General features: G+C 59.1%; 47 protein-coding genes (2 of these 47 cut by a window edge). 25 read left to right on the top strand and 22 right to left on the bottom strand.

Features of this window, described 5'->3' with window-relative positions:
* The 4 genes from H8B20_RS15480 to H8B20_RS15465 all read right to left on the bottom strand — a co-directional run.
* Positions 1-1,100: the 5' portion of an acetyl/propionyl/methylcrotonyl-CoA carboxylase subunit alpha gene (locus H8B20_RS15480; protein WP_210623754.1), read on the bottom strand. It extends 850 nt beyond the left edge of the window; the window shows 1,100 of its 1,950 coding nt (coding positions 1-1,100); the start codon lies at positions 1,098-1,100; its stop codon lies off the left edge, out of view.
* Positions 1,100-1,915 (bottom strand): gamma-carboxygeranoyl-CoA hydratase, encoded by an 816-nt coding sequence (locus tag H8B20_RS15475; protein ID WP_042559917.1) that lies wholly within the window; start codon positions 1,913-1,915, stop codon positions 1,100-1,102. The genes H8B20_RS15480 and H8B20_RS15475 overlap by 1 nt, the downstream gene beginning before the upstream one ends.
* A gap of 117 nt (positions 1,916-2,032) precedes the next feature.
* Positions 2,033-3,637: a carboxyl transferase domain-containing protein gene (locus tag H8B20_RS15470; protein ID WP_200611815.1), complete on the bottom strand. Its 1,605-nt coding sequence runs from the start codon at positions 3,635-3,637 to the stop codon at positions 2,033-2,035.
* Positions 3,638-3,741: 104 nt separating this feature from the next.
* Positions 3,742-4,905: an isovaleryl-CoA dehydrogenase gene (locus tag H8B20_RS15465; RefSeq protein WP_210623753.1), complete on the bottom strand. Its 1,164-nt coding sequence runs from the start codon at positions 4,903-4,905 to the stop codon at positions 3,742-3,744.
* A 297-nt stretch (positions 4,906-5,202) separates the two neighbouring features.
* On the opposite strand from H8B20_RS15465, the gene H8B20_RS15460 reads away from it, so the two are divergent.
* Complete coding sequence (locus H8B20_RS15460) at positions 5,203-6,900, top strand: AMP-binding protein (protein WP_210623752.1); 1,698 nt, start codon at positions 5,203-5,205, stop codon at positions 6,898-6,900.
* A gap of 666 nt (positions 6,901-7,566) precedes the next feature.
* Here H8B20_RS15460 and H8B20_RS15455 read toward each other — a convergent pair.
* The 3 genes from H8B20_RS15455 to H8B20_RS15445 all read right to left on the bottom strand — a co-directional run bounded on the left by H8B20_RS15455 (position 7,567) and on the right by H8B20_RS15445 (position 10,136).
* Positions 7,567-8,466: a hydroxymethylglutaryl-CoA lyase gene (locus H8B20_RS15455; protein WP_042559913.1), complete on the bottom strand. Its 900-nt coding sequence runs from the start codon at positions 8,464-8,466 to the stop codon at positions 7,567-7,569.
* Between the two features lie 144 nt (positions 8,467-8,610).
* A complete protein-coding gene (locus H8B20_RS15450) occupies positions 8,611-9,009 on the bottom strand; it encodes a MerR family transcriptional regulator (RefSeq protein ID WP_042559912.1) in 399 nt (132 codons plus the stop codon).
* A 197-nt stretch (positions 9,010-9,206) separates the two neighbouring features.
* The gene (locus H8B20_RS15445) at positions 9,207-10,136 is read right to left on the bottom strand and encodes a LysR family transcriptional regulator (protein ID WP_042559911.1); all 930 of its coding nucleotides are present in this window, start codon (positions 10,134-10,136) and stop codon (positions 9,207-9,209) included.
* A 171-nt stretch (positions 10,137-10,307) separates the two neighbouring features.
* Here H8B20_RS15445 and H8B20_RS15440 point away from each other — a divergent pair, with 171 nt between their 5' ends.
* Positions 10,308-11,537 carry an acyl-CoA dehydrogenase gene (locus H8B20_RS15440; protein WP_115147313.1) on the top strand — a complete coding sequence of 410 codons (1,230 nt, stop codon included), beginning with the start codon at positions 10,308-10,310 and terminating at the stop codon, positions 11,535-11,537.
* 144 nt (positions 11,538-11,681) lie between these two features.
* On the opposite strand, the gene H8B20_RS15435 is transcribed toward H8B20_RS15440, so the two are convergent.
* Positions 11,682-13,016 carry a substrate-binding domain-containing protein gene (locus H8B20_RS15435; RefSeq protein ID WP_210623751.1) on the bottom strand — a complete coding sequence of 445 codons (1,335 nt, stop codon included), beginning with the start codon at positions 13,014-13,016 and terminating at the stop codon, positions 11,682-11,684.
* Positions 13,017-13,205: 189 nt separating this feature from the next.
* Complete coding sequence (gene xthA / locus H8B20_RS15430) at positions 13,206-14,018, bottom strand: exodeoxyribonuclease III (protein WP_042559908.1); 813 nt, start codon at positions 14,016-14,018, stop codon at positions 13,206-13,208.
* 329 nt (positions 14,019-14,347) lie between these two features.
* Here xthA and H8B20_RS15425 point away from each other — a divergent pair, with 329 nt between their 5' ends.
* The 7 genes from H8B20_RS15425 to H8B20_RS15395 all read left to right on the top strand — a co-directional run bounded on the left by H8B20_RS15425 (position 14,348) and on the right by H8B20_RS15395 (position 25,555).
* Positions 14,348-14,998: a GNAT family N-acetyltransferase gene (locus H8B20_RS15425; RefSeq protein WP_007912451.1), complete on the top strand. Its 651-nt coding sequence runs from the start codon at positions 14,348-14,350 to the stop codon at positions 14,996-14,998.
* A 66-nt stretch (positions 14,999-15,064) separates the two neighbouring features.
* The gene (locus tag H8B20_RS15420) at positions 15,065-16,792 is read left to right on the top strand and encodes an autotransporter assembly complex protein TamA (protein WP_210623750.1); all 1,728 of its coding nucleotides are present in this window, start codon (positions 15,065-15,067) and stop codon (positions 16,790-16,792) included.
* A complete protein-coding gene (locus H8B20_RS15415; RefSeq protein ID WP_210623749.1) occupies positions 16,789-20,463 on the top strand; it encodes a translocation/assembly module TamB domain-containing protein in 3,675 nt (1,224 codons plus the stop codon). The genes H8B20_RS15420 and H8B20_RS15415 overlap by 4 nt, the downstream gene beginning before the upstream one ends.
* A gap of 262 nt (positions 20,464-20,725) precedes the next feature.
* The gene (locus H8B20_RS15410; RefSeq protein ID WP_047301963.1) at positions 20,726-21,208 is read left to right on the top strand and encodes a MarR family winged helix-turn-helix transcriptional regulator; all 483 of its coding nucleotides are present in this window, start codon (positions 20,726-20,728) and stop codon (positions 21,206-21,208) included.
* Positions 21,198-22,667 carry an efflux transporter outer membrane subunit gene (locus tag H8B20_RS15405; protein ID WP_210623748.1) on the top strand — a complete coding sequence of 490 codons (1,470 nt, stop codon included), beginning with the start codon at positions 21,198-21,200 and terminating at the stop codon, positions 22,665-22,667. The genes H8B20_RS15410 and H8B20_RS15405 overlap by 11 nt, the downstream gene beginning before the upstream one ends.
* A gap of 15 nt (positions 22,668-22,682) precedes the next feature.
* Positions 22,683-23,885 carry an HlyD/EmrA/EmrK family protein gene (locus tag H8B20_RS15400; protein ID WP_210623747.1) on the top strand — a complete coding sequence of 401 codons (1,203 nt, stop codon included), beginning with the start codon at positions 22,683-22,685 and terminating at the stop codon, positions 23,883-23,885.
* A gap of 140 nt (positions 23,886-24,025) precedes the next feature.
* On the top strand, positions 24,026-25,555 hold the full coding sequence (locus H8B20_RS15395; RefSeq protein ID WP_210623746.1) for a DHA2 family efflux MFS transporter permease subunit: 1,530 nt from the start codon (positions 24,026-24,028) through the stop codon (positions 25,553-25,555).
* Positions 25,556-25,680: 125 nt separating this feature from the next.
* Here the strand turns inward: H8B20_RS15395 and lpxH are convergent, their stop codons facing one another.
* Complete coding sequence (gene lpxH, locus H8B20_RS15390; RefSeq protein WP_042559900.1) at positions 25,681-26,433, bottom strand: UDP-2,3-diacylglucosamine diphosphatase; 753 nt, start codon at positions 26,431-26,433, stop codon at positions 25,681-25,683.
* Positions 26,430-26,936 (bottom strand): peptidylprolyl isomerase, encoded by a 507-nt coding sequence (locus tag H8B20_RS15385; RefSeq protein WP_042559899.1) that lies wholly within the window; start codon positions 26,934-26,936, stop codon positions 26,430-26,432. The genes lpxH and H8B20_RS15385 overlap by 4 nt, the downstream gene beginning before the upstream one ends.
* A gap of 252 nt (positions 26,937-27,188) precedes the next feature.
* Between H8B20_RS15385 and H8B20_RS15380 the strand changes: the two genes are divergently transcribed.
* The 3 genes from H8B20_RS15380 (at position 27,189) to H8B20_RS15370 (ending at position 31,948) form a co-directional block, all read left to right on the top strand.
* A complete protein-coding gene (locus H8B20_RS15380; protein ID WP_210623745.1) occupies positions 27,189-28,886 on the top strand; it encodes a glutamine--tRNA ligase/YqeY domain fusion protein in 1,698 nt (565 codons plus the stop codon).
* A 21-nt stretch (positions 28,887-28,907) separates the two neighbouring features.
* Positions 28,908-30,290: a cysteine--tRNA ligase gene (gene cysS / locus H8B20_RS15375; RefSeq protein ID WP_042559897.1), complete on the top strand. Its 1,383-nt coding sequence runs from the start codon at positions 28,908-28,910 to the stop codon at positions 30,288-30,290.
* Between the two features lie 449 nt (positions 30,291-30,739).
* Positions 30,740-31,948, top strand: a complete 1,209-nt coding sequence (locus H8B20_RS15370; RefSeq protein WP_115147419.1) for an MFS transporter — start codon at positions 30,740-30,742, stop codon at positions 31,946-31,948.
* 120 nt (positions 31,949-32,068) lie between these two features.
* Here the strand turns inward: H8B20_RS15370 and H8B20_RS15365 are convergent, their stop codons facing one another.
* Entirely contained in the window at positions 32,069-33,907 is a 1,839-nt protein-coding gene (locus H8B20_RS15365) for a sigma-54-dependent Fis family transcriptional regulator (protein ID WP_210623744.1), read from the bottom strand.
* Positions 33,908-34,290: 383 nt separating this feature from the next.
* Between H8B20_RS15365 and H8B20_RS15360 the strand changes: the two genes are divergently transcribed.
* From H8B20_RS15360 to H8B20_RS15335, 6 genes are read left to right on the top strand one after another with little or no spacing between them, the layout of a single operon-like run.
* Positions 34,291-35,385, top strand: coding sequence for an ABC transporter ATP-binding protein (locus H8B20_RS15360; protein WP_210623743.1), 1,095 nt, complete (start codon positions 34,291-34,293; stop codon positions 35,383-35,385).
* Positions 35,385-36,500, top strand: a complete 1,116-nt coding sequence (locus H8B20_RS15355; protein ID WP_047301953.1) for an ABC transporter ATP-binding protein — start codon at positions 35,385-35,387, stop codon at positions 36,498-36,500. The genes H8B20_RS15360 and H8B20_RS15355 overlap by 1 nt, the downstream gene beginning before the upstream one ends.
* Positions 36,497-37,363: a carbohydrate ABC transporter permease gene (locus H8B20_RS15350; RefSeq protein ID WP_042559892.1), complete on the top strand. Its 867-nt coding sequence runs from the start codon at positions 36,497-36,499 to the stop codon at positions 37,361-37,363. Before H8B20_RS15355 ends, H8B20_RS15350 begins: the two co-directional genes overlap by 4 nt.
* Before the next feature lie 9 nt (positions 37,364-37,372).
* The gene (locus H8B20_RS15345) at positions 37,373-38,173 is read left to right on the top strand and encodes a carbohydrate ABC transporter permease (protein ID WP_003232361.1); all 801 of its coding nucleotides are present in this window, start codon (positions 37,373-37,375) and stop codon (positions 38,171-38,173) included.
* Positions 38,174-38,183: 10 nt separating this feature from the next.
* Positions 38,184-38,456: a DUF2160 domain-containing protein gene (locus H8B20_RS15340; protein ID WP_042559891.1), complete on the top strand. Its 273-nt coding sequence runs from the start codon at positions 38,184-38,186 to the stop codon at positions 38,454-38,456.
* Positions 38,457-38,504: 48 nt separating this feature from the next.
* Positions 38,505-40,247: an ABC transporter substrate-binding protein gene (locus H8B20_RS15335; RefSeq protein WP_210623742.1), complete on the top strand. Its 1,743-nt coding sequence runs from the start codon at positions 38,505-38,507 to the stop codon at positions 40,245-40,247.
* Between the two features lie 128 nt (positions 40,248-40,375).
* Here the strand turns inward: H8B20_RS15335 and H8B20_RS15330 are convergent, their stop codons facing one another.
* The 4 genes from H8B20_RS15330 to H8B20_RS15315 all read right to left on the bottom strand — a co-directional run bounded on the left by H8B20_RS15330 (position 40,376) and on the right by H8B20_RS15315 (position 43,383).
* Positions 40,376-40,753: a type II toxin-antitoxin system VapC family toxin gene (locus H8B20_RS15330; RefSeq protein ID WP_042559889.1), complete on the bottom strand. Its 378-nt coding sequence runs from the start codon at positions 40,751-40,753 to the stop codon at positions 40,376-40,378.
* Positions 40,750-41,103, bottom strand: coding sequence for a type II toxin-antitoxin system Phd/YefM family antitoxin (locus H8B20_RS27845; protein ID WP_414704602.1), 354 nt, complete (start codon positions 41,101-41,103; stop codon positions 40,750-40,752). The genes H8B20_RS15330 and H8B20_RS27845 overlap by 4 nt, the downstream gene beginning before the upstream one ends.
* A gap of 202 nt (positions 41,104-41,305) precedes the next feature.
* The gene (locus H8B20_RS15320) at positions 41,306-42,712 is read right to left on the bottom strand and encodes a heavy metal sensor histidine kinase (RefSeq protein ID WP_210623741.1); all 1,407 of its coding nucleotides are present in this window, start codon (positions 42,710-42,712) and stop codon (positions 41,306-41,308) included.
* Entirely contained in the window at positions 42,709-43,383 is a 675-nt protein-coding gene (locus tag H8B20_RS15315; RefSeq protein WP_210623740.1) for a heavy metal response regulator transcription factor, read from the bottom strand. Before H8B20_RS15315 ends, H8B20_RS15320 begins: the two co-directional genes overlap by 4 nt.
* Before the next feature lie 455 nt (positions 43,384-43,838).
* Here H8B20_RS15315 and H8B20_RS15310 point away from each other — a divergent pair, with 455 nt between their 5' ends.
* The 6 genes from H8B20_RS15310 to H8B20_RS15285 all read left to right on the top strand — a co-directional run bounded on the left by H8B20_RS15310 (position 43,839) and on the right by H8B20_RS15285 (position 51,123).
* A complete protein-coding gene (locus tag H8B20_RS15310) occupies positions 43,839-45,086 on the top strand; it encodes a TolC family protein (protein WP_210623739.1) in 1,248 nt (415 codons plus the stop codon).
* A gap of 49 nt (positions 45,087-45,135) precedes the next feature.
* The gene (locus H8B20_RS15305) at positions 45,136-46,329 is read left to right on the top strand and encodes an efflux RND transporter periplasmic adaptor subunit (protein ID WP_210623738.1); all 1,194 of its coding nucleotides are present in this window, start codon (positions 45,136-45,138) and stop codon (positions 46,327-46,329) included.
* 15 nt (positions 46,330-46,344) lie between these two features.
* Positions 46,345-49,494, top strand: a complete 3,150-nt coding sequence (locus H8B20_RS15300; RefSeq protein ID WP_210623737.1) for a CusA/CzcA family heavy metal efflux RND transporter — start codon at positions 46,345-46,347, stop codon at positions 49,492-49,494.
* 126 nt (positions 49,495-49,620) lie between these two features.
* Positions 49,621-49,821, top strand: coding sequence for a co-regulatory protein PtrA N-terminal domain-containing protein (locus H8B20_RS15295; protein ID WP_103306801.1), 201 nt, complete (start codon positions 49,621-49,623; stop codon positions 49,819-49,821).
* Between the two features lie 68 nt (positions 49,822-49,889).
* Positions 49,890-50,219, top strand: coding sequence for a DUF2790 domain-containing protein (locus H8B20_RS15290; RefSeq protein ID WP_210623736.1), 330 nt, complete (start codon positions 49,890-49,892; stop codon positions 50,217-50,219).
* A 523-nt stretch (positions 50,220-50,742) separates the two neighbouring features.
* The gene (locus H8B20_RS15285) at positions 50,743-51,123 is read left to right on the top strand and encodes a DUF6124 family protein (protein ID WP_210623735.1); all 381 of its coding nucleotides are present in this window, start codon (positions 50,743-50,745) and stop codon (positions 51,121-51,123) included.
* A 212-nt stretch (positions 51,124-51,335) separates the two neighbouring features.
* Here the strand turns inward: H8B20_RS15285 and H8B20_RS15280 are convergent, their stop codons facing one another.
* Positions 51,336-52,661, bottom strand: coding sequence for an OprD family porin (locus H8B20_RS15280; RefSeq protein ID WP_210623734.1), 1,326 nt, complete (start codon positions 52,659-52,661; stop codon positions 51,336-51,338).
* 488 nt (positions 52,662-53,149) lie between these two features.
* Between H8B20_RS15280 and H8B20_RS15275 the strand changes: the two genes are divergently transcribed.
* Positions 53,150-53,614, top strand: a complete 465-nt coding sequence (locus H8B20_RS15275) for a GNAT family N-acetyltransferase (protein WP_210623733.1) — start codon at positions 53,150-53,152, stop codon at positions 53,612-53,614.
* Between the two features lie 280 nt (positions 53,615-53,894).
* On the opposite strand, the gene H8B20_RS15270 is transcribed toward H8B20_RS15275, so the two are convergent.
* The 5 genes from H8B20_RS15270 to nuoN form a co-directional block, all read right to left on the bottom strand.
* Positions 53,895-54,737 carry an alpha/beta fold hydrolase gene (locus H8B20_RS15270; protein WP_342345710.1) on the bottom strand — a complete coding sequence of 281 codons (843 nt, stop codon included), beginning with the start codon at positions 54,735-54,737 and terminating at the stop codon, positions 53,895-53,897.
* A gap of 80 nt (positions 54,738-54,817) precedes the next feature.
* On the bottom strand, positions 54,818-55,780 hold the full coding sequence (locus tag H8B20_RS15265) for a class I SAM-dependent methyltransferase (RefSeq protein ID WP_210623731.1): 963 nt from the start codon (positions 55,778-55,780) through the stop codon (positions 54,818-54,820).
* The gene (locus H8B20_RS15260) at positions 55,777-57,009 is read right to left on the bottom strand and encodes a YcaO-like family protein (RefSeq protein WP_210623730.1); all 1,233 of its coding nucleotides are present in this window, start codon (positions 57,007-57,009) and stop codon (positions 55,777-55,779) included. The genes H8B20_RS15265 and H8B20_RS15260 overlap by 4 nt, the downstream gene beginning before the upstream one ends.
* 48 nt (positions 57,010-57,057) lie before the next feature.
* The gene (locus H8B20_RS28085) at positions 57,058-57,186 is read right to left on the bottom strand and encodes a hypothetical protein (RefSeq protein ID WP_261736161.1); all 129 of its coding nucleotides are present in this window, start codon (positions 57,184-57,186) and stop codon (positions 57,058-57,060) included.
* Between the two features lie 472 nt (positions 57,187-57,658).
* Positions 57,659-57,671 carry the 3' end of an NADH-quinone oxidoreductase subunit NuoN gene (gene nuoN, locus H8B20_RS15255; protein WP_042559875.1) on the bottom strand. Its footprint extends 1,451 nt past the window's final position, so the window shows 13 of its 1,464 coding nt (coding positions 1,452-1,464); its start codon lies beyond the right edge, outside the window — the gene reads right to left on this strand; the stop codon is at positions 57,659-57,661.

Below are 57,671 nucleotides of genomic sequence, written 5' to 3'. Positions count from 1 at the left end.
TCGGCTGATTCGCGATACAGGGCCAGACGTCCGGCGGCGGGCAGGAAGTCATTCGACGGATCTTCGGCATATAACCGAACTTCAATGGCATGGCCATTGAGCGGCACTTGCTCCTGAGTGATCGGCAACGCTTCACCACGCGCAACGCGGATCTGCCAAGCAACCAGATCCAGGCCGGTAATGGCCTCCGTCACGGGATGCTCAACCTGCAGTCGTGTATTCATCTCCATAAAGAAGAATTCGCCGCGAGCATCGAGCAGAAATTCTACGGTGCCCGCGCCCACGTAGCCGATCGCCTGCGCCGAACGCACAGCCGCTTCACCCATCGCGCGGCGCAGCTGCGCGGTCAGACCCGGTGCCGGCGCCTCTTCGACAACTTTCTGATGGCGGCGCTGAATCGAGCAATCACGCTCATTGAGGTAAAGGCAGTTGCCATGCTGGTCGGCAAACACCTGAATTTCCACATGGCGTGGCTTGAGCAGGTATTTCTCCACCAGCATTCGCGAGTCGCCGAACGATGACTGTGCTTCACGTTGAGCGGAGGCGAGGGCTTCGGCCAGTTGGCTGACGTCCTCGACGACTTTCATGCCTTTGCCGCCACCACCGGCAGTGGCTTTGAGCAGCACCGGATAACCGATGCGTTCACAGGCGTCGCGGAAGGTGTCGAGGTCTTGCGCTTCGCCGTGATAACCCGGCACCAGCGGTACCCCAGCCGTTTCCATCAGCGCTTTGGCAGCGGATTTGCTGCCCATGGCGTCGATGGCCGAGGCGGGCGGGCCGAGGAAGATCAGACCCGCGGCTTCGATGGCGCGAGCGAATCCGGCGTTCTCGGAAAGAAAACCATAACCCGGATGAATCGCCTGTGCGCCGCTGGCCTTGGCCGCTGCGATCAGTTTGTCGATTTGCAGATAACTGTCGGCCGCTTTGCTGCCGCCCAGATCAACGCGGATATCTGCTTCACGGCTGTGTCGCGCATCACGGTCGGTAGCGCTGTGCACCGCGACGGTGGTCAGGCCCAGGGCCTTGGCGGTGCGCATGACCCGGCAAGCGATTTCGCCACGATTGGCCACCAGCAGGGTGGTGAGAACAGGTGCGCTCATCAACGCGGCTCCTTGGTGGTGGTTGCGGCTTGCCAGCTCGGCGGACGTTTTTGCAAAAAGGCGCGCAAGCCTTCCTGACCTTCAGGGCTGACGCGGATGCGGGCTATGGCGTTTTCGGTGTAGCGGCGCAGGGCTGGTGTCAGCGCGCCATTGCCGACCTCACGCAACAGATCCTTGCTGGCGCGCATGGCGGCCGGGCTGTTGAGCAGCAGATTGTCGATCCATTGTTCGACCTGTTGCTCAAGCTCTGCGCTGGGATAGCTCTCGGACAACAAGCCGATTTCCCGCGCACGCTGGCCACCAAAACGCTCGGCGGTCAGGGCATAGCGGCGTGCTGCGCGCTCGCCGATGGCCTGCACCACAAACGGACTGATCACTGCTGGCGCCAGGCCAATACGCACTTCCGACAGGCAGAACTGCGCATCATCGGCACCAATCGCCATGTCGCAGCAACTGATCAGACCCAACGCGCCGCCGAATGCTGCGCCTTGCACCACGGCCAGGGTTGGAATCTTCAGTTTGGCCAGGTTGTACATCAACTCCGCCAGTTCCCGAGCATCGTCGAGGTTGGTGTGATAATCGAGTTCGGCCGATTGCTGCATCCAGGCCAGATCGGCGCCGGCGCTGAAATGCTTGCCGCGCCCGCGCACCAGCAAGAAACGCAGGCTGGCGTCGCTGGCAACCTTGTCGAGGGCGAGGATCAGTTCGCGGATCATTTCGGCGTTGAAGGCGTTGTTCTTCTCTGCACGGTTGAGCCACACAGTCGCAAATCCGCGTGGGTCGCTGTGCAGTTCGAGGGTGTTGAAGTCGCTCATATTCATCCGTCTCCACGGTTCTTGTGGAAGCGAGCCTGCTCGCGAAAGCGGTTTATCAATCGACATCTCTGATTCCTGACAGACCGTTTCGCGAGCAGGCTCGCGCCCACAAAAGCATCACATCCGGAACACGCCGAAGCGGCTCGGTTCGATAGGCGCGTTCAACGACGCGGACAAGGCCAGGGCCAACACATCGCGGGTCTGCGCCGGGTCGATGACGCCGTCGTCCCACAGCCGTGCGCTTGAATAATAGGGGTGACCCTGTTCTTCGTACTGGTCGAGAATCGGCTGCTTGATCTCGGCTTCCTGCTCCGCGCTGAACGCCTGGCCGCTGCGTTCAGCCTGTTCGCGTTTGACCTGTACCAACACGCCAGCCGCTTGTTCGGCGCCCATAACGCCAATGCGCGCGTTCGGCCACATCCACAGGAAACGCGGGTCGTAGGCGCGACCGCACATGCCATAGTTACCGGCGCCAAAGCTGCCGCCGATGATCACGGTAAATTTCGGCACTTTGGCGCACGCCACGGCGGTCACCAGTTTTGCACCGTGCTTGGCGATGCCGCCGGCCTCGTATTTCTGGCCGACCATGAAGCCGGTGATGTTTTGCAGAAACAGCAGTGGAATGCCGCGTTGGCAGGCCAGTTCGATGAAGTGCGCGCCTTTCTGCGCGGCTTCGGCGAAGAGGATGCCGTTGTTGGCGAGGATGGCGATCGGGTAGCCGTGCAGATGGGCGAAACCGCAGACCAGCGTAGTGCCGAACAGTGCTTTGAATTCATCGAACACCGAGCCATCGACCAGCCGCGCGATCACTTCACGGACATCGAACGGCTGCTTGGCGTCGGCCGAGACCACGCCGTACAACTCGTCGCTGCTGTACAACGGAGCGATCGGTGTGCGCTGCTGCACTTCGCCGAGCTTGCGCCAGTTGAGATTGGCGACGCTGCGGCGGGCGAGGGCCAGGGCGTGCTCGTCGCTTTCGGCGTAATGGTCGGCCACCCCGGAAATCTTGCAGTGCACATCGGCGCCGCCCAGATCCTCGGCGCTGACCACTTCCCCGGTCGCGGCTTTCACCAGCGGCGGGCCGGCGAGGAAAATCGTTGCCTGGTTGCGCACCATGATCGCTTCGTCGGCCATCGCCGGCACGTAAGCGCCACCGGCGGTGCACGAACCCATGACCACGGCGATCTGTGGAATGCCCATCGCGCTCATGTTGGCTTGATTAAAGAAGATCCGCCCGAAGTGTTCGCGATCCGGGAACACTTCGTCCTGACGCGGCAGATTGGCACCACCCGAATCCACCAGATAAATGCACGGCAAACGGTTTTGCTGGGCGATGGTCTGAGCGCGCAGGTGTTTTTTTACGGTCAATGGATAGTACGAACCACCTTTCACCGTCGCATCGTTGGCGACGATCATGCATTCGACGCCTTCAACCCGGCCGATACCGGCGATCACGCCTGCGGCCGGAACGTCTTCGCCATAGACACCGTGGGCGGCCAACTGGCTGATTTCCAGAAACGGCGAGCCCGGATCGAGCAGGCGGTTGATGCGTTCACGGGGCAGCAGTTTGCCTCGCGAGGTGTGGCGTTCCTGTGCTTTCGCGCCGCCGCCTTGCGCGACCTGGGCGAGCAGGGTGTGCAGGGCGTCGACCTGTTTGAGCATCGCGGCGCTGTTGGCGGCGAATTCCGCTGAACGAGGATTGAGCTGAGTGTGCAGAATCATGTGCTACTCCGTAGCAGCTTCAAGTTTCAAGCTACAAGCTGCAAGTTGAGGCGAGAGCGCATGTCTCTTGCCGCTTGACGCTCGCAGCTTGCCGCTGACGAAATTCATTTCGTTTCGTTGAACAGTTCGCGACCGATCAGCATGCGACGAATCTCACTGGTGCCGGCGCCGATTTCGTACAGCTTGGCGTCGCGCAGCAGACGACCGGCGGGGAATTCGTTGATGTAACCGTTACCGCCGAGAATCTGGATCGCGTCGAGGGCCATCTGCGTGGCACGTTCGGCGGTGTAAAGGATTACGCCGGCAGCGTCCTTGCGCGTGGTTTCACCGCGCTCGCAGGCCTGGGCCACCGCATAAAGGTAGGCGCGGCTGGCGTTGAGTTGGGTGTACATGTCGGCGACTTTGCCCTGGATCAGCTGGAATTCGCCGATGCTCTGGCCGAACTGCTTGCGGTCATGGATGTACGGGACGATCAGATCCATGCACGACTGCATGATCCCGGTCGGGCCGCCCGACAGCACGACGCGTTCGTAATCGAGGCCGCTCATCAGCACTTTCACGCCGCCGTTGAGCACGCCGAGGATGTTCTCTTCCGGCACTTCGACGTCATCGAAGAACAGCTCGCAGGTGTTGGAACCGCGCATGCCGAGCTTGTCGAACTTGTTGCTGCGGCTGAAGCCTTTCCAGTCGCGCTCGACGATAAATGCAGTGATGCCGTGCGCGCCTTTTTCCAGATCGGTCTTGGCGTAGATCACGTAGGTGTTGGCGTCGGGGCCGTTGGTGATCCAGGTTTTGCTGCCGTTGAGGACGTAGCGCTCGCCACGTTTGTCGGCGCGCAGTTTCATTGAAACCACGTCAGAACCGGCGTTCGGCTCGCTCATCGCCAGCGCGCCGACGTGCTCGCCGCTGATCAGCTTCGGCAGGTATTTGGTTTTCTGTTCGTGGTTGCCGTTACGGTTGATCTGGTTGACGCAGAGATTGGAGTGCGCGCCGTAGGACAACGCCACCGAGGCCGAGCCGCGGCTTATCTCTTCCATCGCCACCACGTGCGCCAGATACCCCAGGCCTGCGCCGCCGTACTCTTCCGGCACGGTGATACCGAGCAGGCCCATGTCACCGAATTTGCCCCACATGTCGGCAGGGAACAGGTTGTCGCTGTCGATTTGCGCCGCGCGTGGGGCGATCTCTTTAGCGACGAAGGACTGAACCTGATCGCGCAGCATGTCGATGGTTTCACCGAGGGCGAAGTTCAGGGATGGGTAGCTCATGGGTCACCTTTTGGCTTTTTTGTAGGGTGGGGAGGGCGGCGGTTCAGCTCTCACCTTGACGTTAACGTAAGCCTGCGATGAGTGACTGTCAATCACACTTTACGTTAACGTCAACTTAGGCGAGAGTAGAGACAGTTCAAGATAGAAAACGGAGTGTCCCATGTAGGAGCGAGCTTGCTCGCGAAGGCGTCAGGCCAGTCGACACGGATGTCGAATCAGATGGCCGCTTCGCAGGCAAGCTCACTCCCACAGGGATTTAATCCGGCAAACCCGCTAATAAAGACAATAGGGGTCGTCATGGATCAACCCAGTGCAAATCCGCAGCGCAGTTACACCCGAGGTTCCCAGGACAAAGCCTTGCTGGCGATGACCATCGGGAAAAAGTTCGACCAGACTGTCGCGCAATACCCGGACGGCGAGGCGTTGGTGGTGCGCCATCAGCAGCTGCGCTACTCCTGGCAACAGCTCGCTGACGCAGTGGATCTGCATGCCAGGGCTTTGCTGGCGTTGGGATTGCAGGCGGGCGATCGACTCGGCATCTGGGCCCCGAATTGCGCGCAGTGGTGCATCACCCAATTCGCCACTGCGAAAATCGGGGTGATCCTGGTCAACATCAACCCGGCCTACCGCACCTCCGAACTCGAATATGTCCTCAAGCAGTCGGGCTGCAACTGGCTGGTCTGTGCCGGAGCATTCAAGACCTCCAACTATCACGGTATGTTGCAGGGACTTGTGCCAGAGCTGGCGGAGCAATCCATCGGCCAATTGCGCAGCGAACGTTTGCCGGACCTGCGTGGCGTGATCAGCCTCGACGCACAACCGCCGTCGGGTTTCCTGCCGTGGTCGCAACTGGCCGATATGGCCGCCAGCATCGCCCCGCAACAACTGCATGAACGCAGCGACAGCCTGCACTTCGATCAACCGGTGAACATCCAGTACACCTCCGGCACCACCGGTTTCCCCAAGGGCGCGACCCTCAGTCACTACAACATTCTCAACAACGGTTACATGGTCGGCGAAAGTATCGGCCTGACGTCGCTTGATCGACTGGTTATCCCGGTGCCGTTGTATCACTGCTTCGGCATGGTCATGGGCAACCTCGGTTGCATTACCCACGGCAGCACGATGATTTATCCCAACGATGCCTTCGATCCGTTGCTGACCCTGCAAACCGTCGCCGAAGAAAAGGCCACCGGCCTGTACGGCGTGCCGACCATGTTCATCGCCATGCTCGACCAGCCACAACGCGGCGAATTCGATCTGTCGAGCCTGCGCACCGGCATCATGGCTGGCGCCACTTGCCCGATCGAAGTCATGCGCCGGGTCATCAGCGAGATGCACATGAGCGAAGTGCAGATCGCCTACGGCATGACCGAAACCAGCCCCGTTTCGCTACAGACCGGTCCAGCGGATGAGCTGGAATTGCGTGTAACCACTGTCGGCCGCACCCAACCGCAACTTGAAAGCAAGATCATCGACGAGGCCGGCAACCTGGTGCCGCGCGGCACCATCGGGGAACTCTGCACCCGTGGTTACAGTGTGATGCTCGGCTACTGGAGCAATCCGCAGGCCACCGCCGAGGCCATCGATGAGGCCGGCTGGATGCACACCGGCGATCTGGCGAGCATGAATGACGATGGCTACGTGAACATTGCCGGACGTAACAAGGACATGATCATTCGCGGTGGCGAGAATGTTTATCCGCGTGAGCTGGAGGAGTTCTTCTTTACCCATCCGGCCGTGGCGGACGTGCAGGTGATCGGCATTCCATGTTCGCGTTACGGTGAGGAAATTGTCGCCTGGATCAAATTCCATCCCGGCCACAACGCTTCAGAACTGGAGCTGCAAACCTGGTGCAAGGAGCGTATCGCGCACTTCAAGACACCACGGCATTTCAAGTTTGTCGAAGAGTTTCCGATGACGGTGACGGGCAAGATCCAGAAATTCAGGATGCGGGAGATCAGTATCGAGGAGCTGAAAACAATTGAGCCCTAACCACAATCACTGTGGGAGCTGGCTTGCCAGCGATGGCGTCAGGTCAGCCAGCATCAACGTTGAATGATCTACCGCAATCGCTGGCAAGCCAGCTCCCACAGGGATTGGGGGGTATTCGGGAATCACAGAAAGCACAAAGGGGAGCCGAGGCTCCCCTTTAATTTTGTCGTCGCGTGCTCTTTTTTTATTATTGAGGGTCGGTCTATTGTTGTTTTTGGCAACCGTGGCCCTTTACCGCTGTTTTTGGCGACCCCCATCCGGGGTCAAGAGCAAACGTATTTTTTTGAGCGCTGATCTGCTTTCTCGTTAAACGATCCAACCGATTCGGGAGCTACCTGAAGGTAGTTTTATTATTCTCTGCCCGGTTGCGGGTCACTCCTGAGAGCACCCTGAAAAACACACCTTCTCCAAAAAAATCTGTTAGCTGCGTCTCTGCCGTGTTGTTTTTGTTATGTCAGAGTCGTTACGTCTTATTTTTATTGGTTTGCCGCTTTTTATTCTTGTTATGCCATAGAGATAGCAGGACGCGTGCCAACTTTAAAAAGTACTTATAAATCAATGGCTTGATATTTTTTCGGATTTTATCGACCGGTCAAAGCCAGACAATTTGTTTCCGTGTTACTCGCTCGTGCCCACTTTGCGGACGCAGCGGTAACACCCTTGGCCTCACTGTGCGTTACGGGCCTTGGCCACGCGCGAGCCGCTCGGGCGACCGAGCACCGCGCTGATTTGCTGACCCGCGGCAATCAAGGCGTCCAGGTCGATTCCGGTGTCGATCCCCAGGCCGTTGAGCAGGTAAACAACGTCCTCGGTGGCGACGTTACCGCTCGCACCTTTGGCGTACGGGCAACCGCCGAGGCCGGCGATAGAGCTGTCGAACACCGCGATGCCTTCGAGCAGACTGGCGTAGATGTTGGCCATGGCCTGGCCATAGGTGTCGTGAAAGTGCCCGGCGAGTTTTTCTCTTGGCACCTGCGCCGAAACCACTTCAAACAGGCGACGAGTCGCGCCTGCGGTGCCGGTGCCGATGGTGTCGCCGAGCGACACTTCATAACAGCCCATCGCGTACAACTCGCGCGCAACCATGGCCACTTGCTCCGGCGCGACGGTGCCCTCGTAAGGACAGCCGAGCACGCAGGAAACGTAACCGCGCACGGTAACGCCGTGCTGTTTCGCCGCGTCCATGATCGGCGCAAACCGCGCCAGGCTTTCACTGATCGAACAGTTGATGTTGCGCTGCGAGAACGCTTCGGATGCAGCGGCGAACACCGCGACCTCCTTGACCCCGGCCGCGACAGCATCTTCAAAACCCCGCAAGTTCGGCGCCAGTGCACCGTAGGTCACGCCGGGTTTGCGCTGGATCTGCGCGAACACCTCGGCGGACCCGGCCATCTGCGGCACCCATTTCGGTGATACGAAACTGCCGACTTCTATATAGCCAAGACCTGCGGCGCTCAGGGCGTCGACCAGTTGCACCTTGTCAGCCACGCTGATCGGTTGGGCTTCGTTCTGCAGGCCATCGCGCGGGCCGACTTCGATCAGGCGTACTTGGGAGGGGAGGGACATGGCGTTGACCTGCTTGAATTTTGATTCGTTGAGAGTCCTGGGGGAGCGCGCTTGCCCGCGATGAAGTCGGGTCAGTCAACATGAATGCTGGATGCTCCGGCCTAATCGCGGGCAAACCCGCTTCCACAGGGGAAAAGTTGACGCTTAAATGGCTTGCTGGCTCTTGAGCGTCTGCTCCAGCGCCTGCACGCAGCGCTCTTCGGCGGTATCGAGTTCCAGCTTCATCTGCTCGATGTCGAGCAATTGCTGCTCCAGTTGTTCCCTGCGCTCGCTGATTTTCGCCAGCATGCTGTTGAGTTGTTTGGTGTTACCGCTGGAGGGGTCATAGAGTTCGATCAGTTCGCGGCATTCGGCCAGCGAGAAACCTATGCGCTTGCCCCGCAGGATCAGCTTCAGGCTGACCTTGTCGCGGGGCGAATAGATGCGTTCCTGGCCGCGACGCTCAGGGCTGAGCAGGCCTTGCTCTTCATAAAAGCGAATTGCCCGGGTGGTGATGTCCAGCTCGCGGGCAAGGTCGGAAATGCTATAGGTCTGGCTGCTCATGAAAGCGCTCGATAAAAGGTCTTGGCGCTAAGCTAATGGCAGGTTGACGTTTACGTCAAGCGGGATGATTTTTGGTGTATTTGATGGCCCCTTCGCGAGCAGGCTCGCTCCCACATTCGACCGCATTAATTCAGTCAGAGAGCAATCCCCTGTGGGAGCGAGCCTGCTCGCGAAGAACGATAACGCGGTGTAATTTCTTACACCTTATCGAGCTTCTTCTCATGCGCCGTCACCTGCTGGCACAACTCGATCATCTGCTCGCGCATCCAGCGATTCGCCGGGTCCTGATCGGTGCTCTCATGCCAATACAGATGCGTCTCTACCGGCGGCACATCGTTGACCGGCAGATTAAACGCATGCAGTTCATGGCGACGGGCGAAACGCTCCGGCACGGTCATGACCATGTCGGTCTGCTGCATCACCTGGGACGCCATCAAATAATGCTGCGAGCGCAATGCGATCTTGCGCTGAATGCCCATTTTTCCAAGTGCCAGGTCCACATAGCCGAGGCCACTGCGACGGCTGGAAATATGGATGTGCGTCAGCGACAGATAGTCATCGAGGGAGAATTTTTCCTTGCCCGCCATCGGATGGCCCTTACGCATCGCGCAAACGTAGCGGTCTTCCATCAGCTTGACGTGACGCACCTGCGGGTCGGTGTTGAGCGGCGCATCCACGGCAAAATCCAGACGTCCGGCCGCCAGTTCCTTGGTGGTCTCGCGACGTTTGGACAGGAAGCTTTCAATGATTACCGTCGGCGCCAAACGGCGCAAACGCTGGAACAGCGGCGGCAGAATCACGGCCTCGGTGAGGTCGGTCATGCTGATGCGGTAGGTCTTGACCGCTTGCGCCGGGTTGAAAATGCGACTTTCCTGAACCGATACGCGCAATAGCGACAGCGCGTTGCGCACCGGGCCGATGATGTTCTGTGCCATTGGCGTCGGCACCATGCCCTGAGCCGTGCGTACGAAGAGCGGGTCGTTAAACGTTTCGCGCAACCGCGCCAGCGCGTTGGACACCGCCGGCTGCGTGATGCCGACAATCTGCCCGGCACGGGTAAGGTTGGCTTCGGTGTAGATCGCGTCGAAGACGATGAAAAGGTTGAGGTCGACCTTGCTCAGATTCATAACGCGGCTTCTCTTGTTTTAAGGGCAAGTGTTTTAGGGGCTGACAATCAGCCGATCATATATCGGTGATGAATGTTAATACACGCCGAGAATAGGCTAGGTAAATTATCAACGCTGTTCTAGCATCGATTGCATGACTTAAACAACCTCTGCCCAAGAAGGTAATTGCTCATGGATTTCGCTTATTCGCCCAAGGTGCAAGAACTGCGTGAGCGCGTGACCGCGTTCATGGACACTTACGTTTACCCGGCCGAAGCCGTGTTCGAACGCCAGGTTGCCGAAGGCGATCGCTGGCAGCCGACGGCGATCATGGAGGAGCTCAAAGCCAAGGCCAAGGCACAGGGGTTGTGGAATCTGTTTCTGCCGGAATCGGAGCTCGGCGCCGGTCTGACCAACCTCGAATACGCACCCCTGGCAGAAATCATGGGGCGCTCGTTGCTCGGGCCAGAGCCGTTCAACTGCTCGGCTCCGGACACCGGCAACATGGAAGTGCTGGTGCGTTACGCCAACGAAGAACAGAAACAGCGCTGGCTCGAACCGCTGCTGCGCGGCGAGATCCGCTCGGCGTTTGCCATGACCGAACCGGACGTCGCTTCGTCCGACGCCACCAACATGGCCGCCCGCGCCGTGCGTGATGGCGACGAGTGGGTGATCAACGGCAAGAAGTGGTGGACTTCCGGCGCCTGCGATCCACGCTGCAAAATCCTCATCTTCATGGGCCTGAGCAATCCTGATGCGCCGCGCCACGCGCAGCACTCGATGATCCTCGTGCCGGTTGACACCCCCGGCGTGAAAATCGTCCGTCCGCTGCCGGTATTCGGGTATGACGACGCGCCGCATGGTCACGCTGAAGTGCTGTTCGACAACGTACGCGTGCCGTACGAAAACGTCCTGCTGGGTGAAGGACGCGGCTTCGAAATCGCTCAGGGTCGCCTTGGCCCGGGCCGAATTCACCACTGCATGCGATCGGTCGGCATGGCTGAACGTGCCTTGGAATTGATGTGCAAACGCTCGGTGAGCCGCACGGCATTCGGCAAACCCCTGGCGCGTCTGGGCGGCAACGTCGACAAGATCGCCGACTCGCGGATGGAAATCGACATGGCGCGCCTGCTGACGTTGAAAGCGGCCTACATGATGGACACTGTCGGGAACAAAGTGGCGAAGAGCGAGATCGCACAGATCAAGGTTGTCGCGCCGAACGTGGCACTTCGCGTGATTGATCGGGCGATCCAGATGCATGGCGGGGCAGGGGTGTCTAACGATTTCCCGCTGGCCTACATGTACGCCATGCAGCGCACCCTGCGCCTGGCTGACGGCCCGGACGAAGTGCACCGCGCGGCGATCGGCAAGTTCGAGATCGGCAAATATGTGCCGAAGGAAATGCTGCGTAGCGAGCGCTGATTCGACACCGTGTCATCGTTCATCGCTGGCAAGCCAGCTCCCACAGAGACCTCCAGTGAGCACAAATTTTGTGAACACCCGAGAAACCTGTGGGAGCTGGCTTGCCAGCGATGGCATCAGCAGGTTCACCCAATCACATCAGGTTCAGTAGATCCAAACCTCAACCCGCCGATTCTTGATCCGACCTTCATCCGCGCTATTGGCTGCCACCGGCATCTGCGCGCCAAATCCGCGCACCTCGCGCAGCACCACGCCGTTTTTCACCAGCTCACGCCGCACGGCCATCGCCCGCAATTTGGACAACAAGTCCGCCCGCGCCGGGTCGTCCTTGACGTCGCCAAACCCCACCAGCGTTACCGCACGATCGATTTTGTCGTGGCGCTTTATATAGTCGAACACCCGAGTCAGATCCTGCCGAGCCTTGTTGTCGAGGCTGGCACTGCCTTCCTCGAAACGGAAATTGACTGTCAGACGTTGGGCGTGACGGCTGAGGGATTGATACCCCTCAGGCATCAGCGCATTCGGTGCGACGGTCATCGCATGCACGGTCTGACTGATGAAACCGTTCGCCGCAACAATCGCCTGGCCCTCACGACTTTGCGCAAACGCCACCAATGCCTTGGCCCACAAGTTTTGGCTGTCGGGCGGCAGATAGAAGAACAATCGTCGCGACAGCGGATAGTCTTCGGTGGCGATCAAGCTGTTGAGTGGCAGCATTGATTGCGACGCGCCATCGGCTATCGCCACCGCTTTGGCCTGCCGCACGTACGGCAAACCGATAAAGCCAATACCCTGTGGATCGCTGCTGACGGCGTCGGATAACTGCTCGCTGGATTCAAACCTTTTCGCCGCGCTACTCAGACTTTTCCCTCGACGACTAAGGACCAGTTCCTTAAACGTGTCGTACGTCCCGGACTGATCATCCCGCGCATATAAATGAATGGCGCCACCACGCCCGCCGAGGTCTTCCCAGGTTTTTAGCTCGCCACTGAAGATCCGCGCCAGTTGTTCGGTATCCAGTTGCTGCAATGGATTATCGGGGTGGAGGATGATAGCCAGGCCATCGATGGCAATGACTTGCTCGGCGCCGGGGCTTTTCAGATCGCCGAGTGAGTGCAGTGTCTGTAACTCGCCATCCTTGATCTCGCGGGAAGATGCGGCCAGATCGGCGCTGGCGTTTTTCAATGCAACGAATCCGGTACTCGAGCCGTGGGCCGCAACTTCCACGACAACGCGTTGACCTTGCGCGGTCTGGCCAACGATCCGCAGTTCATTGGCGGTGTCCGCGGTTTCGCGGTGAATCTTCAGCAGACCTTGCTCTCGCAGCAGTCCTTCAACCAGTGCCGGGCCGAGTTCGGCGCCAATGGTGTTGGATCCCTGGATGCGCAGTGCCGGGCCGTTCTGCGCGATGGGCAGGGCAGCGGCGGAGACCTTCAGCCATGTGCCCAACAGAAAAACCAGTAAAACACGCAGGGTCATGCCGGCACCAATTGAAGCCAAGGGGATTGCCGGGGAGATTAAGTCAGGCGCATGACCAAAACATGACAGCGATTCAGTGTGGGAGCGAGCCTGCTCGCGAAAGCGGTGTATCAGAAACATTTCCGTAACTGACACACCTCTTTCGCGAGCAGGCTCGCTCCCACAGGGGGATTTCAGGTGATTTGAGGATCAGCTCAGTTCAAGCCAGATCGGCGCATGGTCCGAAGGCTTTTCCATGCCGCGCAATTCATAGTCGACACCCGCCGCTTTCACCCGGGGCAGCAAACCGTGGGATGCCAGGATCACGTCGATGCGCAACCCGCGTTTCGGTTCATCTTCAAAGCCACGGCTGCGGTAGTCGAACCAGCTGAACATGTCGGTCACATCCGGGTTCAGGTGGCGGAAGCTGTCCGTCAGGCCCCAGTTTTTCAGGCGGGCCATCCACTCGCGCTCTTCCGGCAGGAAGCTGCATTTGCCGGTTTTCAGCCAGCGCTTCATGTTGTCCGGGCCGATGCCGATGTCGCAGTCTTCCGGTGAAATGTTCACATCGCCCATCACCACCACTGGCTGTTCGTTGCTGAACCGGCTTTCCAGCAGGGTTTGCAGATCGCTGTAAAAACGCTGCTTGGCGGGGAATTTGGTTGGATGGTCGCGGCTCTCACCCTGTGGGAAATAGCCGTTCATGATCGTCACCGGCACGCCATTGGCGTCAGCGAAAGTGCCCCAGATGAAGCGGCGCTGGGCGTCTTCTTCGTCAGTCGCGAAACCTTTGTGGATAGCAATTGGCTCCTGACGCGAGAGCATTGCCACGCCGTAATGGCCTTTCTGGCCGTGGAAATACACGTGGTAGCCAAGGGCACGTACTTCTTCCAACGGAAACTGATCGTCGTGGACCTTGGTTTCCTGCAGGCCGATCACGTCCGGCTGGTGTTTTTCGATCAGCGCTGCCAGCTGATGCGGACGGGCGCGCAGTCCGTTGATGTTGAAGGAAACAATCTTCATGGTCGGCAGTCCTGGCAAAAGGGCGATGCTAGCTGACATGTGGGATGGGGGCCAGTGTTGGGGGAGGCAGATTCGGTTTGGTCTGTGGGATTTGTGCTGTCTGCAATGGCGCCATCGCTGGCAAGCCAGCTCCCACAGGGATTTCCAGCGAACACAAATTCTGTGAACACCCGAGAAACCTGTGGGAGCTGGCTTGCCAGCGATGGCGTCCGTTCAGTCGATGAAGATCCCGCTTTGGTCTATACCTGTGGGGGAACTGCGCCACCCGCAAAAGGTTCGTACCAACAAGAGCCCCGCCATTCAAGCGGTGCCAGGGGAGAATCACTGACATGCCTGAAACCCAGACCGCCATCGCCGACATTCATATGCTCGACCGCGGTTATTCCCGCGAAGCCAGATCCCTGCTCTATCAGGCCTATCGCCACGAGCCGACCTTCGGTTACCTGTTCGAAGCCGAACGCCCCGGATACGAGCAGCGGGTGCGCGCGACGGTGCGCGAACTGGTCAAGCAGCACTTTCTTCAGGACTTGCCCGCCATTGGCCTGCTGGTCAACGACCGCCTGATCGGCATCGCTCTGATCGCGCCGCCGCAGCGCCGTTTGGGCATTACCGAAAGTTGGGCATGGCGCCTGCGCATGGTGCTCAGCACCGGTTTTCGCTGCACCCGGCGCTATCTGGAATATCACGATGCCGTCGCCGCGTGTGTGCCGAGTGATTCGGTGCACATGTTGCCGCTGCTCGGCATTCACCCGCAGTTCCAGGGCAAGCACTTCGGTGAGCAACTGCTGACGGCCGTACACAACTGGTGCGCGGTGGACGAAACGTCGCAAGGTGTGGTGCTCGACACCGGCAATCCGCGATATCTGGAATTTTACAAACGACAGGGTTACGAGGAGATCGGCGAAGTTGCTGTCGGCCCAGTGCGCGAGCATGTGTTTTTCCATGCCAATCCGCAGGTGTTACAAACTGCGACCGCATAATCATCGAACTTTTCGAGACAAGTCCGGTTCTATCAGGCTCTCAAGCTCGTGATAGCATCCGCGCCTATGAATTTTCCAGGAAGATTTACCAGTGGCGTGCTCATGCTGTTATCCAGCTGCGCGGCGCTGGCGCAAAGTGAATTGGATGTGCGGATCAAACCGTCCAACGATGAACTCAAGGCCAATATAGAAGGCTATATCGGCAGCCTCGGTGACCGCGACGAAGAAGCCTTGCTGCGCTTCAGTCGTGGTGCCGAAGAGCAGGCGCGCAAGGCGGCCCAGGCGTTGGGCTACTACCAGCCGCAGATCGACAGCGATGTGAAGGGCGGCGACAAGCCGCGCCTGGTGCTGAACATCGATCCCGGCGAGCCTATTCGCCTGCGCAACGTCACCATCCGTGTCGAAGGTCCGGCTGCCTCCTTTAAATCCTTTCGCGTACCGAAAGCCGACGTGCTCAAGCCCGGCGCGGTGCTCAACCATGGTCGCTACGAAGACGCCAAGCGACTGATCCAGAATCAGGCCTCGCGCTTCGGTTATTTCAGTGGCCATTTCACCCGTCAAAAACTCTTGGTCGACCCGCGCGCAGGCGTCGCCGATGTCGAACTTATTTATGAAAGCGGCCCGCGTTATGCGCTGGGCAAAGTCAGTTTCGAGGGCGATACGCCATTCGACGAAGACTTGCTGCAACGCATGGTGCCATTCAAACCGGGCGAGCCTTACGACTCCGAACTGATCGCCGAACTTAACCGCGATCTGCAATCGAGTGGCTACTTCGAAGGCGTGCGGGTCGACGCCGCGCCGACTGCCGCAAAAAATGACGTGATCCCGGTGGACGTCAAACTCGACACGCGCAAGCCGCGCACCATGGGCCTGGGTCTCGGCTATTCGACCGACGTCGGCCCTCGGATCAAAGCCAACTGGACGCGCCACTGGGTCAATCCGCAGGGCGACAGTTATGGCTGGGAAGCCGAACTCTCGGCGCCGCGGCAGAACGTCGGGCTGTTCTACGACATCCCGCTCGACCCGCCGCTGACCGACAAATTGCGTTGGGCCGGCGGTTATCAATTCGAAGACATCGAAGGTTCCGACACGCTCAGCAAACTGCTGACCTTCGGCCCGGAATGGCACAGCAAGTTGCCCAGCGGCTGGCAACGGGTGATCTCGCTGAAATGGCAGCGCGAGGAATACGAGCTTGGCGACGACTCGGGCCTGAGTACCTTGCTGATGCCCGGCATCAGTTACTCGTACCTGAAAAGTGACAACCGCATCGACCCGCACAACGGCTATCGTCTGACCTTTGAAAGCAAAGTCGCGAAGGAAGGCGTCGGCTCCGACACCAACCTTTTATATGGCACTGCGCTGGTCAAGGGCTTGACCACGGTGTTCGACAAACACCGTCTGCTCGGTCGTGTGCAGGTCGGCGGCAGCGCCACCAACGGTTACAAATCGGTCCCGCCGTCGCTGCGCTTCTTTGCCGGTGGCGATCAGAGCGTGCGCGGTTACGACTACCAGAGCCTTTCCCCGGAAAACTCCGATGGCGACCGCATCGGTGGCCGCTACATGGTTGCCGGCAGTGTTGAATATCAATACTCCGTCGCCGAGAAATGGCGGGTCGCGACCTTCGTCGATCAGGGCAATTCCTTCAACAAACTCGAACTGCCGAACCTCAAGACCGGGGTCGGTATCGGTGTGCGCTGGGTCTCGCCGGTGGGGCCGATCCGCCTCGACCTGGCCCATGCGCTGGACGACGATGGCGGCATCCGGCTGCACTTTTCCATGGGGCCTGAGCTGTGAAGCGTGGTTTGAAAATTACCGCACTGACGTTGTTGGCGTTGGTGTTCTTGATCGTATTGAGTGTGGCCGTCTTACTCGGAACCAACACCGGCAGCCGCTGGGCGCTGGGTCTGGTGCCGGGCTTGAGCACGGAGAATTTCCAGGGTCGCCTTGGCGGGCAATGGAGCGCCGATCATCTTGTCTGGCAGCAAGACAGCAGCCGGGTCGAACTGGACCAGGCAATCTTCGCCTGGTCGCCGCTGTGCCTGACGCGTATGACGTTGTGCATCGGTCAACTCAAGGCTGATCGGGTTGTTTTGCAATTTCCGCCGAGTGAAGAAACCACCGAAAGCGGCCCGATCAAATTGCCGGATCTGCAGTTGCCGCTGGGTCTCGAACTGGGCGATGTGCAGGTCGGCAGTTTGCTGTTTAACGGCAGCGAGCAACTCAAAGGCCTGCAACTGGCGGCCCACTGGACCGCCAAAGGCTTGCAGATCGACAGCGTGAAATTGCAACGCGATGAGCTGAGCCTGAACCTGTCCGGATTGCTCCAGCCCACCGGTAACTGGCCGCTGAACATTGCAGGGGATCTGACCCTGCCGTCTCCAGGCACCGGTCCCTGGACGCTGGCGTTGAAAATTGACGGCGATCTGTTGAAGACCCTGAACCTGCACGCCGACAGTCGTGGCTACCTTGATGGTCAGTTGAGCGGCGAACTGCAACCGCTGGCGGAAAACCTGCCGGCCAAGGTGCGTATCACGTCCGAGGCGTTCAAACCGAGCGCTGATCTGCCGGATACCCTGCAACTCAATCAACTGGTATTGACCGGCGAGGGCGACCTGAAGAGCGGTTACCAGTTGCTTGGCAACGCCACGCTGCCCGCCGATAAAGGCCCGGTGGCGTTGTTGCTCAAAGGCAAGGTCGACGCCAGCGGCGCGCAAATCGCCGGCCTCGATCTGACCGCCAACGACCAGCAGAGCCTCAAACTGACCGGCAGCGTCGACTGGAGCAAAGGCATCACGGCTCAAGCCAACATCAATTGGCAGGACTTCCCGTGGCATCGGCTCTATAACGAAATCGACGAGCCGCAAGTCGCCTTGCGTACTTTCAATGGCGAAGTGTCTTACACCGACGGTCAGTACATCGGTCATTTCGCCGCTGCGCTGGATGGCCCGGCGGGCGCATTCAGCCTGAGCAGTCCGTTCAGCGGCAGCCTTGAACAGATCGCTTTGCCGCAATTGAAAATGGAGGCCGGGCAGGGCAAGGCCGAAGGGCACGTTAACGTGCAGTTTGCGGACGGCATTGCCTGGGACGCGGCGCTGGATCTGTCGGCGCTCAACCCGGCGTATTGGGTTGCAGAACTGCCGGGCACCCTGGCGGGGCCGTTGAAAAGCCAAGGCGAAATGAAGAACGAGCGCTTGAGCCTGACTGCCGATCTCGACCTCAAAGGCAAACTGCGCGGCCAACCGGCGATCCTCCAGGCCAAGGCTGACGGCGCTGGCGAACTATGGAATCTGAATGCCCTGCAAATCCGCCTCGGCGACAACAGCATCAGCGGCAAGGGCAGCCTGCAACAGAAACTCACCGGGCAGATCGACATCAAGTTGTCGCGTCTGGCCCAGCTGTGGCCAGAACTGCGTGGGCAGATCAACGGTCAGGTCAACGTCGCCGGCACATTGAAAGCACCGCAAGGCAAGCTCGATCTGCAAGGGTCGCAACTGGCCTTTCAGGATAATCGGCTGCAAAGCCTCAATCTCGACGCCACCCTCGACAGCGCACAGCGAGCCAAGATCGATCTGAAAGGCAGTGGCATTCAGGCCGGTGACACGAATTTGGGCACACTGACCGCCAGCGCCCAAGGCGACATCAAGCGCCAGAAACTCAATCTCGACCTGCTCGGGCCGAAACTGAAACTGGCGCTTGGCCTGGACGGCAATCTGGACAAGGGCAATTGGCGCGGGCGCCTGGCCAGCGGCGATATTCAGGCCGGCGGCCAGGATTGGAAACTGCAAAACCCGGCCAGGCTCGAGCGCTTGGCGGACGGCAAAATCAATTTCGGCGCCCACTGCTGGGTGTCCGGCAGTGCGAGCTTCTGCGGTGAAGATCAACGGCTGATGCCCGAGCCGAAACTGCGATACCACCTCAAGCAATTCCCGATTGAAAGCCTCGCGCAGTGGTTGCCGAAAGACTTCGCCTGGCAGGGCAAGCTCAATGCCGATCTGCAACTGGACCTGCCGGCCAGCGGCCCCAATGGCGTGGTCAGCATCGACGCCAGCGGCGGCACCTTGCGTATGCGTGAGAAGGAGCAGTGGCTCGACTTTCCGTACCAGACGCTGAAACTCACCAGCAAGCTGACCCCGAAACGCATCGACACGGACCTCAACTTCGTCGGCGGCAAACTTGGCGAACTGATGGTGCAGGCGCAGCTCAATCCGCTGCCGAAAAACAAACCGCTGAGCGGCTCGTTCCGCCTGACCGGGCTGGACCTGTCCGTGGCGCGTCCGTTTGTGCCAATGGTCGAGAAACTCACCGGGCGCCTCAACGGCAGCGGCACGATCTCCGGTGGTCTGCTCGCACCCCTGGTCAACGGCACCGTGCAACTCAGCGATGGCGAAGTGTCCGGCGCCGAGTTGCCGATGGAGCTGCAGGATCTGCAAGTCAAAGCAATGATTGCCGGTGAGTCGGTGCGTCTGGACGGCGGCTGGAAAAGCGGCAAGAGCGGGCAGGGCAGCCTGAACGGCAACATCACCTGGGGCCAGGCGCTGGTGGTGGATCTGGCGCTCAAGGGCACGCAATTGCCGGTCAGCGTCGAACCCTACGCCAAGCTCGAAGTGGCGCCGGACCTGAAGATTTCCATGGCCGGCGATGAGCTGGAAATTGCCGGCAAAGTGCTGGTGCCCAAAGGCGAAATCACCGTGCGTGAATTGCCTCCATCGACGGTGAAGGTCTCCGATGACACGATCATCGTCGGCGCGCAGACCGAACAGGGTAAACCCCCCATAGCCATGAAAATGGACATCGACGTGGTGGTCGGGCAAGACAAGTTGAGCTTCGCCGGTTTTGGCCTGACCGCCAATCTGCAAGGTCAGGTTCACATCGGTGACAACATGGACACTCGTGGCGAACTCTGGCTCAACGACGGGCGTTATCGCGCCTACGGTCAGCGCCTGACGGTGCGTCGTGCGCGCCTGCTGTTCGCTGGCCCCATCGATCAGCCGTATCTGGATATCGAAGCGATTCGCCAGACTGACGACGTGATCGCCGGTATTCGCCTGAGCGGTAGCGCGGAACAACCGACCACGCAGATCTTCTCGGAGCCGGCGATGAGTCAGGAACAGGCGTTGTCCTATCTGGTGCTCGGCCGCCCGTTGAGCACCAGTGGCGAAGACAACAACATGCTCGCGCAAGCGGCGTTGGGCCTGGGCTTGATGGGCAGCGCCGGGGTCACCAGCGGCCTGGCCAAGGATCTGGGTATTCAGGATTTCCAGCTCGACACTCAAGGTAGCGGCGACGCCACCAGCGTGGTGGCCAGCGGCAATATCACCGAGAAGCTCAGTTTGCGTTACGGCGTTGGCGTGTTTGAACCGGCCAGCACCATTGCCCTGCGGTACAAGCTGAGCAAGAAGGTTTACGTCGAAGTCGCCAGTGGCGTGGCCAGTTCTCTGGACATCTTCTACAAGCGCGATTTCTAGGTCGCACTTCCTACTTAAATCGAGTCGCTGCCATCGCTGGCAAGCCAGCTCCCACAAGTCTCTCTGGCACAACTGAATGGTGTGCCCGGCGAGGACCCTGTGGGAGCTGGCTTGCCAGCGATGACGTCCGAGTGCGCAACGCAGAACCCCCGCCCATTTGTCAGCTAATTACCTAGCCTGCTAACGATTTCGTTGACATTCGCTGCCTAGGCAGTAACATCTCGACATACATTCACTGCCTAGGCAGTTATTAGGTGAGCAAATGAAGCATTTCACCCCGGATGAATTCAAACACTGCCATCTCGGCCTGTTGCTTGGCCGTGCTGCGCTGCTCAAGGACCGGATCATCGACACCCACATGGAGCCCCACGGCATTACTGCCGCGCAGTTCAAGGTGTTGATCATCATGGCCCAGTACGGCGTCGATACGCCGGCCGAGCTGTGCCGGCACTTGTCGCTGGACAGCGGTTCGATGACGCGCATGCTTGATCGTCTGGAGCAGAAAGGCTTTCTGGTTCGCCAACGCAGCGAAGGCGATCGCCGTCAGGTGCAACTGAAACTGACCGAACAAGGCCAGCAACTGGCCGATCGCCTGCCGCACATCGGCGCCGACGCAATGAATGAACTGGCCGGTGCCGTCACTCCGGACGAGTTGAAAACCCTGGAATACATCCTCAAGAAAATTCTGCTGGCAGCCGGTGACCCGATCACTATCCAGCGGTTAGGTGAACACAATGAGCGGTAAAACCTTGCGCAGCAGCCTCACTTTGGTGCTGTCGGCGATGATTCTCGCCGGTTGCGCCAACTACAGCGGCCTCGACACTCAAGGTCAGAGCCTTGATGCGAAAAGCCTCAAAGTCGGTCAGTCGCTCAATGGCGTCACGCTGTCGCCGGCGGCCTGGCCGAAAAGCGATTGGTGGACCAGCCTCGGCGATCCGCAACTCGACGGCTTGATCCGCGAAGCCCTGCACGACAGCCCCGACATGCAGATCGCCGAAGCCCGCGCCCATCAGGCCAGCGCCGCCGCGTATGCCGCCGATGCCGAGCGTTATCCGACGCTGGACGCCAGCGCCGGCATCAGCCGCTCGCGGCTGGCCAAGGATCAGGACCCGCGAGGGCAGGGCGATGCCTACGCCACCGTGCGTAACGTCAGCGCCGGCTTCAATTACAACTTCGACCTGTGGGGGGGCCAGCGCGATGCCTGGGAAGCCGCGCTCGGTGAGGCCCGTGCCGCCGAAGTCGACCGTCAGGCTGCGCAGTTGACCCTCGCCGCCGACGTGGCCCGGGCCTACAGCGATCTGGGGCAGGCGCACATCGTTTATGACCTGGCTAACGAAGACCTCAAACGCACTAAACAGATGCTCGAACTGAGCCAGCGCCGTTTGAGTGCCGGCATCGACAGCCAGTACCAGTTCCAGCAAACGCAAAGTTTGGAAGCCAGTTCCGAAGCCAGTCTGATCGATGCCGAAAAACGTCTGAACAGCGCCAAGATCGCCCTGGCCGTGCTGCTCGGCAAAGGCCCGGATCGCGGCAACGAAATTGCCCGACCGAAAATCCTGCAGGCCAGCGCCGTGGCCGTACCGTCGATGTTGCCGGCGGAACTGCTCGGTCGTCGTCCGGATCTGGTCGCCGCCCGCTGGCGCGTGGAAGCCGCGAGCAAAGACATCGACTCGGCGAAAACCCGGTTCTATCCCAACCTGAACCTCACGGCCTCGGCCGGTGCGGAATCGTTGTTGGGTGATGCGATGTTCGGTTCGGCCAGTCGCTTCTTCAACATAGCCCCGACCATTTCGGTGCCGATCTTCGACGGTGGACGCCTGCGCGCCAACCTCGATGCGCGCGACGCCGATTACGATCTGGCGGTGGCGCAGTACAACAAAAGTCTGGTGAAAGCACTCGGCGATGTCAGCGACACGATCAACCAGTTACGTGACATCGGCCGGCAGATCGGCGCGCAGCAACACGCCACCGACATTGCTCAGGATTCTTACAACACCATCGTCCAGCGTTACGGTTCCGGCATCGGCAACTACCTGGACGTGCTCAGCATCGAGCAGCAATTGCTCCAGGCCCAGCGTCAGTTGGCCAACCTCAATGCCGAGCAGATCGACCTGTCGATTCAACTGATGCAAGCGCTGGGCGGCGGCTTCCAGGGGCAAACCCTGACCGCAGCCAACGCCCGCCCAGCCACGCCGCACAACTAATTCAAGGTATTTGTCATGGCCACTGCCGAAAACACTCAAGCTCAAGACAACACCCCGGACACCGGCAACCCGCGCAAACGTAAAGTGATGCTGCTGACGTTGGCCGTCGTGGTGATCCTCGCCATCGCCGGCGTCTGGGCGTATCACGAATTCATCGGGCGCTGGAGTGAAAGCACCGACGACGCCTACGTCAACGGCAACGTCGTTGAAATCACCCCGCTGGTGACCGGCACTGTGGTCAGCATTGGTGCTGACGATGGCGATCTGGTTCACGAAGGTCAGGTGCTGATCAACTTCGACCCCAACGACGCTGAAGTCGGCCTGCAAAGTGCTCAGGCGAAACTGGCGCGCACTGTGCGTCAGGTGCGCGGCTTGTACAGCAATGTCGATGGCATGAAAGCCCAGGTCAACGCCCAGCAAGCTGAAGTGCAGAAAGCCCAGGACAACTACAACCGCCGCAAGAATCTTGCTTCGGGCGGGGCGATTTCCCAGGAAGAACTGTCCCACGCTCGCGATGACCTGACCTCGGCACAAAACGCCCTGGCCAACGCTAAACAGCAACTGAAAACCACCAGCGCACTGGTCGACGACACCGTGGTTTCGTCGCATCCGGACGTGATGTCGGCCGCCGCCGATCTGCGTCAGGCCTATCTGACCAATGCCCGCAGCACTTTGATTGCACCGGTCACCGGTTACGTCGCCAAACGCACCGTGCAGCTCGGTCAGCGTGTGCAACCGGGCACCGCTCTGATGGCGGTGATCCCGCTGGATCAACTGTGGATCGATGCCAACTTCAAGGAAACCCAGTTGCGTGACATGCGCATCGGCCAGCCAGTGGACATCGAATCCGACATCTACGGCAGCGACGTGAAATACAGCGGCACCATCGACAGCCTCGGCGCCGGCACTGGCAGCGCGTTTGCGCTGTTGCCTGCGCAGAACGCCACCGGTAACTGGATCAAGATCGTCCAGCGTGTACCGGTACGTATTCACATCAACGCTGAAGAACTGGCCAAGCATCCGCTGCGTGTCGGTCTGTCGACCAATGTCGAGGTCAATCTGCACGACCAGAGCGGCCCGGTACTGGCCCAGCAGCCGCCGCAAAAAGCCTCGTTCAGCACCAACGTCTACGACCGCCAACTGGCCGAAGCCGACGCGATGATTGCGCGGCTGATCCACGACAACAGCGCCGCGGCCAGCAAAACCGCGCAACGCTGAGATCGCATCTGACCCTGTAGGAGTGAGCTTGCTCGCGAAAGCGGTGCGTCATTCAGCATTGATTTGTCTGACAGACCGCCTTCGCGAGCAAGCTCGCTCCCACAAGGGCACGGCGTCAACCTGGTTTCAAAGGATTCACGATGAGCAATAACGCCTCTTTTACGCCGCCCAGCCTGTTGCTCAGCACCATCGGCCTGTCGCTGGCGACGTTCATGCAAGTGCTCGACACCACCATCGCCAACGTGGCGCTGCCGACGATTTCCGGCAACCTCGGTGTGAGTTCGGAGCAGGGCACCTGGGTGATCACCTCGTTCGCCGTGAGCAACGCGATTGCGCTGCCGCTGACCGGTTGGCTCAGCCGCCGGTTCGGCGAGGTGAAGCTGTTTCTCTGGGCGACCATTCTGTTTGTACTGGCGTCGTTCCTTTGCGGTATCTCGACGTCGATGCCGGAACTGATCGGTTTCCGGGTGCTGCAAGGTCTGGTCGCCGGGCCGTTGTACCCGATGACACAAACATTGTTGATCGCTGTTTATCCCCCCGCTAAACGGGGGATGGCGCTCGCGTTACTGGCGATGGTCACGGTGGTCGCGCCGATTGCCGGACCGATCCTCGGTGGCTGGATCACCGACAGTTATAGCTGGCCGTGGATCTTCTTCATCAACGTGCCGATCGGCATCTTTGCGGTGATGGTGGTGCGTTCGCAACTGGCCAAGCGTCCGGGGGTGACCAGTCGCCAGCCGATGGATTACGTTGGGCTGATCTCGCTGATCATCGGTGTCGGCGCGTTGCAGGTCATCCTCGACAAGGGCAATGACCTGGACTGGTTCGAGTCGAACTTCATCATCATCGGCGCGGCGATTTCGGTGGTTGCGCTAGCGGTGTTCGTGATCTGGGAAATGACCGATCAGCACCCGGTGGTCAATCTGCGCCTGTTCGCCCATCGCAACTTCCGCATCGGCACGATTGTGCTGGTGTTGGGTTATGCCGGGTTCTTCGGTATCAACCTGATCCTGCCGCAATGGCTGCAAACCCAGATGGGTTACACCGCGACCTGGGCCGGTCTGGCCGTGGCGCCGATCGGTATTCTGCCGGTGCTGCTGTCGCCGTTTGTCGGCAAGTACGCGAACAAGTTCGACCTGCGCTTGCTGGCCGGGCTGGCGTTTCTGGCGATTGGCCTGAGCTGCTTCATGCGCGCCGGGTTCACCAACGAGGTGGACTTCCAGCACATTGCGCTGGTGCAACTGTTCATGGGCATTGGCGTGGCGCTGTTCTTCATGCCGACGTTGAGCATCTTGATGTCGGACTTGCCGCCAAGCCAGATCGCTGACGGCGCAGGCCTTGCGACATTTTTGCGGACGTTGGGCGGCAGCTTCGCGGCGTCGCTGACCACATGGATCTGGATTCGTCGCGCGGATCAGCATCATGCGTACATGAGCGAGAGTATCAGCACTTTCGAGCCGGCGACTCGCGAGACCTTGAATCATTTGGGCGGGGCGAGCCAATCGGCTTATGCGCAGATGGATCAGATCCTGACCAGTCAGGCGTACATGCTCTCCACCGTGGATTACTTCACGCTGTTGGGTTGGGGGTTCATGGGGTTGATATTGATTGTGTGGCTGGCGAAGCCGCCGTTTGCGGCGAAGGCGGGGCCGGCTGCTTCCGGCCACTGATCTGCAACACCATCCAATGTGGGAGCGAGCCTGCTCGCGAATGCAGTGTGTCATTCAGCACTGAGGTGTCTGATACACCGCTTTCGCGAGCAGGCTCGCTCCCACATTGGTTTTTTGTTCGGTCTTTAGATTGCGGGGGCGGGCAGGGCTGGAGGCGGGGCAAAGTCGAACGGCGCCAATGCATACCCGTTCTCATCCACCTGCAACGCCCAACCCTGACGATCCCAATCACCCAGCACAATTCGCTTCGCCGCCTGCTCACCAAGTTGCAGCTTGTGGATCGCCGGACGATGGGTGTGGCCGTGAATCAGAGTCTTTACGCCAAATGCCTGCATGATCCGCGGAATCTCCTCGGGCGTGACATCGACGATGTCATTGGCCTTCATCCGCGTCTGCGCCCGGCTCTCGCTGCGCAGTTTGCGCGCCAGTTTATGGCGGGTGCGCAGTGGCAGATGCCGCAGGACAAACAGGGTGACCGGATTGCGCAGATAACGACGCAGCTTCATATAGCCGACGTCGCGGGTGCAGAGGCTGTCGCCGTGCATCAACAGCACTGGCTCGCCGTAAAACTGCACGACACTCGGATCCTTCAATAATGTGCAGCCGGCCTGCTTGCAAAAGGCCTTGCCGAGCATGAAGTCGCGATTGCCGTGCATCAGAAATATCGCCGTGCCGCTGTCACTTAATTCGCGCAGGGCCTGGCAGATGGAACGCTGGAAAGGTGTCATGGCATCGTCGCCAATCCACGCTTCGAAGAAGTCGCCCAGAATGTACAACGCACTCGCCGAGCGGGCGCGTCCGGCGAGCAAATCCAGAAACGCCCGGGTTATGTCCGGGCGCTCCTCTTCCAGATGCAAGTCTGAAATCAGCAATATCACGCTTCGATGATCTCGGCTTTCTCGATGATCACGTCGTCTGCTGGTACGTCCTGGTGACCTGCCTTGGACGTGGTGGAAACGCCTTCGATCTTGTCGACAACGTCGAAGCCCGCAACCACTTTACCGAATACCGCGTAACCCCAACCCTGAGCGGTCTTGGCGGTGTGGTTGAGGAAGCCGTTGTCGGTGGCGTTGATGAAGAACTGTGCCGATGCCGAATGCGGGTCCATGGTGCGAGCCATGGCCAGGGTGTACTTCTCGTTCTTCAGACCGTTGTCAGCTTCGTTCTGAATGCTTGGGCTCTTGTCTTTCTTTTCCTTCATGCCAGGCTCGAAACCGCCGCCCTGGATCATGAAACCTTTGATCACACGGTGGAACACGACGTTCTCGTAGTGACCTTTTTTAACGTATTCGATGAAGTTGGCCGCGGTGATCGGGGCTTTTTCTTCGTTCAGCTCGATGACGATGTCACCGAAGTTAGTGGTCAGTTTTACTTGAGTCATGATCGCTACTCTTTATAAGGAATTCGTGGGTATGGGCCATTTGCACCCTTTACCGGTTCAGCCCTTGAAGGCCGAGGTGCGCAGTTTAGCGTGACAGGCGTGAATTTCGAGGCAGTTTTTCATTTCCGTGCGATTAAATGCACGCCTTTATAGGGCCTGCTCTGTCAGCCCCTTGACAGCATCGGCTATGATAGCGGCTTTGTTTTGTCTGGCCCCTCTTCTGCGGCCGCGCACATGTAAGTCAAGGATCCTATGAGCAAGCCCACTGTCGACCCTACCTCGAATGCCAAGTCCGGCCCCGCCGTGCCGGTCAACTTCCTGCGGCCGATCATCCAGGCAGACCTGGACTCGGGCAAGCACACCAAGATCATCACCCGTTTCCCGCCTGAGCCCAACGGCTACCTGCACATCGGCCACGCCAAGTCGATCTGCGTGAACTTCGGCCTGGCCCAGGAGTTCGGCGGCGTCACGCACCTGCGTTTCGACGACACCAACCCGGCCAAGGAAGATCAGGAATACATCGACGCGATCGAAAGCGACGTCAAATGGCTGGGCTTTGAATGGTCCGGCGAAGTGCGCTACGCCTCGCAGTATTTCGACCAGTTGCACGATTGGGCCGTCGAGCTGATCAAGGCCGGCAAGGCCTACGTCGACGACCTGACGCCCGAGCAAGCCAAGGAATACCGTGGCAGCCTGACCGAGCCGGGCAAGAACAGCCCGTTCCGTGACCGTTCGGTTGAAGAGAACCTCGACTGGTTCGCCCGCATGCGCGCCGGTGAGTTCCCGGACGGCGCCCGCGTGCTGCGTGCCAAGATCGACATGGCCTCGCCGAACATGAACCTGCGCGACCCGATCATGTATCGCATCCGCCACGCCCATCACCATCAGACCGGTGACAAGTGGTGCATCTACCCGAACTACGATTTCACCCACGGTCAGTCGGACGCCATCGAAGGCATCACCCACTCGATCTGCACCCTGGAATTCGAAAGCCATCGTCCGCTGTACGAGTGGTTCCTCGATGCGCTGCCAGTGCCGGCGCACCCGCGTCAGTACGAGTTCAGCCGCCTGAACCTCAACTACACCATCACCAGCAAGCGCAAGCTCAAGCAACTGGTCGATGAAAAGCACGTCAATGGCTGGGACGATCCGCGCATGTCCACGCTGTCGGGCTTCCGTCGTCGTGGCTACACACCGAAATCGATCCGCAATTTCTGCGAAATGATCGGCACCAACCGTTCCGACGGCGTGGTCGACTTCGGCATGCTCGAATTCAGCATCCGTGACGACCTCGACCACAGCGCCCCGCGTGCCATGTGCGTGCTGCGTCCGCTCAAAGTCGTGATCGCCAACTACCCGGAAGGCCAGGTCGAGAACCTCGAACTGCCGCGCCATCCGAAAGAAGACATGGGCGTGCGCGCTCTGCCGTTCGCCCGGGAAATCTACATCGACCGTGAAGATTTCATGGAAGAGCCGCCGAAGGGCTACAAGCGTCTGGAGTCGGGTGGCGAAGTGCGCCTGCGCGGCAGCTACGTGATCCGCGCCGACGAAGCGATCAAGGATGCCGACGGCAACATCGTCGAGCTGCGTTGCTCCTACGACCCCGAAACCCTGGGCAAGAACCCGGAAGGCCGCAAGGTCAAAGGCGTGATCCACTGGGTGCCGGCCGCCGCCAGCATCGAGTGCGAAGTGCGTCTGTACGATCGTCTGTTCCGTTCGGCCAACCCGGAGAAGGCCGAAGACAGCGCCAGTTTCCTCGACAACATCAACCCTGATTCGCTGCAAGTGCTGACCGGTTGTCGTGCTGAGCCATCGCTTGGCAATGCACAGCCGGAAGACCGTTTCCAGTTCGAGCGCGAAGGCTACTTCGTTGCCGATATCAAGGACTCGAAACCAGGTCAGCCGGTATTCAACCGTACCGTGACCCTGCGTGATTCGTGGGGCCAGTGATTTAGCGTCAAGGAAACCAACGTGCTTACGATTTACAACACGCTCACCAAGAGCAAAGAAGTCTTCAAGCCGCTCGATGGCAACAAGGTGCGCATGTACGTCTGCGGGATGACCGTGTACGACTACTGCCACTTGGGCCACGGTCGCAGCATGGTCGCGTTTGACCTGGTGACCCGCTGGTTGCGGTTCAGCGGTTACGACCTGACTTACGTGCGCAATATCACCGACATCGACGACAAGATCATCAATCGTGCCAACGAGAACGGCGAGTCGTTCGAAGCGTTGACCGAGCGCATGATCGCCGCGATGCATGAAGACGAAGCGCGCCTGAACATCAAGAAGCCGGACATGGAACCGCGCGCCACGGATCACATTCCGGGCATGCACGCCATGATTCAGACCCTGATCGACAAGGGCTATGCCTACGCTCCGGGCAATGGCGACGTGTACTACCGCGTCGGCAAGTTCATGGGCTACGGCAAGCTGTCGCGCAAGAAGATCGAAGACCTGCGCATCGGTGCGCGGATCGAAGTTGACGAAGCGAAGGAAGATCCGCTGGACTTCGTGCTGTGGAAAGGCGTCAAGCCGGGCGAGCCGAGCTGGGCATCGCCGTGGGGCGACGGGCGTCCGGGCTGGCACATCGAATGCTCGGTGATGTCGACGTGCTGCCTCGGTGAGACCTTCGATATTCATGGCGGCGGCAGCGACCTCGAGTTCCCGCATCACGAAAACGAAATCGCCCAGAGCGAAGCAGCCACCGGCAAGACCTACGCCAACGCGTGGATGCATTGCGGCATGATTCGCATCAATGGCGAGAAGATGTCCAAGTCCTTGAACAACTTCTTCACCATCCGCGACGTGCTGGAAAAGTACCACCCGGAAGTCGTGCGTTACCTGCTGGTATCGAGCCACTACCGCAGCGCGATCAACTATTCGGAAGACAACCTCAAGGACGCCAAAAGCGCACTCGAGCGTTTCTACCACGCGTTGAAAGGCCTGCCGAACGTGGCGCCTGCCGGCGGCGAAGCGTTTGTCGAACGTTTCACCACGGTGATGAACGACGACTTCGGCACGCCGGAAGCTTGCGCGGTGCTGTTCGAGATGGTGCGTGAGATCAACCGTCTGCGCGAGAGCGATCTTGATGCAGCGGCTGGTTTGGCTGCCCGTTTGAAAGAACTGGCCAGCGTGCTGGGTGTGTTGCAACTCGAAGCAGACGACTTCCTGCAGGCTGGCGCCGAAGGGCGTGTTGACGCGGCTGAAGTCGACGCGCTGATTGCTGCGCGCCTGGCGGCACGGGCGGGTAAGGATTGGGCTGAGTCCGACCGTATTCGTGACCAGCTCACCGCGATGGGTGTGGTGTTGGAAGACGGTAAGGGTGGGACTACCTGGCGTCTGGCTGACTGATTGCCATACCTGTTACAAACAAAACCCGCCTTGTGCGGGTTTTTGTTTTTTTAAATCAAAGGATCGCAGCCCTCGGCAGCTCCTGCATCGAGCGCGATCCTGTAGGAGCTGCCGAAGGCTGCGATCTTTTGATCTGTGCCCCCAACCCTCGGACCTGTCACGAAGAAGAACCCCTCACCCTAACCCTCTCCCGGAGGGAGAGGGGACTGATTGGGGGATGTTTAAAAGATGCGCCGACTTGAACGTGCTGCTTTGAATCCATAATCGACTGGTTTTTTCAGGTCGATGTAAAACGTCAGACACCTCACCCCAGCCCTCTCCCTCCGGGAGAGGGCTGGGGTGAGGGGGTTGCTTTTGCTCTACGCGTAGGTCTTGATGTCTGACTCCGCCAACATGGGCGGCAGCGCGTTCAGCAGGATGCAGCTCAGCGACGAATAAATGGAGGAACCATGGCCAATCACTATCGCGAACTGTTCACGACACCCGGCGCCACCGGGTTAGTGCTCGCGAGCTCTATTGCCCGACTGCCACAAGCAATGATCGGCATCGGCATCATCACCATGCTGGTCCAGCAAACCGGTGTCTACTGGCTGGCCGGCGCCGTCGCCGGTACGTTCACCCTGGCCAATGCGCTGCTCGGCCCGGTCATTTCGAGATTCGTTGATCAGCGCGGCCAGAGTCGAGTGCTGCCCATCGTCACGGCATTCAGCGTGGTCATGCTGCTGGCGCTGATCTTCGCCGTCTACATGAGGGCTCCTGCCGCCTTGTTTTTTGTTCTGGCGGCACTGGCGGGGACGATGCCCAGCATGCCGTCCATGATCAGGGCACGCTGGACGCAGTTGTTCCGCGGCAAGCCGCAGTTGCACACGGCGTTCTCACTGGACACGGTCCTGACCGAACTCGCGTACATCATCGGCCCGCCACTGGCGATCGGTTTGAGCGTGACCTTCTTCGCCGAAGCCGGGCCACTGGTTGCGGTCGGGCTGCTGGCCATCGGGGTGACGGCGTTTCTCATGCAGCGTCAAACCGAACCGAAAGTGGTTGTTGGCAACCGCAGCAACACCGGTTCCACTTTGCTGATTCCCGGCGTTCGCACCATTGTCCTTGCGTTGTTGGCGATGGGGGCCATTGGCGGCGCAATCGATGTCGCCGTCGTGGCTTTCGCCAATGATCAAGGCTGGCCAGCGTCTGCCACCTTCATCCTCGCCGCCTATGCGTTGGGCTCGCTGGTGGCGGGTCTGACGTTCGGTGCATTGCGGCTAACCTTGCCGATAGAAAAACAGTTCTTTATCGGCATATTGGTCACGGCAATCACGGGCGTATTGCCGGTTTTCGCAACAGATGTTTATGTCCTGTCAGCGATGCTGTTTATCGCGGGCATATCGTTTGCGCCCACCATGGTCGTGGTCATGAAGTTGGGGACGATCATCATCCCTGCGTCCAGGATGACAGAAGGGCTGACGTGGATGACCACTGGCATCAGCATTGGCGTAGCGCTTGGGGGCATGCTCGCGGGGCCGGTGATTGATGCTTATGGCGCGCGTGCGGGGTTCGGGGTGGCGATTGGTGCGGGGGTGATGATGATGGTGGTTGTGTTGATTGGGTTGCGTACGTTGGCTGCTGCTTCAACGACAAATATTGAGTCGGCGTATTCGTAATGCGCACTGCTTTTATATAGTTTTCAAAGTCAAAAGATCGCAGCCTTCGGCAGCTCCTACAGTGGCATTGCGTACACCGTGTAGGAGCTGCCGCAGGCTGCGATCTTTTGATCTTCGCTGTTAACCGCCCAACTGCCGCAACCGCTTATAAAGCGTATTGCGACTAACCCCCAACCGCCGCGCCAGATGCGAAATATTCCCCCCAGCTGCCTTCAACTCCCGATTCAACGCTTCAACATCATTCAAATCCAACCCCAACGGCTGCGCGCTCTCAACCGGCTCCATCTCCAGATCGACAAAAAAATCATCCGGCAAATGTTCCGCCCGCACCGGTTGCTCTTCAGCCATGGCCAGTGCCACCTGCATCACGCTACTGACCTGACGCAGATTCCCCGGCCACGGATGCTTGTCGAACAATTCCAGCACCTCTGGGCTCAAACCCGCCCACTGCGTCGGCTCTCGATGTTGCTCCCAAAGCCGTTTAAATAGCGCTTGTTTATCACTGCGCTCGCGCAGCGGCGGCAGTTCCAGCGTCAGGCCACCAATGCGGTAATACAGATCCTCGCGAAACCGTCCCAGTTGCACCTGCTCGCGCAATGAACGGTTAGTCGCCGAGATAATTCGCAGATCCACCGGGAACAACTCACTGCTGCCCACCGGTTGCACGCAGCGCTCCTGCAACACCCGCAACAACCGCGCCTGAGTGGGCAGCGGCATGTCGCCGATTTCATCGAGGAACAACGTGCCTTTGTCAGCCTTGCGGATCAGGCCGATGCTGCCTTTCTGGTTGGCGCCCGTGAACGCGCCTTTCTCGTAGCCAAACAGCTCGGATTCGACCAGTTCGGCGGGGATCGCTGCGCAGTTGACGGCGATAAACGCTTGTTTGCTGCGCGTGCTGGCCTGATGCAGGGCTTTGACGAACACCTCTTTGCCGACGCCGGTTTCGCCGTGGATCAGCAAGGGGATGTCTTTTTCCAATAGCCGTTCTGCCTGCCGCACGGCTTTTTCCACGCGGCTGTCGCCGAAGTGCAGGGTGTTGAGGCTGATCACCGTAGAAACGACGGGTTTAGCTTCAGCAGTAAAAACCCGCGCCTGAATCGGTGCCTGTTTCGGCCGCTTCAACAAGCACTGAAAGCGGTTGCGCCCCGAGGTCTGCAAGGCAAACGGCAAGCCGTCTGGCTGATTGATCAACTCCAGCAACGACACTTTGAACAGGCTCTCGACGCTCACCCGCGACAAACGCACGCCGAGCAGATTGTCCGCCCGGCGATTGGCCGACAGGACCTGGCCGCTCTCATCAAAGATCAACAACCCGGCCCACTGACTGTCGAGGTTGTTCAACCCGGTGTTGAAGGTCAGTTGAAAGTGCTGACCGTGGAACAGGTTGAGGATCAGCCGGTTCTCCACGGTCTGGCTCATCATCTTGACCATGCCCAGTGTGTGCGACGGCGGCAGATAGCTGTCGCTGGAGACGTCGAGCACCGCAATCACCTTGCGCTCGGCGTCGAAAATCGGCGCAGCGGAACCGGTCATGAAGCGGTTGGCTTTAAGAAAATGTTCGTCGTGTTCGATATGCACGGCCTGCTCACAGGCCAGCGCCGTGCCGATGGCATTGGTGCCGCTGCAGCGCTCCATCCAGCTCGCACCGGCCTGAAAACCCCGCGCCAGATTCGGCTCGATAAAGCGTTGCGTGCCCCACGAGGTCAGCACCTGGCCCTGGTTATCGGCGAGCATGATCAGGCAATTGGAATTGCTGAGGATGTTCTCGTAATAGGGCAGCACTTCCTGGTGGGTGGTCTGCACCAACGAATGTTGACTGTCGAGTAGCCGCGCAATGCTGGCGGCGGGCAGTTGATCGAAAGCCGGGGTGCTCTGGTGGTCAAGACCGAACGCGCGACAGCGTTGCCAGGAACTCTGGACGATCGCGTCGTGGGACAACGGCGGGGCAGGTGCGGCCATGGCGGTCAGCCTCTGATGCAGCGATTTTTATTATTGTTATGAACCCAAATCCTGAGGACTACAGGCATCCCCTGTGGGAGCGAGCCTGCTCGCGAAAGCGCCGGGCCAGTCAATAAATTCGTTGAATGACACACCGCCTTCGCGAGCAGGCTCGCTCCCACAGGGATCTATATCGTCTTCAGGATCGGGCAAAAAGCATCCATAGAGTGTTGTTCACTATTGTTCATTGTCAATCGTCCAACTGTTCAAATGTGTTCACCATTGAAGGCCGCTTCTCGACGTTTTCGGCGATTTTCACGACAAATCAACAACTTGCCATTTTTGGCACGAAAGTCGCTCTAGTGCACAGGTCGCTTGACTCCAAAAATAAAAAAGGCCGAGCCATGTCACTCACCCTGGAGCACGTCAGCCGCACCGTCGAGGGCCAGATCTGGATCGATGATGCCTGCCTGAAATTCGAACCCGGTTCGTTCAACGTTTTGCTCGGCCGCACGCTGTCCGGCAAAACCAGCCTGATGCGCCTGGTGGCCGGCCTCGACAAGCCAGACAGCGGCCGCGTGCTGATGAACGGCGTCGACGTCACGCAACGCCCAGTGCGCTTGCGCAACGTGTCGATGGTCTATCAGCAGTTCATCAATTACCCGACCATGACCGTGTTCGAGAACATCGCCTCGCCACTGCGCCAGGCCGGTATCTCGAAAGAGATCATCCACAGCCGGGTGCAGGAAACCGCGCGAATGTTGCGCATCGAGAAGTTCTTGCAGCGTTATCCGCTGGAGCTCTCGGGCGGTCAGCAACAACGCACCGCCATGGCGCGGGCGCTGGTCAAGGATGCCGAACTGATTCTGTTCGATGAGCCGCTGGTCAACCTCGACTACAAACTGCGCGAGGAACTGCGTCAGGAAATGCGCGAGCTGTTCAAGTTGCGCCACACCATCGCCATCTATGCCACCACCGAACCCAACGAAGCCCTGGCGCTGGGCGGCACTACGACGATTCTTCACGAAGGCCGGGTGATTCAGAGCGGGCCGTCGACCGAGGTGTACCACCAGCCGCAAACGGTGCTCGCCGCCGAATTGTTCTCCGAGCCACCGATCAACCTGATGCCCGGGCGGATTGCCGGCAACGAAGTCAGCTTCGCCAATTTCGTGCACTTCCCGTTGAACGTCGATCTGCGTCCGGTGGGCGAGGGCGAGTTCCGCTTTGGCGTGCGCCCCAGCCATATCTCGCTGGTGCCGAGCAACGATGACGACCTTGAATTGGCGGTCACCGTCGAAGTCGCCGAGATCAGTGGTTCGGAAACCTTTCTGCACGTGCGCAACGAACATTTCCTGCTGGTGCTGCACCTGCCGGGTGTCCACGAATACGACGTCGATGCGCCGATCCGCATCTATATCCCGACCCATAAACTGTTTGTCTTCGATGCGCAGGGCCGTCTGGTGCAAGCACCGGGCCGGCGTGTCGCGAGGGTTGCCTGATGGCCGAAATCCGCTTGCAACACCTCGCCCACAGCTACAGCAAAACCCCGAGTGGCGCGGAGGATTATGCGATCCGCGAGATGGATCACGTCTGGGAACAGGGTGGGGCTTATGCGCTGCTCGGGCCGTCGGGTTGCGGTAAATCGACGTTGCTCAACATCATTTCCGGTCTGCTCAGTCCCTCGCAAGGACATGTGCTGTTTGACGGCAAAGCGGTCAACGACCTCACGCCGGAGAAGCGCAACATTGCTCAGGTTTTCCAGTTTCCGGTGGTCTACGACACCATGACCGTGTTCGACAACCTCGCGTTCCCCCTGCGCAATCAGGGCATGGCCGAGGCGAAAGTGCACAGCAAGGTGCAGGAAATCGCCGAAGTGCTCGACCTGCAAAACCTGCTGAGCAAGAAGGCGCGCAACCTCACCGCTGACGAAAAACAGAAAGTCTCCATGGGCCGTGGTCTGGTGCGCGATGACGTCTCGGCGATCCTCTTCGATGAGCCGCTGACGGTGATCGACCCGCACCTTAAATGGAAGCTGCGGCGCAAGCTCAAGCAGATTCACGAGCAGTTCAACATCACCATGGTCTACGTCACCCACGATCAACTGGAGGCCTCGACCTTCGCCGACAAGATCGCGGTGATGTACGGCGGCCAGATCGTCCAGTTCGGCACGCCGCGGGAATTGTTCGAGCGGCCCAGCCACACCTTCGTCGGCTACTTCATCGGCAGCCCGGGGATGAACCTGATCGAAGTGCAACCGCAACCCGGTGGCGTCGGTTTCGCCTCGACGCACCTGCCGTTGTCCGACGGCTTGCAGCGCCATATCGAACACGGTCAGTGGAAAAATCTGAAGGTCGGCATCCGTCCCGAGTTTATTCATGTGTGGGACGAGCCGTTTGATGACGCGATGCAGGCCAGGGTCGTACACGTCGAAGACCTCGGCACCTACAAGATCATGACCCTCGACCTCGACGGTGCACCGTTGAAAGTTCGTCTGGCCGAAGACAAACCGGTGCCGCAGGGCACGGCCTACATCAGTTTTCCGGCGCAGTGGCTGATGGTCTATGCCGACGAATTCCTCCTCGAAGCCAGCGAAAACAGCGAGGTGCAGCCATGAACAAGGTGCAGAACAACAAGGCCTGGTGGCTGGTGTTGCCGGTGTTTCTGCTGGTGGCGTTCAGTGCGGTGATCCCGATGATGACCGTGGTCAACTATTCGGTGCAGGACATCTTCGACCAGTCCAGCCGCTACTTTGTCGGCGCCGACTGGTACAAGCAGGTGCTGCTCGACCCGCGTCTGCATGACTCGCTGCTGCGCCAGTTCATCTACTCGGCCTGCGTGCTGTTGATCGAAATTCCGCTGGGCATCGCTGTCGCCCTGACCATGCCGACCAAGGGCCGCTGGTCGTCGGTGGTGCTGATCATTCTGGCGATTCCGCTGCTGATCCCGTGGAACGTGGTCGGCACCATTTGGCAGATTTTCGGTCGTGCCGACATCGGTTTGCTCGGTTCCAGCCTCAACGCCATGGGCATCAGCTACAACTACGCCGCCAACACCATGGACGCCTGGGTGACCGTGCTGGTGATGGATGTCTGGCACTGGACCTCATTAGTGGCGCTGCTGTGTTTCTCCGGATTACGGGCGATTCCTGACGTTTACTACCAGGCCGCGCGCATCGACCGCGCTTCGGGATGGGCGGTGTTCAGGCACATTCAGTTGCCCAAGCTGAAGAGCGTGCTGTTGATCGCAGTGATGCTGCGTTTCATGGACAGTTTCATGATCTACACCGAGCCGTTCGTGCTCACTGGCGGCGGGCCGGGTAACGCTACGACCTTCCTGAGTCAGACGTTGACGCAGATGGCTGTAGGCCAATTCGACCTGGGTCCGGCAGCGGCTTTCTCGCTGGTGTACTTCCTGATCATCCTGTTGGTGTCCTGGCTGTTCTATACCGCCATGACGCACTCCGACGCCAACCGCTGAGGCCCGGCCATGAGCAAGAGAAAGCTGATTCCGCTGCTGATCTACATCCTGTTCCTGCTGGTGCCGATCTACTGGCTGCTGAACATGTCCTTCAAGAGCAACACCGAAATCCTCGGTGGCCTGACGCTTTTCCCACAGGACTTCACGCTGGCGAACTACAAGGTGATCTTCACCGATCCGAGCTGGTACACCGGTTATCTCAATTCGTTGTACTACGTCAGCCTGAACACGGTGATTTCCCTGAGCGTGGCGTTGCCCGCCGCGTACGCGTTTTCACGCTATCGGTTTCTCGGCGACAAGCACCTGTTTTTCTGGCTGCTGACCAACCGCATGGCGCCGCCGGCGGTGTTCCTGTTGCCGTTCTTTCAGCTCTATTCGTCGATTGGTCTGTTCGACACGCACATCGCTGTTGCGCTGGCGCATTGCTTGTTCAACGTACCGTTGGCGGTGTGGATTCTCGAAGGATTCATGTCCGGCGTGCCGAAAGAAATCGACGAAACCGCCTACATTGATGGCTACAGTTTCCCGAAATTCTTCGTGAAGATTTTCATCCCGCTGATCGGCTCCGGCATCGGCGTCACGGCGTTTTTCTGCTTCATGTTTTCCTGGGTCGAACTGCTGCTTGCGCGCACGTTGACCTCGGTAAACGCCAAGCCGATTGCGGCGGTAATGACCCGAACGGTGTCGGCTTCCGGTATCGACTGGGGCGTGCTGGCGGCGGCGGGGGTGTTGACCATTCTGCCCGGCATGCTGGTGATCTGGTTTGTTCGCAACCACGTGGCCAAGGGCTTTGCCCTCGGTCGAGTTTGAGGAACTGATGATGGAATGGATGAGTTGGACCACCCCCACAGCGACATTCTTCATCGTCATCGGCCTGATTCTGGTGGGCATGACCACTTGGGAATTGCGTTCGCCGAGCATTCTGCGGCGAGGGTTTCTGCCGATTGCCACCACCCGTGGCGATCGCTTGTTTATCGGTCTTCTCGGCAGCGCCTACCTGCATTTGCTGGTAATCGGCGCCACCGACTGGAGCATCTGGGTCGCGTCCGCGTTGTCCCTGGTGTGGCTGTTGGCTGTGATGCGTTGGGGCTAGTCGAATTGATCGGCAATCGTGCTCCGAAATCCTAAACAGGAGGTCTCTATGTTCGACAAAAACAATAAGCTGCGACATAGCATTTCATTGGCAGCCATGCTGGCACTCAGCGGTTTGAGCGCATCTGCCTGGGCCGATGCCTACGAAGATGCCGCGAAAAAGTGGATCGGCAGCGAATTCAAACCGTCGACCCTGACGGCCGAACAGCAGCTTGAAGAATTGAAGTGGTTCATCAAGGCGGCCGAGCCGTTTCGCGGCATGAACATCAAGGTGGTTTCGGAAACCCTGACCACCCATGAATACGAGTCCAAGGTGCTGGCCAAGGCCTTCACTGAAATCACCGGGATCAAGCTCACCCACGACCTGCTGCAAGAAGGTGACGTGGTGGAAAAGATGCAGACGGTGATGCAGTCCGACAAGAATATCTATGACGGCTGGGTCAACGACTCGGACCTGATCGGTACGCACTTTCGTTACGGCAAGACCGAATCGATCACCGATCTGATGGCCAACGAAGGCAAGAATTTCACCTCGCCGACCCTCGACCTCAAGGACTTCATCGGCATCTCGTTCACCACCGCGCCGGATGGCAAGATCTATCAACTGCCCGACCAGCAATTCGCCAACCTGTACTGGTTCCGCGCTGACTGGTTCGAGCGTGCCGACCTGAAAGCCAAGTTCAAGGAAAAGTACGGCTACGAGCTGGGCGTGCCGGTGAACTGGTCCGCCTATGAAGACATCGCCAAATTCTTCAGCGAAGACGTCAAGGAAATCGACGGCAAGCGCGTTTACGGGCACATGGACTACGGCAAGAAAGACCCGTCGCTGGGCTGGCGCTTCACCGATGCCTGGTTCTCCATGGCCGGTGGCGGCGACAAGGGCTTGCCCAACGGTTTGCCGGTGGACGAGTGGGGGATTCGCGTCGAGGACTGCCATCCGGTCGGTTCCAGCGTGACCCGCGGTGGCGACACCAACGGTCCGGCGGCGGTGTTTGCCACCACCAAATACGTCGACTGGCTCAAGGCCTACGCGCCACCGGAAGCCGCGGGCATGACCTTCTCCGAGTCCGGCCCGGTGCCATCGCAGGGCAACATCGCCCAGCAGATCTTCTGGTACACCGCGTTCACCGCCGACATGACCAAACCCGGCCTGCCGGTGGTCAACGCCGACGGCACGCCGAAGTGGCGCATGGCGCCGTCGCCTAAAGGCCCGTATTGGGAAGAGGGCATGAAGCTCGGCTATCAGGATGTGGGGTCGTGGACGTTCATGAAATCCACGCCTGAGAAACAGAAACTCGCGGCGTGGCTGTACGCGCAGTTCGTGACCTCGAAAACGGTTTCGCTGAAGAAAACCATTGTCGGTCTGACACCGATTCGCGAGTCGGACATCAACTCGCAGGCCATGACCGATCTGGCGCCGAAACTCGGTGGTCTGGTCGAGTTCTATCGCAGCCCGGCCCGCGTGCAATGGTCGCCTACCGGCACCAACGTGCCTGACTATCCACGTCTGGCACAACTGTGGTGGAGCCACATCGCCGAAGCGGCGAGCGGCGAGAAGACTCCGCAGCAGGCGCTGGATGGCTTGGCCAAGGATCAGGACGCGATCATGACGCGCCTCGAACGCTCCAAGGCCCAGGCCACCTGCGCACCGAAAATGAACCCGGAACGCGACGCGCAATACTGGTTCGACCAGACGGGCGCACCGAAACCGAAACTGGCCAACGAGAAGCCGAAGGGCGAGACCGTGAGCTACAACGAACTGCTCAAATCGTGGGCGGATGCGCGCAAGTAAAAGCTGAAATGTGAAAAGCGAACGGCACCGAAAGGTGCCGTTTTTTTTCCTGCCTGACCCACAGCTTTCGCGAGCAGGCTCGCTCCCACAGGTTTCAGTGGTGTTTCCCTGTCTTTTTTGTGCCCGAACTAAACCAGAACAGCCAGATCTGTGTACCGGGCAACCAATGGGTCAGCAGTGAGGAGTTTCATCGGTTCGGTCATTGCGGTTGCAACGATAAGGCGGTCGAACGGATCACGATGATGGTGCTCAAGATCTTTCACGGCGATTGCGTGTTCAGACGTTACCGGTAGTTCTATAAAGCCACTCTCGATGCAGTACTGCCGAATTTCCTCGAGATCAACGTTCAGCTTTCCGAGTCCGACCTTGATTGCCATTTCCCAGAAGGTGGCAGCACTGATGTAGATATCGGCAGCGTTTTCAATCAGCTTTCTGGCTTTGCCGGAGAGTCTGGCGTCATCACTGAGCGTCCAGAGCAGAATGTGCGTGTCCAGCAGAATCCTCATGACTGCGTGCCTTCGAAAGAATCGAGCATGTCGTCAGGTAATGGGGCGTCGAAATCTTCGGGTAGCACCAGTTTTCCTTTCATTGCCCCTATACGTTGGCCATTGGATTTTCCCATAGGGACGAGGCGTGCCAGCGCACGACCATGTTTGGCAATCGTGATGACCTGTCCCGCTGCCGCGTCATCGACGAGTTTGGATAGATTGTTTTTGGCTTCCGCCAGCGGAACGATGATCATTATTTCTCCCCCGTATTCTGGACAAATATAGCCAGAATATTCCAGGGCCGCAAAATCGCGCCAATGTTCCGCGCAGACAAGTGAGAGGGCAGCACGACCATAGGTGTGGGGCATTTGCCTGGTTTTGCTCTGCCGGCTGGCAGCCATGGTGTCGGCGCCCTCAACCAACTCCCAAAAAGTATCTCGTTTCATGATCCTTACTCGCTCCGATATTCCCTCCCGAAGGCATCCACGATAGAGCTATTCACTGTTACTGGCTGTAGGACGAAACCGAGGTTGCGGCGAGAGCTTTCGGCGTTTGTGGGAGGATGGGTGCCTATACGGATGACTCAGCAGTCGGGAAACCGAGGCGGAACACGGTCATCGCCCCCGGCAAACTCCTCACGTCAGCCACGCCCTGATGCAGGCTCATGATCGAGCGCACGATTGCCAGTCCTAACCCGGTGCTGCCTTGTGAGCGTGAGCGGCTGCTGTCGACGCGGTAGAAGCGATCAAACAGATGGGGCAAATGCTGCGCCTCGATCCCCGCGCCTGGATTGCTGACCAGCAATGAGGTCTGTGTCGCACCTTGTTCAATCAGCAAAGTCACGGTTTTGCCGGACGGACAATGGCGCAGTGCGTTGGACAGCAGATTCGAGATCGCTCGCTGAATCATCAATCGATCCCCCATCACCGCTGCGCTGCCGAGCACATTCAGATGAATCTGCTTGTCCTGTGCCGACAGCGAAAACATCTCCGCCACCTTCAGCGCTTCGTCCTCCAGCGCCACCGACTCAAAAGGTGCCAATGCCGACGGATGACTGACCTGCGCCAAAAACAGCATGTCCGAGACAATCCGTGCCACGCGCTCCAGCTCTTCAGTGCACGACACCAGCACATCCTTGTACTCGTCCACGCTGCGCTCGCGCGAAAGCGTCACCTGCGCTTTGCCCATCAGGTTATTGATCGGCGTGCGCAGCTCATGGGCCAGATCATCGGAGAATTGCGACAGCTGCTGCACCCCGGCATCCAGTCGATGCAGCATGAAGTTGATGCCCTGCGCCAGTTCGCTCAACTCCTGGGGCATGTTCACGACTGACAGCCGATGATCCAGATCCTGGGTCGAGACCATCGCGGCCACTTTACGAAACTCGCGCATCGGCGCCAGCCCACGCTGTACCGCGCCCCAGGCACTCAGGCCGATGAACACCAGCAATAACGGCAAGGCAATCAGCGTGGAACGCAGATAGGCGCTGAGCAACGCCTGATCATGGGCATTATCCATCGACAGCAACACCGGCACGCTGCTGCCATCCTTGAGGCGGATCAACTTGGAGGCAGTGAGAAACTTTGCGTCTTGCGCGTCGGTACTGTCGCTGTAGCTCAACTGATCGGTGGTCGCCCGAACCGCTTTCAATTCGACGCGTGGATCGGCCAGACCCGAGCCGGATTTGAGCCGTGGCAAACGCAAATTTGAGCGGTCGTAAATGGTCAGTGTGAGGTTGTCGTGCCCCATCACCTGATCGAGCAGGATGTGCGGTTTTCCGCTGATTTCGCCAACATCGGCGTACAGCGACAGGCTGTGCTCAACCTGCGCCATTTTCTTTTCCAGGCTGTCTCTGGCCAGCGCATTCAGTTCATGGGTCAGGGCGAAATACGCCAGGATCGCCAGAAACACCACCAACAGCGCGCCGAGAATACTCACCGTCAAACCCAGGCGCATCGACAGGCTGGCTGGCTTCATTCCCGCGCCTCCAGCACGTAGCCGACACCGCGCAGGGTGTGGATCAACTTGTGCTCGAACGGATCATCGATCTTCGCCCGCAAGCGCCGGATCGACACTTCGACCACATTGGTGTCGCAGTCGAAATTCATGTCCCACACCAGTGAAATGATCTGCGTGCGGGTCAGCACTTCGCCGGACTGGCGCATCAGCAGATGCAGCAGGGCGAATTCCTTGGTGGTCAGGTCGATGCGTTGCTCGCCGCGAAACGCGCGATGACGCCCGGGGTCGAGCTCCAGATCAGAGACTTTCAGCACCTGTGGCACCGGGATGTTTTCGCTGCGGCGCATCAGTGTGCGCACCCGCGCCAGCAACTCGGGGAATTCGAATGGCTTGACCAGATAGTCGTCGGCGCCCAGATCGAGCCCGCGAATCTTGTCGGCCAGACGCCCGCGTGCGGTGAGCATCATCACCCGCGTGGAATGAGTGCGGCGCAGTTGTTCCAGCACGCCCCAGCCGTCCAGTTCCGGCAGATTGACGTCGAGAATGATCAAGTCATAAGCCTGTTGTTGCGCCAGATGCAGTCCGTCGGCGCCAGTGGTTGCGTGGTCGACGATATAACCACTTTCGGTCAAACCCTGATGCAAGTATTCGGCAGCTTTAAGCTCGTCCTCGATGACAAGGATTCGCATGATCTATCACCACTTTTATTTAATGGATATTTAATTAAGGGTGGCCGGGAAAGTTGTTGTTTTTGTAAGGGCTTCCGGACGGGTTTTATTAACGACTAAAAATATTCCTACAGAGATTTCTCTGCGTGCAGACGTGCAAGGTAAAGGCTGTAGTAGCTACAGAGTCAACGAAAAACCTCTCGATGAAGCCTTGAATAGAGCCACTGCGGCAGCCTGCCGCAGGGCGATAGGGCACCCTTCATGAGAACTCGTTTCAGGCAAGTGCTGTTCGGCAGATAACTTCGGTGTATTTGTTTCCGTGTATTACATAATTGAATGTCGCACTTCGCATGCTAGTGCAAAACAACTTCCCGCAACCGTGGATAACGGATTTGTAATGTTCCAGTCACCTTGTCGATAAGTTCAAAACCCTACCGTGGCGGCATCAAAGATTCTTGATTAAAGGAAGTCTGCCATTGCCCGGTTTAACAGAACTGATGGCGCGATCACGCCTGAAAAAAATAGCCGGCGGCATGCTGTTGCTGGCCACAGCAAACCTTGCGGTCGCGTCGACCCTGACCCTGGAGCAGGCCCTGCAAACCGCGTTCGCCGGCAACCCCGATCTGGCCGCTGCCCAATGGGAAATCGGCATCGCCGAGGGCGACCGCAAGCAGGCGGGCCTGATCCCCAATCCTGAAGTCTCGTGGGAGGCCGAGGACACCCGCCGCGAATCCCGCACCACCACGGTGATGCTCAGTCAGCCGATCGAACTGGGCGGCAAACGCGGCGCGCGCATCGATGTTGCCAGCCGTGCGCAGGACGGCGCCGGCATTGAACTTGAGCGCAAGCGCAATGCCTTGCGCGCCGATGTGATTCAGGCGTTCAACAGCACCCAGACTGCGCAGCAACGCTTGCAGTTGTCGCGACAGTCACTGCAACTGGCCGAGCACGGTTTGCGCGTGGCGCACGGCCGCATCGAGGCGGGCAAATCTTCGCCGGTGGAGGGCACGCGGGCGCAGGTGCAGCTCTCCGAAGTGCGCCTGGAACTGAGCCGCGCCGAACGCGATCAGGCCAACGCTTACCAACAACTGGCACAGGTGATGGGCGCACCGTTGCCGACCTCGATCAACGTACAAGCTGCTACGCAAAACCTCGCCACGGTGCCGCCACCCAGCCGTTTATTGGAGCGTCTGAACGAAACCGCCGAGCTGCGCCTGGCCAACCTGCAGATCGATCAGCGTGAGGCTGCGTTGGGGCTGGAAAAGTCCCAGCGCATTCCCGATCTCACCGTCAGCCTCGGCAGCCAGTACAGCGAAACCGAGCGCGAACGGGTCAACGTGGTCGGGCTGTCGATGCCGATTCCGCTATTCAATCGCAATCAGGGCAACGTCCTGGCAGCGGCGCGCCGAACCGATCAGGCGCGGGATCTGCGTAACGCCATCGAGCTGCGTTTGCGCACGGAGATCCAGACCAGTCTTGAGCAATGGCAGACCGCCAATGGCGAAGTCCAGACCTTTAACCAGACCATCCTGCCCGCCGCGCAAAGTGCGGTGGACAGCGCCACACGCGGCTTTGAAATGGGCAAGTTCGGCTTCCTCGACGTGCTCGACGCCCAGCGCACCTTGATCAGCGCTCGCAGCCAATACATCCAGGCCGTCAGCGAAGCGACAGATGCGCACGTGCGCATCGAACGGATCTTCGGCGACCTCGCCGTCAGCCCTTGAATTTCACTTTTCAAATCACTGCGCGAAGGCACGGCGCAGAGGAGTTTCCATGGATAAAAAACTGATGGTGGTCGCGGTGGCGACCTTGGCTTTGGGCATCGGCATCGGCTCGATGTGGCCCGGCAATGCTTCTATCGACGCGCATGCCGATGAAGCGGCGGAACATGCCGATCACGCTGAAGAAGGCGCCGCCGCCGACGGCGACCACGGCCAAGAAGGGCACATTGAATTGAGCGCCGAACAGATCACCGCTGCGGGCATTCAACTGGCCGAAGCACGCGCGCAAACCATCAGCCTGGGGTTACCGTTCCCCGGCGAAGTGCGATTCGACGAAGACCGCACCGCCCACGTCGTGCCACGCGTGCCCGGCGTGGTCGAGTCGGTGTCGGTCAACCTCGGCCAGTCGGTGAAGAAGGGGCAATTGCTGGCGGTAATCTCCAGTCAGCAGATCTCCGACCAGCGCAGTGAGCAGGCGGCGGCGCAACGCCGTTTGGCCTTGGCGCGCACGACTTATGAGCGCGAAAAGAAGCTGTGGCAGGACAGGATTTCTGCCGAGCAGGATTTTCTCCAGGCGCGGCAAGCCATGGAAGAAGCCGAAATCGCCGTGAACAACGCCCGGCAAAAAATCAGCGTGCTCAGCGGCAGCGTGGTCGCCACCGGCGGCAATCGCTATGAACTGCGTGCGCCGTTCGACGGTGTCGTGGTGGAAAAACACCTGACGCCGGGGGAGGTGGTTGATGAAACCACAGCGGCTTTCACGCTCTCGGATTTGTCGCGAGTGTGGGTGACGTTCGGCGTTTCGCCCAAGGACCTGACCAAGGTGCAAGTGGGCAAAGCCGTGACCGTCAGCGCGCCGGAATTGAATGCGCAAGTCACCGGCAGCGTGGCCTACGTCGGCAGTCTGCTTGGCGAACAAACCCGCACGGCGACTGTGCGCGTCACCCTGGAAAACCCGCAAGGTTCGTGGCGTCCGGGGCTGTTCGTCACCGTACTGGTGGCCACTGACAGCCGTCAGGCGCGAGTCGCGGTGCCGGAAACCGCGATCCAGACCGTCGAGGACAAACCCACGGTGTTCGTGCGCACCGACGACGGCTTCAAGGCGCAAGCGGTGGAGCTGGGCAGTCGCGCGGCGGGGCAGGTGGAAATCACCCAAGGCCTGGAGGCCGGCGCGCAAGTCGCCAGCGCCGGCAGCTTCGTCCTCAAATCGGAACTGGGCAAGGCTTCGGCCGAGCACAGTCATTAATTCTGGAAGGTCCCCATGTTCGAACGCCTGATCCAGTTTGCCATCGAGCAGCGCATCATTGTGCTGCTCGCCGTTCTGCTCATGGCCGGCCTCGGCATCGCCAGTTATCAAAAACTGCCGATCGACGCCGTGCCCGACATCACCAATGTTCAGGTGCAGATCAACACCGGCGCCGCCGGGTTCTCGCCGCTGGAAACCGAGCAGCGCATCACCTTCCCGATTGAAACTGCCATGGCCGGTTTGCCGGCATTGGAGCAGACCCGTTCGCTGTCACGTTCGGGGCTGTCACAGGTCACCGTCATCTTCAAGGACGGCACCGACCTTTTCTTCGCCCGGCAATTGGTCAACGAGCGTTTGCAGATCGCCAAGGAGCAATTGCCCGAAGGCGCGGAAGCGGTGATGGGGCCGATTTCCACCGGTCTCGGCGAGATTTTCCTGTGGACGGTCGAAGCGCAGGAGGGCGCGCTCAAGGACAACGGCACGCCCTACACGCCGACCGATCTGCGGGTGATTCAGGACTGGATCATCAAGCCGCAATTGCGCAACGTGCCGGGTGTGGCCGAGATCAACACCATCGGCGGTTTTGCCAAGGAATACCAGATCGCCCCGGACCCGAAACGCCTCGCCGCGTACAAGCTGACCCTCACCGATCTGGTCACGGCGCTGGAGCGCAACAATGCCAACGTCGGCGCCGGTTACATCGAGCGCAGCGGCGAGCAGTTGCTGATTCGCGCGCCGGGGCAAGTGGCGAGCACCGAGGACATCGCCAACATCGTCATGGCCAATGTCGACGGCACACCAATCCGCATCAAAAACGTCGCCAACGTGGAAATCGGCCGCGAACTGCGCAGCGGCGCGGCCACCGAAAACGGCCGTGAAGTGGTGCTCGGCACGGTGTTCATGCTCATCGGCGAGAACAGCCGCACCGTCTCGCAAGCGGTCGCCGGCAAGCTCGAGCAGATCAACAAATCGTTGCCCAACGGCGTGATCGCGGTGCCGGTGTACGACCGCACGCACCTGGTCGACAAAGCCATCGCCACGGTGAAAAAGAACCTCATCGAAGGCGCGATTCTGGTGATCGCGATTCTGTTCCTGTTCCTCGGCAACATTCGCGCGGCGTTGATCACGGCGATGGTGATTCCGCTGTCGATGCTGTTCACTTTCACCGGCATGTTCAGCAACAAGGTCAGCGCCAACCTGATGAGCCTCGGCGCGCTCGACTTCGGCATCATCGTCGACGGCGCGGTGGTGATCGTCGAAAACACCCTGCGCCGACTCGCTCATGCGCAGCAGCACCATGGGCGATTGTTGACGCGTGCCGAGCGTTTCAAGGACGTGTTTGCGGCGGCCAAAGAGGCGCGGCGACCGCTGATTTTCGGCCAGTTGATCATCATGGTCGTGTACCTGCCGATCTTCGCCCTGAGCGGCGTTGAAGGGAAAATGTTCCACCCGATGGCGTTCACCGTGGTCATCGCTTTGCTCGGCGCGATGCTGTTGTCGGTGACTTTTGTGCCGGCGGCGATTGCGCTGTTCGTGACTGGCAAGGTCAAGGAAGAAGAGGGCGCGGTGATGCGCGGCGCGCGTCGCGTGTATGCGCCGGCATTGGCTTGGGTGATGAGTCATCGTGCCGTTGCGGTGGGCGCGGCGGTGGGCGTTATTGTGCTCAGCGGCGTGCTGACCAGCCGCATGGGCAGCGAGTTTGTGCCGAGCCTCAGTGAGGGCGATTTCGCCCTGCAAGCCTTGCGCGTGCCGGGCACCAGCCTGACGCAATCCGTCGATATGCAGCAGCGACTGGAGACGCTGATTCTGGCGAAGATGCCGGAAGTCGAGCGCGTATTTGCCCGCACCGGCACTGCGGAAATCGCCTCCGACCCGATGCCACCGAACATCTCCGACAGCTACGTGATGCTCAAGCCCAAAGAGCAATGGCCGGATCCGGGCAAGTCCCGCGAAACTCTGATGGCCGAACTGCAAGCGGTGGCCGCCACATTGCCGGGCAGCAACTACGAGCTGTCGCAGCCGATTCAGTTGCGCTTTAACGAACTGATTTCCGGCGTGCGCAGTGACGTGGCGGTGAAGGTGTTTGGCGATGACATGGACGTGCTCAACGCCACGGCGGCGAAGATTGCGGCGGCGATGCAGAAGGTCAGCGGCGCCTCCGAAGTCAAAGTCGAGCAAACCACCGGGTTGCCGGTGCTGACCATCAACATCGATCGCGACAAGGCCGCGCGTTACGGGCTCAACGTCGGTGATGTGCAGGACACCATTGCCGTGGCGGTGGGCGGACGTCAGGCCGGCACGTTGTATGAAGGGGATCGGCGTTTCGACATGGTCGTGCGTTTGTCCGATGCCATGCGCAAGGACATCGACGGCTTGTCGGCGCTGCTGATTCCGGTGCCGGCGGTGAATGGCGCGGCGAATCAGATCGGTTTTATCGCCCTGCAAGACGTCGCCAGCCTCGACCTGGTGCTGGGGCCGAATCAGGTCAGCCGCGAAAACGGCAAGCGTCTGGTGATCGTCAGCGCCAACGTGCGCGGGCGCGATATAGGTTCATTCGTTGCCGAGGCGGGCGAAGTGATCGAACGCGACGTGCAAGTGCCGCCTGGTTACTGGACCAGTTGGGGCGGGCAGTTCGAGCAACTGCAATCAGCGGCCAAGCGCTTGCAGATCGTGGTGCCGGTGGCGTTGCTGCTGGTGTTCGGGCTGTTGTTCATGATGTTCAACAATCTGAAGGATGGCTTGCTGGTGTTTACCGGGATTCCGTTTGCGTTGTCCGGGGGCGTCATGGCGCTGTGGTTGCGCGATATTCCGCTGTCGATTTCGGCGGGCGTCGGGTTTATTGCGTTGTCCGGAGTGGCGGTGTTGAACGGCTTGGTGATGATTGCGTTCATTCGCAATCTGCGGGAGGAGGGGCGGTCGCTCACTGAGGCGATCAACATCGGTGCGCTGACGCGATTGCGGCCAGTGTTGATGACGGCGCTGGTGGCGTCGCTGGGCTTCATTCCGATGGCGCTGGCGACCGGCACGGGGGCTGAGGTGCAGCGGCCATTGGCGACAGTGGTGATCGGCGGGATCCTGTCTTCGACGATTCTCACGTTGCTGATCTTGCCGGCGCTGTACCAACTGGCCCATCGCCGGGATGAGGAGGCTGTTCCAACTAAATAGGTAATCTCCCACAGGGTTTCCGTGCGCTGATCCGGGAGATAACGGATATGTAATTTCCCCGCCACCGTCCCGATAGGTTCGGATTGTTACCTTGATCCCGTCAGCTACTTAAACGAGGAATCAAAGATGAAATTTGCCCAAATCAGTGCCTTCACCGCAGCCCTGGCGCTGTCTTCCCTGGCCATGGCCGAAGGTGGCGGCGACCGCACTTTCGAAAAAATGATGACCGCCAACGACCGCTCCGTAGAGCTGTACGTTGCCCGCGAACAGGCCCGCGATCCGGTCGTCGTCAATGACAAGAAAGACGACAAGACTCAAGACCTGTAAACGCAGCCGTGCTGGAACAAGCCTGTCATCGCGCATCGATGCCGGGCTTTTTTATGGAGGTTATAAACATGAAGTTGATCAAGTGGATGGTGTTCACCGGGGTGATGGCGATGTCCATGAATGTGCTGGCCGAGGGCGGTGGTGACCGCACGTTTGAGCGCGCATTCAGTGCCAACGTCAAAGCCATGGAGCAATACGCCGACAACCAGGGCAAAGCGCCGCCAGTGGTGAAGGAATACGAGTACGGGATGAAGCTGGATGTGGTCAAAGTCGTGAGCGTCGTCAAGCCGCCGGCGACTTGCGCCGTCGTCCCCACCGCCATGACTTACGAAGACTCGAAAGGCCAACTCAACACCGTCAAATACACCGTGGCCGGCGATTGTCGCCAACGTGGCTGATCTGCCCCAATCAAAACGCGATCGCCCCGTAATGATAAAAACGCGGTCCTCTGTAGGAGCTGCCGAAGGCTCGGGCCGCGATCGGACGATCTTTTGATCTTGATCTTTAAAATCAAAATCAAAAGATCGCAGCCCGAGCCTTCGGCAGCTCCTACACGGGGTGGCTTTCGATATGACGATGTGTATTTCGGTTCGAGATGTTTAAAGATTGTGTGGGAAATACAGAACCTTCCCACAATGTTTTCAGGTTGTCCGTCGGACGTCAGCTCTCTAGCCTGTGTGGGTCGCTGCCAATTCAGCGATCGGGTTTGGAACCCCGTGGTTCAACTGACAGCAAAAGCATCTTTCATGACGTATGCTTGCGCACTTTGATGGTGTGCACTCCGTTATGGCGGCTGTGCGCGGGAGACTTCGAGTCTGTCGGGTTTTGCTCAGTTGCCCGGGTTCCAACCTGCGTACAGCTGCCACCCCTTCGCGTGGAACCGAATGGGTCAGCTCCACCGTCAAGCTGAGTGAAAACATTATGAAAAAGCCAACACCCAATCCGCCCGAAACAGCCGTTGCTGCGGACGCCAATACAACGTCCCCCTACGCTTGCGAAGACACCCGCAAACTCCACGAAGCCGCCGACCGCGCCCTCGACTTTTACCTCAAACCCACCGCCGCCATCATGGCCACGCCCTACGTCCAGAACCAGATGTTCCAGGTCAATCCGAAGGCCGACACCGAATCCCTGCTGGCCAACGCCAGCGAATCCCTGGGCTCGGCCAGCGTCATGCTCGGCGACTTCGCGGCGCTGCTGCAAGGCACGCATCGCAAGACCCTGCTCGGTATCGCACAAGTGGTGATGCTTGGCGAACTCGCGGTGAACAGGGCGCTGGATAACGTCGAGCCCACCGCATAATCGTGTGGGAGCGAGCCTGCTCGCGAAAGCGGTGAGTCAACCGACGATGGCGTTGGCTGTGCCGACGTCTTCGCGAGCAGGCTCGCTCCCACAGGTTTTGGCGTTGCGTTGAAGTCCGGACATAAAAAAGGCGCCCCAAAGGACGCCGAAAAATTCACCTCTTTCCAAAGGAGCAAGGAGCTTCTAAAGGTGAATGTGCATTGCTCGTGAACTCAGAGAATCACCAACGGATATTCGACAATCACCCGCACTTCATCCAGGTCCGACTCGAACGCCGTGGCGCGAGTGGTGGCCTGGCGCAAGCGCAGTGACAAGTCCTTCAACGAACCGCTCTGCACCACGTATTTGACTTCGATATCCCGCTCCCAGCGCTTCTGATCAGTCAGCGGATTGCCTTCAGCATCGCGGCGCATGTACACGGCGTTGGCGTTGGAATAATCGGCGTCAGTGCCGCGCGCATAACGGGTCATGAACGAGAGACCGGGCACGCCATAGGTGGTCATGTCGAGGTCGTAACGCACCATCCATGAACGTTCCTTGGGCGAGTTGAAGTCGCTGTACTGGATGGAGTTGTCGAGGAAGATCGAGTCGGACTGGCGCAGGTAATCGAAATCGTCGTTGCCGTTGTTGCGCTGGTGGGAGAGGGCGACGGAATGCGCGCCGAGTTTCACGCCGACACGGCCGCTCCAGATGTTGTTGTCGAACTCGCCGAGCAGTTGTTTGCCTTCGTCGACAGCCTTGTAGTAATTCAAACCACCAAACAGCGACAAGTCATCCGACAGTGGATACGTCCACGCGGTGCCAGCGTAGTACTGATTCCAGGCATCCTTGAGACGACTGGAGTACAGGCTGAAACTGAGGTTTTTGTTCAGCACGTAATCGCCGCCGCCATAAGCGATCCACGGCGAATTGACCGGGCCGGCATAGAAGGTTGCGAAGTTCTCGCGCATGTCGCTGGACACCGGTTGGCTCATCGCGTGCAGTCGACCACCCTGAACCGACAGACCTTCAATACTGGTGTTGGTCGCCGTTACGCCGCGAAAGCTTTCTGGCAGCAAACGAGAGTCTCCTGCCGCTACTACCGGGTTGGCCGGGAACACATCACCAACCCTGACCACCGTATCGAATGCCCGCACTTTCGCGGCCCCCCCGACCTTGGTGTATTCGTCCCGCGCCTCGCCGTCACTGTTGACCGGCAGCACATCAAACGAACTGCGGCCACCGTTGCGCCCGTCACCGGTGTCGAGTTTCAAGCCGATCATGGCAAACGCATCAACACCGACCCCGACGGTGCCTTGGGTAAAGCCGGATTCGAACTTGCTGATCACCGCGTGCGACCAGGCCTCGGAATAACCGTTGCCGGTCGGGCTGGACTGGCCGTTGCGGTGCTCACGATTGAAATAGAAATTACGGTTGAGCACCGTCAGGCTGCTGCCTTCGATAAAGCCCTCGGCTTTTTCTTCGGCAAACACCATGGGCGGCCCGGAGCCAACCACCACCGCTAAAGCGGCCATCGACATTTTTGAATTGTTAACCATCAAACACTCCTTGGGTTCGGCAGAACGGGAACGTGCTTCGGCGTGGGTTTTATTGTTCGACGGGCAAGCGCCCGCCGGCATCGTCGCCGGGTAACATCGTTACAAGCTGCGGATAACGCCGAGGTGATGGCGCAATTACAATTTCGTCATGTGGGCGTACCTGGAGTTTGTGAATTCCACACAAACCTGTGGGAGCGCGCCTGTTCGCGGTAGCGGAGTGTCAGGCACTGAGGATGGTGGAAGTGCCGAGGCCTTCGCGAGCAGGCTCGCTCCCACCAAGAGACTTCGCGATTGACGTATCGGAACAATTCACAGCACTATCGCCCCATGAACACCCAATATCGAATGACCATGATGTGCTCCTGCATGACCGCTTCCGGCGGGCCATAAGGTCATACGTGTTTGTCATTTGACGTGTACCCGAAGCCCCGCCAGAAATGGACGGGGCTTTTTCATTTTCTGTATGCACATGGCTCATGGAGAGAGAAATGTTCGACATCAGAAGAGCTGGCGCGAATGACGCCCAAACCGCATTCGACATACGACGCTTGGCGATCAGGCATCAATGCATCGGTGCTTACACCGAGCAGCAAATGCACCACTGGACCCAGGGCTCGGCTGAGGACGGTTACGACACGCTCATGGAAAAGCATTTCTATCTGGGCTGGGTTGAGGGCGAGCCAGTGGCAACTGGAATGCTTGATATGGAGCAACGTGAAATCGGTGCAATCTTCATTCATCCGGATTTCATGCAACGGGGATTGGGCAAACACGTTTTGCACTTTCTCGAAGATCTGGCGAGGGTGCTGGGGCTGACAGAGGTCTGTCTGGACGCGACGTTGAACGCTGCCGATTTTTACCGGCGCTGCGGTTACATCGGGGAGGGGAGTGCGATTTACCAATCGCCTTCGGGTCTGCAACTGGCGTGCGTGCCAATGGTGAAGAAACTGTGATGCGATTGTGGCGAGGGAGCTTGCTCCCGCTGGGCTGCGCAGCAGGGCCCGCTTCCGAGTCCAAGGCGCTGGCCAAGATCTTCACTGAAATCACCGGGATCAAGCTCAGCGATATTGGCTGACCTGACACCATCGCGAGCAGGCTCACTCCACTTCTTTTCAAAGGCGCAAGGAGCTTCTACAAATAAATTCGTATCAACCGCGCTGGTTGACCGGGGACACGGCGCCCCAGCCTTGGTTTAGTTAATGCGCGTGAGGGTGATTGGGAATTGCAATTTCGTCATCTGGGCGGCTTTGCCAGATCGGTTCGGTTCAAGGTTGCAAGGGGGACTACGGTTGGGGGAAAAGCGTCTGACGCGCATTCACGTTTCAACGACTCGCGTACGGTTTTCAATATAGGCCATTCGAAAGCGTTGTGCCCGGCGCGCAGCAGGCGGCTTTGCACGGGCTGGCGCTGGCGTAACCAACGCAGGCTGGACATGCCGAAGGTGTCTTTGACGCCCTGGATTATCAGGGTGTCGGAATTGAGCGAAACGTCTTCGCTATCGGCACTGAAGAAGTAGCGATTGACGTGGTAATGCAATTCCAGGCGGATGGCGAGAATGGCTTCTTCATCGGCAAAGCTGCCGAGAGCATCCATTGGCATTGTCTGCCCGTTGAGTCGTAACGAAGCCTGCAACCAGTGGATGGCGGCCTGGTGCTGTTGCTCATGACAGCCATCATTCAATATTTGGTGGATGTCGCGCGTGGTACCGCCACCGGTATGGCGCAAGGCTGCGTTGATTGCTTCTTCATAGGCGTAAGTGTTCGCTGCAAACGGAACGAAAACAGACACCAATGTGGTTTTCAGCAAAGTGGCGGGGTACCGCTGCTGGTATTGAATGGCCAGCCAGGTGCCCCAGGAGACACCCAGCAGACTGATGCGCTGCAAACCGAGGTGCAGGCGCAAGGCGTTGATGTCTTCGACGTTCAGGGTCGTGTTGTTGTCTCGCGTCTGCCCGTAAGGGCGCGATCGACCACATCCGCGCTGGTCAATCAAAATCACGTCGAAGCAACGCAGGTCGAAGAATTCCAGATGATGACGGCTGCAGCGCCCACCCGGGCCCCCGTGCAAGAAGAACACGGGCTCACCACCGCGTGTTCCGTGGCGCTCCCAGTACAGTTGGTGGCCGTCAGCGGTGAGAAGGTATCCGTTGAGGCGGGTCATGCGGTGGGAAGCGTCAGGCGGTAGAACTGGAACAACTCTTGCCGCCCGCTACGCGCCGCCACACTGGAAATAATCGCCAGACCAAAGGTGTGAGCCAGCCAGCGCATGGCAAGCAACACCGGGGTATGACCAAACACGAGGATTGTGCCGCCGGGGTTCACGCAGCGCACCAGGCTATCAAACGCGCCGTGTGCTTCGCGGCGGGTCATGACTTCGGCATTGAGGAAACGAACAATCAGCACGTCGCAGCGAATAGAGGCGTCGACGCAGGCTGTCGCCTCCATCACGCGAAACTGCGCAGTGGACGTAGCGTGACGTTGTTGCGCATATTCAATCATCGAGACCGAACGGTCTGTGCCCAGATAGCGGCCGTCGGTGAGTTCGGCAGCCAGATGGGCGATGAAGTCACCCGTCGAGCAGGCCGGGTCGTAAATCAGGTCGTCCGGTTTGAGCAATGGCCGCAGTACGCTCACGCAGTGTTCGCGAAAGTGGAACTCGTCGGCGTTCAGTTGCGCAGCCAGCGATGGGTTACCTTGCCAGTAATCGGAGGGGCAAACAGCCTCGTCACCGCGTTCATCGATGACCGCGTAGGGAAAATGAATCTCGCTATCTGGACAGTTCAGCGCGGCGTCAAAGGCTTGAGTTCTTTCTTTCAACGTTGAGGTTTGAAAGTAGATCGACACGCCGTCGTTGCCCCATTGCGACTGCCTGTGGGGGCCGAGCAGCATGGTGGGGTTCAACAGGCTGCTCAGGCCCCAGCGATTGCAAGGGTCTCGCTGCAAGACTTTGCGGCCGACCCAGTCCTGGTCGCGGACTCGCAGAATAAATACCTGATGCAGGCCGTTGCGAGTCGATTCGACGAAACAACTGATCGGGCCTGCGCTTGTGATGTGGTCGGACAGGTTTTCTGCCAGTTCCAGTTCACGTTCCTTTGAGCAGACAATGGCTGGGTTATTCATGGGCTCACTCCGTGATGCTGTTTGCCCAGCCTTCGACCTCGGGCGTGGGGAATCACCACGTTGCCGCTGGACACGACAAAAAACCGTTCCAGCCCGGGTATCACCACATTGACCAGGCTGGTGCCGAGGCTGGTTTGATGCACCGTGGATACGCCGAGGCGGCGCCCGTGTTGTTGAAGGTCCGTGGTCAACTGTTCAATCTGCAGTGGCAACGGTCCTTGCGGGCTGGCCTGGGGCAGGGTCACCGTGGAGTGAGCGCAGCGATGCAGCAGATCCTCAGGATTGAATAGCAGGCAGCGCAATAGTCGGGGGAAGGGACTTAAGTGACGCTTCGCGTTTAGCAAATGCTGCGTGTATTCAGGCCCCTCTGCGACGTGATGCAACTGCACCAGTTCCGTCAGCGCGCGCCAGGCACCATGGCGTGGGTCCAGGGAGCAACCTGAACCGAAAACATGAATCCGGTCACCGGATGCGGCGCAAAACGCCAGGAAAGTGTGCGCAGCGAATTCGGTACTGATATCCACCAGCACGACCTCCGCGCCGATTTCCCTTTCGACATCCGTCCACAGTTGGCCCAGGGTATCGCCATTGCCGGGGCGGGCGATCCGGCGCAGTGGCGGTTGATTCCGATAATAAAAATGATCCAGCAAAAACAATGAAACAGCGTCCCGTTCGATGCATTCATTGATGGCATGCAGCAGGGCCTCGTCGTAACTGGCGCCGATGGCGGTGCCGCTATTGCTCGAGTATCGGCGCAAGGCCCGGCAGTCCGCGGTCTGCTGATCAAAAAACTGCTGTGTGTTGGGCGACGTCAGCGCGAGCGGGTAATAAAAAGGGTCGTGTCCTTGAGGACAGGTGTAGCGTCGGCAGGCGATTCGGCGGTTCTGCTGGCTGGAAAGGAGTCGCACCGGGTCTTGGTTGAAGATCGCGTTGTCTGCGAAGTAGTCCACGGGAATAGCGTGGGCATTCTGCACCGAGAGCGAGTCTGTCCAATAGTGTTCAAGCGTTTCGTAGAGCGCACCGATGGCTGCCTGAACTGCATAACCTTTGCCGGCGCCGCGCGCGACAGGCAGACCATTGCTGTCAGTAAAGGTCGCCTGTACCGCAACAACGTCCTGACCCAAGGTGAGCGTAGCGGGCGTCATTCCCAGCCGACTCAATTCAGTTTGAATGCGCTGGCAGGCCTGGTCCGCTGTCAGTTCTCGCTCGATCATCCAGTTACTGTCCATGATTTCCATCCTCCAAAAGAACGGGGGCTTTCACCCCCGTCCGTTCACTCACTGCGCATCGAGTTCGGCCAGCTCTTCCTCACTCAGTTGCAGTGCTTCGATGTGCTCCGGATCGCGAGCTTGCTCCTCGTCCAGTTCAACGATTTTGTTGGCGTTCCAGCTGCTCATGTAGCCCATGGATCAATTCCTTTTTTTTGTGGATGAAGGTGCTTTTGATTGCACGGATCGAATCTATTAGGCGGGCTGTGAACGGTCAAAAATGTCCGGAAGTTTCAGTTCCGGGAGTGATGGGAGGTTGAAATACGTACACATCATCTTGTGATTGAACCGCGGGACGTCAGGAGCCAGCCGCTTTTGTCCGGGGGAGTTCTTGTGATGTGTCTGAGGGATGTGGTGTGCTTGCCAGGGTTTCTTGCGCGGAGGGTGTGGGATATTTCAGCGAGTCTTGTGAGAGACACAAATCTGGCAATCATCTCCTGGGAATTTTCCATCGCATGAGATGAGTTTTCCCTGCGTTGATTGAATGCGTTCCTACAACCACAGCAAGGGCAGGTATCCGGCGGAGAGGGGACAGGCGCTGCACATATATCCAAAAAAAACGGCACCCGAAGGTGCCGTTTTCATTTGTAGCTTAAATCCAGCCGGGCAATCAGCCCGCCAGA

This window comes from Pseudomonas sp. P42 (genome assembly GCF_017973755.1).
GTDB classification, from domain to species: domain Bacteria; phylum Pseudomonadota; class Gammaproteobacteria; order Pseudomonadales; family Pseudomonadaceae; genus Aquipseudomonas; species Aquipseudomonas iridis.
The sequence above is the reverse complement of the archived record's forward strand: the minus strand, read 5'-3'. Positions and strand labels throughout refer to the sequence as shown.

What these genes read in the sequence shown, in the direction of transcription:
- H8B20_RS15305 (WP_210623738.1), top strand. Translation starts at nt 45,136, where the DNA reads ATGGATAAAAAACTGATGGTGGTCGCGGTGGCGACCTTGGCTTTGGGC.
- H8B20_RS15295 (WP_103306801.1), top strand. Translation starts at nt 49,621, where the DNA reads ATGAAATTTGCCCAAATCAGTGCCTTCACCGCAGCCCTGGCGCTGTCT.
- H8B20_RS15435 (WP_210623751.1), bottom strand. Translation starts at nt 13,016, where the DNA reads ATGACCCTGCGTGTTTTACTGGTTTTTCTGTTGGGCACATGGCTGAAG.
- H8B20_RS28085 (WP_261736161.1), bottom strand. Translation starts at nt 57,186, where the DNA reads ATGGGCTACATGAGCAGCTGGAACGCCAACAAAATCGTTGAACTGGAC.
- H8B20_RS15400 (WP_210623747.1), top strand. Translation starts at nt 22,683, where the DNA reads ATGGCCACTGCCGAAAACACTCAAGCTCAAGACAACACCCCGGACACC.
- H8B20_RS15470 (WP_200611815.1), bottom strand. Translation starts at nt 3,637, where the DNA reads ATGATTCTGCACACTCAGCTCAATCCTCGTTCAGCGGAATTCGCCGCC.
- H8B20_RS15365 (WP_210623744.1), bottom strand. Translation starts at nt 33,907, where the DNA reads ATGGCCGCACCTGCCCCGCCGTTGTCCCACGACGCGATCGTCCAGAGT.
- H8B20_RS15335 (WP_210623742.1), top strand. Translation starts at nt 38,505, where the DNA reads ATGTTCGACAAAAACAATAAGCTGCGACATAGCATTTCATTGGCAGCC.
- H8B20_RS15405 (WP_210623748.1), top strand. Translation starts at nt 21,198, where the DNA reads ATGAGCGGTAAAACCTTGCGCAGCAGCCTCACTTTGGTGCTGTCGGCG.
- H8B20_RS27845 (WP_414704602.1), bottom strand. Translation starts at nt 41,103, where the DNA reads ATGCCCCACACCTATGGTCGTGCTGCCCTCTCACTTGTCTGCGCGGAA.
- H8B20_RS15385 (WP_042559899.1), bottom strand. Translation starts at nt 26,936, where the DNA reads ATGACTCAAGTAAAACTGACCACTAACTTCGGTGACATCGTCATCGAG.
- H8B20_RS15285 (WP_210623735.1), top strand. Translation starts at nt 50,743, where the DNA reads ATGAAAAAGCCAACACCCAATCCGCCCGAAACAGCCGTTGCTGCGGAC.
- H8B20_RS15280 (WP_210623734.1), bottom strand. Translation starts at nt 52,661, where the DNA reads ATGGTTAACAATTCAAAAATGTCGATGGCCGCTTTAGCGGTGGTGGTT.
- H8B20_RS15340 (WP_042559891.1), top strand. Translation starts at nt 38,184, where the DNA reads ATGGAATGGATGAGTTGGACCACCCCCACAGCGACATTCTTCATCGTC.
- H8B20_RS15370 (WP_115147419.1), top strand. Translation starts at nt 30,740, where the DNA reads ATGGCCAATCACTATCGCGAACTGTTCACGACACCCGGCGCCACCGGG.
- H8B20_RS15355 (WP_047301953.1), top strand. Translation starts at nt 35,385, where the DNA reads ATGGCCGAAATCCGCTTGCAACACCTCGCCCACAGCTACAGCAAAACC.
- H8B20_RS15450 (WP_042559912.1), bottom strand. Translation starts at nt 9,009, where the DNA reads ATGAGCAGCCAGACCTATAGCATTTCCGACCTTGCCCGCGAGCTGGAC.
- H8B20_RS15320 (WP_210623741.1), bottom strand. Translation starts at nt 42,712, where the DNA reads ATGAAGCCAGCCAGCCTGTCGATGCGCCTGGGTTTGACGGTGAGTATT.
- H8B20_RS15260 (WP_210623730.1), bottom strand. Translation starts at nt 57,009, where the DNA reads ATGGACAGTAACTGGATGATCGAGCGAGAACTGACAGCGGACCAGGCC.
- H8B20_RS15410 (WP_047301963.1), top strand. Translation starts at nt 20,726, where the DNA reads ATGAAGCATTTCACCCCGGATGAATTCAAACACTGCCATCTCGGCCTG.
- H8B20_RS15395 (WP_210623746.1), top strand. Translation starts at nt 24,026, where the DNA reads ATGAGCAATAACGCCTCTTTTACGCCGCCCAGCCTGTTGCTCAGCACC.
- H8B20_RS15455 (WP_042559913.1), bottom strand. Translation starts at nt 8,466, where the DNA reads ATGTCCCTCCCCTCCCAAGTACGCCTGATCGAAGTCGGCCCGCGCGAT.
- H8B20_RS15475 (WP_042559917.1), bottom strand. Translation starts at nt 1,915, where the DNA reads ATGAGCGACTTCAACACCCTCGAACTGCACAGCGACCCACGCGGATTT.
- H8B20_RS15300 (WP_210623737.1), top strand. Translation starts at nt 46,345, where the DNA reads ATGTTCGAACGCCTGATCCAGTTTGCCATCGAGCAGCGCATCATTGTG.
- H8B20_RS15290 (WP_210623736.1), top strand. Translation starts at nt 49,890, where the DNA reads ATGAAGTTGATCAAGTGGATGGTGTTCACCGGGGTGATGGCGATGTCC.
- H8B20_RS15345 (WP_003232361.1), top strand. Translation starts at nt 37,373, where the DNA reads ATGAGCAAGAGAAAGCTGATTCCGCTGCTGATCTACATCCTGTTCCTG.
- H8B20_RS15350 (WP_042559892.1), top strand. Translation starts at nt 36,497, where the DNA reads ATGAACAAGGTGCAGAACAACAAGGCCTGGTGGCTGGTGTTGCCGGTG.
- H8B20_RS15330 (WP_042559889.1), bottom strand. Translation starts at nt 40,753, where the DNA reads ATGAGGATTCTGCTGGACACGCACATTCTGCTCTGGACGCTCAGTGAT.
- H8B20_RS15380 (WP_210623745.1), top strand. Translation starts at nt 27,189, where the DNA reads ATGAGCAAGCCCACTGTCGACCCTACCTCGAATGCCAAGTCCGGCCCC.
- H8B20_RS15275 (WP_210623733.1), top strand. Translation starts at nt 53,150, where the DNA reads ATGTTCGACATCAGAAGAGCTGGCGCGAATGACGCCCAAACCGCATTC.
- H8B20_RS15440 (WP_115147313.1), top strand. Translation starts at nt 10,308, where the DNA reads ATGGATTTCGCTTATTCGCCCAAGGTGCAAGAACTGCGTGAGCGCGTG.
- H8B20_RS15465 (WP_210623753.1), bottom strand. Translation starts at nt 4,905, where the DNA reads ATGAGCTACCCATCCCTGAACTTCGCCCTCGGTGAAACCATCGACATG.
- H8B20_RS15445 (WP_042559911.1), bottom strand. Translation starts at nt 10,136, where the DNA reads ATGAATCTGAGCAAGGTCGACCTCAACCTTTTCATCGTCTTCGACGCG.
- H8B20_RS15360 (WP_210623743.1), top strand. Translation starts at nt 34,291, where the DNA reads ATGTCACTCACCCTGGAGCACGTCAGCCGCACCGTCGAGGGCCAGATC.
- xthA (WP_042559908.1), bottom strand. Translation starts at nt 14,018, where the DNA reads ATGAAGATTGTTTCCTTCAACATCAACGGACTGCGCGCCCGTCCGCAT.
- H8B20_RS15265 (WP_210623731.1), bottom strand. Translation starts at nt 55,780, where the DNA reads ATGAATAACCCAGCCATTGTCTGCTCAAAGGAACGTGAACTGGAACTG.
- H8B20_RS15460 (WP_210623752.1), top strand. Translation starts at nt 5,203, where the DNA reads ATGGATCAACCCAGTGCAAATCCGCAGCGCAGTTACACCCGAGGTTCC.
- H8B20_RS15420 (WP_210623750.1), top strand. Translation starts at nt 15,065, where the DNA reads ATGAATTTTCCAGGAAGATTTACCAGTGGCGTGCTCATGCTGTTATCC.
- H8B20_RS15315 (WP_210623740.1), bottom strand. Translation starts at nt 43,383, where the DNA reads ATGCGAATCCTTGTCATCGAGGACGAGCTTAAAGCTGCCGAATACTTG.
- H8B20_RS15425 (WP_007912451.1), top strand. Translation starts at nt 14,348, where the DNA reads ATGCCTGAAACCCAGACCGCCATCGCCGACATTCATATGCTCGACCGC.